Raw genomic sequence first — 54,839 nt, 5'->3', positions numbered from 1 at the left:
GACTTGCCGTTGATCACCAGCCCGGTACCGCGCCCGGGCAGGTAATCCATATTGACGACATCACCTTTGTGCAGTGCGGGGAACAGGGTATTGAACTGTTTCAGCCGGGGCTCCAGGCGTGAGAACGTTGCTTTGTCGAGGTTGGTACGAAAGCCTTCTGTCCAGCCTTCAGTGATTTTTTCAGCATCGACTTCCTTGTACAGCATATTCATCTGCATGCGTTTGGCGCCAGATGCTGCCAGTATTGTTGCGGGGTCATGCGCGGGATGCTCAAGACACAGGACACCTACATAGATCTTGATAAAATATTTACTACGGATGCCGGCACCGTTGAGCTTCATTGACTGGCCGTCCAGGCTGCAACTTCCACTCACATCGATTCCTGCAACCTTTGTCACTGCCTGTGCAAGCAGGGGGGTGGCAATCAGACTAAAATAAAACAGGATGCGCAGGTATTTCAGCATGGTCGAATTCCTTAAAGGTTCTGATGACAAACTGATCTTATCACGTTGGCTGAGCCGGCGAGGCCGGGGTGGATAATGTCTGCTTCAGTACACCCCTATTCCGATGACGTGATGAGATCGGCCATTCGAGCCGCCAATACGGGTGATGAACACCTGTATCTTGAACAGTATCTGGCTGAGGCAAGGCTGGATCCGGACAGTGTACGGCGTATCCAGGCAGGGGCCAGGAAACTCGCAGTGGCTGCGCGCCAGAAGGTACAACAGAGCACAGGCGTGGACGCCTTCATGGGGGAGTATGACCTGTCCTCGGAAGAGGGTGTGTTGCTTATGTGCCTGGCCGAGGCATTGTTGCGCATACCGGATGACGAAACCTCGGAGCGGCTGATTGCAGACCGGCTGGCACGCGGTCAATGGGATGTACATCTTGGCGCAAGCTCTTCACTGCTGGTCAATGCCTCGACCTGGGGTTTGTTGCTGACCGGCCAGATGTTGTCTCCCGATATATTGAAGTCCGGTGCAGAAAACCTGCTACTCAAGATGGTGGCGCGTATCGGTGAACCGCTCGCGAGGGTGGTAATACAACAGGCAATGCGCCTGCTTGCCGGTCAGTTTGTCATGGGGCGTAATATGCGTGAGGCATTGCAGCGTACCGATGATTATCCATCCGCTACGCTTTTCTCCTTCGATTGTCTCGGAGAAGCAGCGTTGTCGCTGGGAGATGTCACGGGTTATATGGAGTCGTACCAGGACGCTATTCAGCAGTTGGGCCGGGTAGTGGAGGATAGCCTCCCGCTTAACCGGCAGCCGGGAATTTCCATTAAGCTGTCCGCGTTACATCCTCGCTATGAATTTGCTCAACGTGAACGTGTACTGAAGGAATTATTGCCACGGCTGAAATTACTTGCAGAACACGCAGCCTGCGTGGGTATCGGCATGACGATAGACGCAGAGGAGGCTGACAGACTGGAGTTATCGCTGGATTTGTTTGAACGTCTGGTTACCGATGTTCCGCATCACTGGCAAGGTCTGGGGCTGGCAGTGCAGGCCTATCAGAAGCGCGCCTTTCCTGTCCTGAAATGGTTGTCTGCACTGGCGCAGCAGCAGGGTTGCCGAATTCCTGTGCGACTGGTTAAAGGCGCTTACTGGGACAGTGAAATCAAACGTGCGCAGCAAACAGGGTTGCCGGGCTACCCGGTCTTTACCCGCAAGGCGGCGACCGATGTGTCTTACCTTGCCTGTGCTCGCCTGCTATTACAGCTGCCAGAGTGTTTTTACCCCCAGTTTGCGACCCATAACGCATTAACACTTGCCTGGATTGCTGAAATCGCCGCTGGTCGTGAGTATGAACTGCAACGCCTGCATGGTATGGGGGATGCACTTTATGCGCTATTGCAGTCTGATAACGAAGCGCCACCCGTACGGGTCTATGCGCCGGTCGGGAGTTATGAATCACTGTTGCCTTATCTGGTGCGTCGATTGCTGGAAAACGGTGCCAACAGTTCGTTTGTCAATGCGCTTACCGATCCCGAATGCAGTATCGATTCACTGATCCAGGACCCCTGTGAGCGAATACAGAAGGTAGATGCCTCCCCGCACCCACAGATACCGTTACCTGTCGATTTGTACGGGCCTGAGCGCAGGAACTCGCGGGGACTGGATCTGAGTGCACCGGATGTTGTGGAGTCACTGCTTGAGCAGGTGGCAGTGGCAGGCAATGAATGCTGGTGCGCGGCAGCAAGTGCCGGAGGTGACATAGTGGAAGGCAGCCCACGTGCACTGTTTAGTCCCGCAGATCCTGATGATCAGACGGGTGAGGTTCATGAGGCAGATGCGACAATAGCAGGCAAGGCACTGGAACTGGCAGCGGCCGTTGCGCCAGAGTGGGACGCGCAGGGGGGGGTAGCGCGGGCTGCATGTCTTTTACGTGCAGCAGATCTGATCGAAGCACAAATGCCGGTATTGATGGCAATGGTGGTGCGTGAAGGGGGGCGAACACTGCCAGATGCCCTTTCTGAAGTACGCGAAGCGATTGATTTTTGTCGCTACTACGCGCACTGCGCCAGTGAGGAGTTCGAACATCCGATCGTTCTGCCCGGACCAACGGGTGAGCAAAATACGCTCGAATTGCATGGGCGCGGTGTGTTTGCCTGCATCAGTCCGTGGAACTTTCCGTTGGCCATTTTCACAGGACAGATTGCTGCGGCACTGGCGGCGGGAAATGCCGTGCTGGCCAAGCCCGCGCGGCAGACAGCACTGGTTGCAGGACGCGTGGTTGCCCTGTTGCATGAGGCGGGAGTCCCGCGTGACGTGTTGAGCTTCCTGCCCGGCAGTGGTGCAGAAATCGGACGGATTTTGATGGCTGATAGCAGGTTGGCCGGTGTGGCGTTTACAGGCTCAACCGGGACGGCCAGGACATTACAACAGCAACTCGCGGAACGGGGGGGAGCAATTATCCCGTTGATTGCTGAAACGGGCGGACAAAATGTCATGATTGCAGACAGTTCAGCGCTAATCGAACAACTGGTACGTGACGTTATTCAGTCAGCATTTAATAGCGCCGGCCAGCGTTGTTCGGCATTGCGTGTATTGTTCCTGCAGGATGCCATCGCAGGGCGTACGGAACAGATGCTGTCCAGCGCTATGGATGAATTGCGTATTGGTGACCCGATGCATTTATCCACCGATATCGGGCCACTGATAGACCGGTCTGCCCTGAAGGGGCTGGAACCGCACATCGCACGTATGAACAAGGAGGCGCTGCGTTTGAAACGTATTGATCCTCCTCGAAATCTGCCCGGTAGTTTCAGCGCGCTCCATGTGTATCGCATCAGGGAGCTGGCACAGCTCGACCAGGAAGTATTCGGCCCGGTGCTGCATGTCATTCACTTCAGCGCAAACAGGCTCGACAATGTCATAGAGGCCGTTAATGCGACAGGATACGGTCTGACGCTTGGTGTACACAGCCGTATTGAATCAACGTGGGCGCGAGTCTGTGAACGTGCCCGCGTCGGGAATCTCTATATAAACAGAAACATGATCGGCGCCGTGGTGGGATCGCAGCCTTTCGGTGGAGAAGGGTTGTCCGGTACCGGGCCAAAGGCCGGTGGTCCGCGTTACCTGCACCGCTTTGCGACAGAGCGAACACGTAGTGTAAATATATCTGCAATGGGCGGGAACAGTGGCTTACTGAACCTGTCTGACGAATAATATTTGTGCGGGTCGTTACCAGGTGGAATGTGAACAGGGCTATACCTTGGTCTATATCCTGTCTGAAGTGGGCAGTACGGCTTAAGTTGCGGGCGTAGATGACGATAAGGCCACCACGGAAGGCCAGTATCATGGGAGGATACGATGGAACACCGATGCAGTGTTCGCAAGCCGATGGAGTTTCAGTTGATGCTCTACAAACACGGGCTACCCGTGCAGAGCGCAGTGAGCCGGAACCTGGGGCTTGGAGGCATGTTGATCGACACCGGCACCACAACGTGGCGGAAGAACGAATATCTCGAAGTTGAATTCATTTGTGCTGGTGGCGGCCCGGGTATGCGTGTGCCGGCGGTCGTCGTGCACCAGTCCAGTCGCGGCGCTGGCCTGATGTTCGATGGTATCAGTGCTGAGCAGCGGCGACGTTTGCGGGCCTGGTTGTTCAGCCACGATCGCAGCGAGAAAGGTGCAAGCTCACTGGCTGTCGCCTGAGGCTGAAAGCGGTTCAGGATTCTCGTTTGGGGTGCTTGATGATTTCGCCACGTTGAAGTGGCAGGTCCTTGCCGTGTTTTCTGTCGGCAAAAAAGCGCTGGAGGGTTTCCCTGACCACCGGGAAAGCGAGTTTGTCCCAGGGGATGTCCTGCTCGTTAAATAACCGGCATTCCAGGCTTTCGCAGCCAGCTTCGTACGCTCCGTTTACCAGGAAGCCGTGGTACAGCATGTAAACCTGGCTGATGTGCGGGATGCTGAAAAGACCATACAGGCTGGTAATCTCGACGTTTGCGCCAGCTTCCTCATGCGTTTCCCGCATCGCGGCCTGCTCGGTGGTTTCGCCATTTTCCATAAAGCCGGCTGGCAGTGTCCACAGGCCGTAGCGCGGTTCAATTGCGCGTTTGCACAACAGGATGCGTCCTTCCCACTCAGGGATACAGCCGGCAACGATATTTGGATTCTGGTAGTGAATGGTGTGGCAGTTGTCACAGACAAAACGTTCACGGTTGTCGCCTTCCGGTATACGAAGCACGACTGATTCACCGCAGTTGCTACAAAATTTCACAGCGTCTCCTGTTGACCGGCCACGATACCCGCTTTTCCCGCTGCGCGCGCCAGGCCCAGCAAGGTCTTTCCATCTTCGATTTCATTGCGGTCGCACATATCCAGTGCTTCACTGAAAGGCATCCAGTGAACTTCAATCACTTCGTGCGGATGGGGTTCGCTGTCTGTGGTGTGCAGCGTGGTTGCCAGGTAAAGGTATATGCGTTCGTCACAGAAACCCGGCGTAGAGAGAAAGCTCCCAAGCGATTGCCAGTGTTCTGCGGTGAGACCGGCTTCTTCCCGGAGTTCCCGTTTTGCGGTGTTATCCGGCGATTCCGGGGCATCGATTTTCCCGGCGGGCAATTCCCACAGCCAGCCACCGGCCGCATGGCGGAACTGGCGTAGCATGCAGACCCGTTGTTGACCGTCGATAGCGACAATTGCCGCCCCGCCCGGGTGACGAACAACTTCCAGTTCCATGCTGTCGCCAGTGGGTAAGGTGACGGTTTCAATGCCAAGATCCACTACGTTGCCCGTATAAATAATTTTCCGTTTATCCATGGTTTGTTATGTTATCGCCCGTAGACTGCCAATGTCTGGCCCGCGCCTTCCGGCATGTGTGGATCGAGGTACATGGCGCGCAATGGCAGTTTGCAGGCGGGTGAAAACTCGGGCCCCCGGGCAATGGTGTCGAATTTCTCTCCTCCGAGCAGGCAGTGTGCAGTGGTCAGGTACAGCCGATCGAGTGCGTTGCCATGTACCAGTGCATGCAGTACTGATGGGCCGGCAATAGCATAGATACGCTGGTAACCCAGCTTGCCGAGTGTTGACTTCAGTTCTGTTGCATCGACATGACGTGCATCCCCGCACTGAATGACCTGCACGTTGTTTTCACGGGCAAGGCTGTCGACCTGCTTCGGATCGGCATCACCACCAGTGATGATATAAATCTTTCGTTCGGCGTAAGCGCGCAGGGCCTCGACGGGTATGTCCAGGCTGGCGCTGAATACGGCGATATCCGGTTGTGGGGATAACCCTTGCTCAAGGCGCCAGTCGCGTAGGTCATCGAATTCGTGCGCACGCCCGACCGGAAGTTCGGCCTGTGCTTCCTGCTCCACGGCCTGGCGAAAATAACGCGCACTACTGATCAGCAAGTCGGCCTGGGCAGCCAGCTCCTGAAACAGGCGCCAGTCGCGGGAGTTTGCGATAGCAGGTGGAACCTGGCTACTGCGCCGGTCGGTTGCCGGCAGGGCAATGCGGCCATCAATACTGGCAATGTAGTTGGTATAAATGAATGGCTGGTCTGTCGTGGCAGGGATCTGCCCCAGGTAGAGTCCACGCAGTGAGCGGGTTTTTCCGCTGTCCGGGTAAAGTTCGAGAATATCGTTATTCATGTATAGATCGTAACCCGATATACCGACGATAAAAAAGGGCTGCCTTGCGGGCAGCCCTTTTTGAAAAACACCTGCTGTTTCAGATCTGTCGAAATCAGGCGACCTTTTCTTCGCCGTTTTTCTGCTGGAAATCAGAAATGGCAGCCTTGATAGCATCCTCGGCCAGCACGGAGCAATGTACCTTGACTGGCGGCAGGGCCAGTTCCTCGGCGATTTCGGTGTTTTTGATCTGGCTGGCTTCTTCCAGTGTCTTTCCTTTCACCCATTCGGTCAGCAGAGAACTTGAGGCGATGGCAGAACCACAGCCATAAGTCTTGAATCTGGCGTCTTCGATAACGCCGTTTTCACCGACCTTGATCTGCAGTTTCATAACATCGCCACAGGCTGGTGCGCCTACCATCCCGGTTCCAACGCTGGTGTCACCCTTTTCGAATGTACCTACGTTGCGCGGGTTTTCGTAGTGATCCAGAACCTTGTCACTATATGCCATTTCCGTTTCTCCAAAAAGCGGGTTTGTTTAATTGACTGAAACAGGGCTTATGCAGCTGTCTGCTGGAACCCTGATCCGAAACCAACATTGCCCTGTTCGTCATCCTTCGAATCTTCTTTCTGGTTGACGGCTTCTGCCAGTGTCAGACCATTGAGATAGTCATAGATGCGTGCGCTGAGCTGGTTCCACATGATAACGCTCTGTGGCCATTCCTCACCCGGGATACGCTCGCGACGTGCCGGCATGGCATCATCGACTGCACTGAGAATTTCAGCGATAGTAATTTCGCTGGCCGGACGGCGCAGGCAATAACCGCCACCGGGGCCACGCATGCCGGTTACCAGACCATGATTTCGCAGCCGGGCAAACAGTTGCTCCAGGTAGGAAACCGAAATTGACTGTTCGACTGAAATATCAGCCAGCGTAACCGGGCCCTGGCTGTCGCGTAATGCCAGTTCCATCATTGCCGTAATGGCGTGACGACCTTTTGTAGATAATTTCATGATTCGCCTCATCTGTTTCTACAGGCGCTGCACGACTGTGCGCGTCTCCGTTTCATGAACCTGAGACGTATAATAATAATACTTGAGTCTTTTAGTCAAGAATAAAAAACAGGGAGTCAAAAACCCGTCGTGGGCCGGGTGGCGTCACAGGAGAGCTGACCTTGTTGCTGTGCGGGTATTAAACCGTGAAACAGTGACTGGCGTCAAGCTGCCAGGCGCTGTGCCAGATCATCAAGTTCTTCTTTGTTATCAAATAGTTTCGCTGTTTCATCGAGTACAGCTTGTTCGTCAAGCTCGAGCATTTGAAGGGAAAAGGCCGGCAGGCCCTCGGTATCGCTTTCGCCGAGTCCATGCAGGGCGAGGGCGCGATTCGCAATCAGGACCAGCTGAGGGTATACCGCATGGGTATCCCAGTAATCCGGGTTATGGTGGTGGCGAACGGCTGCAGTCAGTTCAGCAGGCAGTCCCCAGGCCTGCATCAGCCAGGCGCCGATCTGATCGTGTGTGACACCCAGTACCTGGCGCTCGAGATCACAGGTCGGCATGTCCGGATTGGCCTGGGAAAAACGGTTGAGAATAAAAAATTCGGGCTGGAAAGTATGCCCCAGCACCAGGCGACCGAGGTTTTGCAAGAGGCCGGCAAGGTAGGCAGTGCCGCGTGGTGGACGCATCTTGCCAGGTAACTTCTGGCCCAGGGTTTCCACCAGGCGTGCAGCAAATACCGAGTGGCGCCAGAAGGCATCCATGCCAAATGGGCCGTCCTGTGGCACTTTCAGGGATTTACCAATCGAGAAGCCGAGCGCCAGGTTGAGTACATATTCAAATCCCAGCACGCGGGCGATAGCGGTCTGTAAGTTTTTAATGCTGCCTGCATAGCCATACATTGATGAGTTGGCATAGCGCAACACCTGTGCAGAGAGCCCCGGGTCCTGCTCAATGATTTCTGCCAGTTGCCTGGCATTGGCGCGTGGGTCGGCGGCAAGTCGAAGGATCTGCGCCGCTGTTGTTGGCAGTGCGGGTAGCTCGTGAAATTCCTCGATATCGCGTTTTACACGTGCCGGTGTGAACTGCTCTACAGCGTGCGCCAGTGCTTTTTCGTTTGCGCATAGTGTTGAAGCGGGGCGTGCAAACTGGCCAATGCGTACAGCATCGCCGAGCATGTCACGGTAGTGTTCATGTGGCATTTGTACAAGGGATGTGTGTGTACCAGGTTCAAAAGTAACCGTCGGCATGGCGTCAACGGTCTGGTCGAGAATGACATCAAGGTCGTATGCGGACGCCAGTGGCGGGTAGGATCCCGGTTCGCAATCATCGAATATATTAGTGAGCTGGTGACCGGGAACCAGTTCCAGTTCACGGTGCAGGAGATTACACAGGGCCTCGAAATCCAGCACATGATCGGCGGGCAGAACGGCCATTAGCAGGCCTTGTCCGTCTACCAGTACGACGGCGCGAACCAGTTGCTCCAGCGGGATTTCGCAGGCTTCGGCGGCCTGGGCCAGGGTAGTGGTTTTCCGGTGCAGAAGTACTTCATAGTTGTTCTGATCGCGGTCGAGCAGTTCGCGTATGTTGACTGGTATACCCATTCTGGTACTCCCTTTAATATGTTGATCCTGGTGGTATCTGGGTTTCACAACAGCAAGAACTGCACCAGTATTGAAAACCTGATAGAATTCAGTATCCTGAAAATGGCGGTGCTGGATGGTGCCGGTCCGGGTGACAGAGGTTCGACGTTTGACTCGGGTCGGTATGGCGGGTTTACTAGAATCGGTACCGGAAACAAGACACTAAAATAACTGGAGCTGACATGCCCTCAGAATATAACGCCGGCGCCGAACGCCGGGGACGTTCCCGCGAAAAGCTGGCCACGCTCGTCAAGACACGCACCGAAACACTATCGCTTTATTCCGAACTGGCCAATCACCAGCCATTCGAGGGGGATGAGGTTACGCGTGAAGCATTACAGGACTTTTGTCAGGCGCTGATCGATTATGCCGCCAGTGCCCATTTCCAGTTGTACCGTTACATATCGGACAAACTGGAACGTCGCACACCGGTGATCGAGGTGGCTGGCAGTATTTACCCGCGTATTGCCCAGACAACAGACATGATCCTGCGCTTTAACGACAAGTACGAAGGTGTTGACCTGATGCAATGTGATGGCGAAATTCTGGAATGCCTGGCTGCAGACCTGTCGTCACTCGGAGAAACACTTGCGGAACGCATTCAGCTGGAAGACCAGGTAATCAGTGCAATGGCCGGGCAGGTTCACTGATTCGCGAGCTTCAGAATGGCATCTGCCTGAGAGCGGGTCAGAAAACGCCACGGCAGAGGTATTAACGCGGGCACCTGCCGCTGATAGGCCCGGTAGGCTTCCCCGTAACAACGCACCAGTTTGCGCTCTTCGAGGCGAGATCCGATTACCAGGTACAAGGTAATTACAATGGCACTGATCAGTAATGCTGCGTTCATTTCACGTGTCCACAGAATAACCAGTCCGTAAAAATACCAGGGGTGCCTGACGAACCGGTGAGGTGTTGAAATGCTCATTGGAGGAATCTTCCTGATTTCACCGGCCGGGCATGAGAGCTGACCCAGCCCCAGAAACTCCGCGTTGTCATACATTCGCAAGCTGAAGGCGAAGCCGGCAATAGCGGCAATTGCCGCGCCATCCATGAACCAGCGTAGCGGCCCGGGCCAATGCCAGAGCGGGTCGCCCGGATAGCGGGCCATGAGCCACAGGGGTATAAGCAGCAGAATACCGGCGAGCAGGTTATAGATCAGCCGGTAAGCCCTGTGTCCGGCAGGGAAAGCATTGCTTACCAGTTGTTTGATGCGATCAGCTGCCAGTAAAGAATGTAGGGCACCATATATCATCCAGCTTGCTGCGAGGATAACCAGCTGTGTTTCGGGTGTCATGGTGCAAGGCTCCTGCGGGTCTTTCCGGAATCATTACTATAAGCTATGGAAACATTGATAGGTCAGGACTTTTCATGATTAAACCGGAACCTGTTTATGAGTCAGAAAAAAACGGTTGATGCAGGCGACATTGCTGCACTGCTCGATATCATGGCGCGGCTACGTAATCCTGAAGGCGGGTGTCCGTGGGACCTTGAGCAGGATTTTTCCAGCATTGCACCCTATACCCTGGAAGAAGCCTACGAAGTAGCAGATGCCATCGAGCGAAATGTCCCCGGCGATATTCGTGATGAACTCGGTGATCTGCTGTTCCAGGTGGTATTCCATGCGCAGATGGCAAAAGAAAAGGGCTGGTTCGAATTTGCCGATGTCGTTGAGGCGATCAATGACAAAATGTTGCGCCGCCACCCGCATGTCTTCGGTGATGAACAGGTTGCCGATGCCCGGGCCCAGACTGAAGCCTGGGAGCAGCACAAGGCAAAAGAGCGAGGCTCAGCCGGTGAAGATGGCAGTGCACTGGCTAACGTAACAGTGGCGTTACCGGCGCTGGTCCGGGCACAAAAAATTCAGCGCCGTGCTGCGCGCACGGGTTTCGACTGGGATGAAATCGATGACGTGCTGGCCAAGCTGGAAGAAGAAGTCGCCGAATTGCGTGCGGCGATTGGCGGGCAGGAAAGCCTGCGGCGTCAGCACGAAGAACTGGGTGACATTTTATTCAGCTGCGTGAATCTGGCGCGTTTTCTGGATGCCGATGCCGAACAGGTGTTGCGCCATGCGAATAACAAGTTTGCACAGCGCTTTCGGGAGGTGGAGGCACTGGCCGCCACAGCCGGGCGTCAGTTAAGTGACTGTACACTCGACGAGCTTGAGGATTTCTGGCAGCAGGCCAAGCATATCCTGGGGAAATCGGGCCGGACAGGTTCATGAGTTTCCGAAAAGCTCCGGGTTTCTACGCTATTCCTTGAGCTTTACGGTCAGTTTGCCGTCTTCGACATCTATGTAGTCGATGCCATCGGCGAAAGCTTTCCAGAACCCCTTGTCTTCACCGAATTCATTGATCAGGTCAACATTCTTGATGCCGCCCATCCATGCATTGGGGAGCGGAACCCCCATGATACTGATGCCTTTAAGTACCACGACTGGACGCCGGTTCTGATAGGCCATTTCAACACCGGCGCGGGCGCGTATAATTTTGCCGCCCAGTACCGGGAAATCCGGGTCAACGGGGATGAGCAGTTTTGCACTGACCAGGTCGTCCGACAGATCGATGGCCAGCTTGTGCGCGAGGTCGGTATTTTTCGCCAGCAGGGCATTGATTTCTTTTTCACTGAAATGGACTTCCCGCTTTGTGCCTTCTTCGCTGTAGGCTTCCGGCTTCAATGGCGGTAATGCGGACTCTGGCGGTATGTCAGTGGTATTTTTGCGGCTGGATGAAAACCCTCCCAGCCAGTCCAGTTTGCGTTCCAGGACCTGTTCTTCCTTTTGAGAAAGTGTGACGGGTTTGAACTCGGACGGGAACAGGTAAACCTTGACCACCCAGACGGTGGCTATCACGGTGACCAGTATGGTCAGGAGCACAAGCAATGATACGTGTAGCCAGTCGAACCGGCCTTTTTTATCTTCCGGGGTTGTGGGTGCTTCATTCATGGAAATTATGTTAGCTCCTGGCGGCCTGCTGTTTCCGGGTTCGGGGCCCAGGGTGCGCTGCCGGGTGTTTACCAGCCGGTTTTGCACGAACCTTATCACACCCTGCTGTCGTCGCTCGTTCATGCTTTGCGACGTCATGACGGGCGATTTTACATGCCCCGATATCAAGCATTCCTGATTTTTCCGCATGAGTCAAAATGATGCGCGCCAGGCCGATATCCAATTGAAATTCGTGCGTTATCTGCATTAGCTTAAAGACAGATTGAAAATGCTTTGAAAATCATTAAGGTATTCCCCTTCGCTATAACCTTGTAACGCACAATAACAGAACAGTCGGGAGTCGATAATGGAAGATTATCAAGCGGGCAGCGATGTGCTGTTCATTCTACTTGGCGCAATCATGGTGTTGGCAATGCATGCCGGCTTTGCCTTTCTGGAAGTCGGCACCGTACGCAGCAAAAACCAGGTCAACGCGCTGGTCAAGATTATTGCTGATTTCGCCATGTCCACTATCGCCTATTTCTTCATCGGCTACAGTGTGGCCTACGGTGTGGACTTCTTTTCCGGCGCCAACGTGCTGGCCGAGAAACACGGTTACGAGTTGGTCAAGTTCTTCTTCCTGCTTACGTTTGCGGCCGCCATTCCCGCGATTATCTCCGGTGGCATTGCAGAGCGTGCGCGCTTCAACCCGCAACTGCTGGCCACTTTTATACTGGTTGCAGCGGTCTACCCGTTTTTTGAAGGTATCGTCTGGAATGGTAACTACGGTGTCCAGGACTGGATCGAGGCCAGTTTTGGCTACGCATTCCACGATTTTGCCGGATCGGTGGTGGTTCATGCCATGGGCGGGTGGATTGCGCTGATGGCGGTTCTGCTGCTGGGCGCCCGGCACGGGCGATACAACAAGGAGGGGCAGATGACGGCACACCCGCCATCCAGCATCCCCTTCCTCGCACTCGGTGCCTGGATACTGTCCGTCGGCTGGTTCGGGTTTAATGTGATGTCCGCTCAGACCATCGATGCTGTCAGTGGGCTGGTGGCCGGAAATTCGTTGATGGCAATGGTCGGTGGCATTCTCGCCGCGTTGTTTGCCGGCAAGAATGACCCGGGTTTTGTACACAATGGCCCGTTGGCCGGCCTGGTTGCCGTATGCGCCGGCTCAGATGTCATGCACCCGCTCGGCGCACTGGCGACCGGTCTGGTTGCCGGTGCCATGTTCGTGTGGCTGTTCACGCTGACCCAGAATCGCTGGAAGATCGATGATGTACTGGGCGTCTGGCCCTTGCACGGCCTGTGTGGGGCCTGGGGCGGTATTGCCTGTGGCATATTCGGCAGCACGGCGCTGGGTGGGCTGGGTGGTGTGAGTTTTTCCGCACAGCTGGTCGGCACCGCGCTGGGCATTTCGGTTGCGCTGATTGGTGGACTTGTTGTTTACGGTGGCATCAAGGTTGTGATGGGGCTGCGTCTGGACCAGGAACAGGAATACCAGGGTGCAGATCTCAGTATTCACCACGTTTCCGCAACGCCGGAATACGACCGCTAGTTCCGGCTGCCAATGCCCCGGTTCACCCCTGCGGTGGCCGGGGCTTTTTTTTGCCTGCTGGAAACAAACATTGACTGCCACAAGCCACTGCCTTAAAGTCCCGCGCCGTTCATCAGGTGCTTTTCGCGTGGTCTGCGCGAAAGTGAAACGGGAAGCCGGTGCGCTGTTTACAGCAATTCCGGCACTGCCCCCGCAACGGTAAGTGAGTACAGACAGGTTTAAACGCCACTGCGCAGGATGCGCGGGAAGGCAACCTGCCGGCAATCGCCGCTCACGAGTCCGGAGACCGGCCTGACTGAGACAACCTGCCGCGTGGGGCGAGCAAGGTGTCGGTGTGTCTGGCTGCTGTAGTCATATTCCCGATCCCGGATTGGTCCTGCGCGTTCAACTCATTTCAGTTGCACGGGTGGTGCAACACAAATTCGGAGAACAACATGTCCGGTATCGAGCAATCCGTTTCAACCCCGTTATCCTGCGCTGCATCTGCACTGATGCTGTTCGCGCTATTTCCTTCGTCACAACCAGTAGCGGCCGAAACTGTCAACGGCGATACCGTGGTGGTGACTGCAACCCGAACAGCGCAAACGGCCAATGAAGCCCTGGCTTCGGTACAGGTCATCCACCGCGCTGAAATCGAGCGCGCACAGGCCAATGATGTGGCCGAGTTATTGCGTTTTCTTGCCGGTGTCGATATCGGCCGCAGCGGTGGTCCGGGCCAGCAGACATCGGTCTTTATTCGTGGTGCCGAGAGTAACCACACGCTGTTGCTGATTGATGGCGTGAAGGTGAACGATGCCACGGTTGGCAGTGCGGCCTGGCAGAATATCGACCCGGCAATGATCGAACGTATCGAAGTTGTCCGTGGACCGCGTTCCAGCCTGTATGGATCCGAGGCAATCGGTGGTGTGATACAGATATTTACCCGCAAGCCAACCGCAGGTGTCAGCCAGAGTGGAAGTTTTGGTGTCGGCACCAACAACACTGTGCGTGGGGATGCGCGGGTAGCGGGGACAGGAGATAAATTCCGCGCCAGTGCCGGCTTGTCCTTTCAGGGAACCGACGGTTACCAGACGCTTATCAGTGCAACGGGTGACCGGGGTTATAGCAACATGTCGCTGGATTTTGATTTCGGTGCGGATCTCGGCGCAGTCGATATGGCGTTCAGTACCTGGGCCAGCAAGGGAAAAACCGAGTATTACGATTTTTTTGCGGCACCCCTCGACCAGGACTACAGCAACCGCGTCACTGCAGTGACCTTGTCCGCCAACCCGGCTGACATCTGGAGCAGTACGCTCAGGCTGAGTTACACCGCAGACCGTCTCGAGCAGAATCAGTCCAGCGACCTTTCGGCAACTGCACGCTGGGCGGCAGACTGGCAGAACGATGTGCAAATCGGGGAGGCGCAGTTGCTGACAGTTGGTGCTTATCTGGCCAATGAAAATGTCGACTCGGCGAGTTTTGGTACGGTGGTGAAAGAAGACAAGAATATCAGGGCGGTGTTCGGGCAGGATCAGATAGTCCTGGGTAATACCAGTCTGCTGCTGGCGGCACGCTACACCGATGATGAAATATTCGGTAACGAGACCACGTGGAATACTACGCTGGGCTACCGCTTCACTGACAGTACCAGCGTTTATGCAAGTGTCGGTACGGGGTTCAAGGCGCCGAGTTTCTTTGACCTGTTCGGTTTCGGCGGAAATGCAGGACTTGATCCCGAGAAATCCACGAACTATGAAATGGGCGTTAAACACCATATCGATACCGGCCAGCAGATATCTGTTACGGCTTTCCAGAATGAAATCGATGACCTGATCAGCTTTGTCGATCCCGACGGTTTTCTCGGCCCCGTTCCGGGTCAGAACGTCAATGTCGATGAGGCGCGTATTCGTGGTGTTGAGGTCGAGTATCGTTATGCAATGGGTGACTGGTCAGGCCATGTTTCTGCGACATACCAGGATCCGGAAGATCGCAATACCGGAGAGCAGCTGGCGCGGCGTGCCAAAAAGAGTTTTTCTGCCACGCTGGATTACCGTCTGGGTCCGTGGCAGATCGGCGGCCAGTTTCTGACCACGGGTGAGCGCGAGGATTCTGCATTTTCCAACACAGTGCTGGGCGGTTACAGTGTGCTGGACCTGAATGTCAGCAAATTGATCAACAGGAACCTGACCGTTCGCGGGCGTCTGGAAAATGCCTTCGACAAGGACTATCAGACCGCCGGTGGTTTTAAAACCCAGGGCCGGGCGGTATACCTGAATGTGGTGTTTTCCAGCGAAGGCATCTGATCCGGACAATTGTTTCACCTGACTGGACAGTCATGTAAAAAACCGGCTGTATTGCTCATCGAACCCGCTATGGCGTTACAATGCTGCGCAATACGAACCTAAAAAGGATCAAATCAGTGGAACGGATGTTTGAAAGCCTGCTTTACGCCAGCCGCTGGGTACTTGCGCCGGTCTATATCGGCCTAAGTGTTGCACTGTTCCTGCTCGGTGCGAAGTTTTTCCAGGAGGTGATACACGCGTTGCCACTGGTTTTCAGTATGTCCGAGTCCGACCTGGTATTGCTGGTGCTGTCCCTTGTCGATATGGCGCTGGTCGGCGGTTTGCTGATCATGGTGATGTTCAGTGGCTACGAGAACTTCATTTCACAGATCGACGTTGATGATACTACCGAAAAGCTTTCCTGGCTCGGCAAGCTGGATGCCGGATCGCTCAAACAGAAAGTGGCGGCGTCCATTGTCGCCATCTCTTCGATTCACCTGCTCAAGGCCTTCATGAACGCCACCCATATCAGCAATGACAAGCTGATGTGGTTCGTGATTATTCATCTTACCTTTGTCGTGTCGGCGTTGGGCATGGCCTACGTCGACAGAATGAACAAGCACTGAATGACGGGTTCCCTGCGCTGGCGGTGTTTTCCCGATGCCGATACGGTTGCCGCACAGGCGCGCCTGCGGATACAGGATGCTGCACAACAGGCCATCGCTGCACGCGGCCGGTTTGTCATCGTACTGGCTGGCGGCACGACCCCTGAGCAGGTGTACCGCGGACTGAAAGACTTCGACACCGACTGGTCGCGCTGGTTTGTCTGGTTCGGCGACGAACGCTGCCTGCCGGTCGATCACCCGGAACGTAACAGCGTTATGGCGCAACAGGCCTGGCTGGCGCATGTGCCGATTCCTGCGGAGCAGGTTTTCCCCATGCCCGCCGAGCTGGGCCCGCAACGTGCGGCTGATAGCTACGAGAAACTGATCACAACCGAACGGCCCTTCGACCTGGTATTGCTGGGGATCGGTGAGGACGGTCACACCGCCAGTCTGTTTCCCGGCCATGCGGTTCCGGATGACCGCCTGGTCATACCTGTTTTTGATGCTCCCAAACCACCACCTGAACGGGTCAGCCTGACGTTTCGCGCCCTGTGTGATACATATGCGATCTGCGTGCTGGTCACGGGAGCGGCCAAGCGCGACGCCGTTCGCCGCTGGAAGCAGGGAGCGGATATACCCGTGTCACGGCTGGCATGCCCGGCAGGTGTCGATGTTCTGCTGGATGAAGCAGCGTGCCAGGGCGCCGGGTAGGAGGCAAGCGACCGTTTCCGGCCTACTCGTCATTGCGAGAAGCGCAGCGACGCGGCAATCTCCATCAGGCTCTTCACCGGTGGTTTCAATCGTCCCGGGCGGGGTGGTTTTTCGCCGGCAACGGTTTGCCCGCTACGCGGGTCCCCTGCGCTTCTCGACATGTTGCGCGCTCGCGAAACTCGCGGTCTGCGCTGACGCGCAAACCGCTCAGACAGTCGCTCGCTTGATCGCAAAATGTCTGCGATGCTCGGCTGCACCGACGCCGGCGAAAAACCACCCCGCCCGGGACTTGCTCTGTGCAAATCTATCAATGACCGGTTGAGTCAGCAGCCAACTCCGGGCATTTGCATTCAAGGATGTAACGCTCGAAAAAGCGCACCATTAGTACTTGCAGATGTTCTGTAACCTGTCAGTTCTACAAGTTCTGCATCAATGAAACCAGCGTTGGTAATAATTTCCAATAATTTGTCGGCCGGTAATGTTCCCTGAATGCAGTCGGCCCATGATTCTGCATCAGAGACAGCGCTGCAACAGTCTTCTGATTCACGTACCATATCAGCAATCTGCAAACGACCGCCGGGTTTCAGGATACGATACAGCTCCTGGAATACCTTGTCTTTATTCTCAGAAAGGTTAATAGCCCCGTTAGAGATAACAACATCAACGGAGTTATCTGCAATGGCCAGATTGGCGATATCGGCCTCATGGAACTCAATGTTATCCAGTGCAGCGTGCCGGGCGTTATCTCGTGACTTGTCTATCATTGCCGGAGTGCAGTCAACACCGATAACCTTGCCCATGTCCCCCACAAGTAAAGCGGCCACACAGGCATCTGCACCTGCCCCACAGCCAATATCAACCACAGTCTGTCCTGGGCCAATTTCACCCAGCTTGAACGGATTACCAACAGCGGCTGATGATTCCCACACCACATCGGGCAGCTGATCCAGCCATGCGTCTGAATAACCTAACTGACGCGCATTGGCTTTGCCTTTGCTCCAACCAAAGTCAGAATCCGGCTTTTCTGCCAGCTTTGTATAGAGAGCGATCAGTTCCGTCTGCATCTTTGTTTCGTCACAGGAACTCATAGGCTACCCCTGACTTTTGCCGGATTTAATGAATACGGCACCGTAATGGTAGGGGCCGACATCAATAATTTTCTCAAGCATGAACCCCGCAGGTTCTACAATCTGCTGAACGTCTTCTGGCTGCATACGCAGTTCCTTATCCGGGCCTCTGGGCTGATCAAGTACCGTGGTTTCCTCACGTGGTCGTCGGTACCAGTTTATCACCGCGAAACGACCCGCCTCATTCAGCGTTTCGTTAATTGCCCTGGAGAGCCTGTCTTGCTCGGGTACGCCATGAAACGTGTTAGCCATAAACACAAAATCGACCAAACCATCGATCAACTGCGGCAGGTCGCGCGCATCACCGAGGATCGATTGAAAGTTACTGTACGTACAACATGCAGTTTCTGTCTGACCCAATAAATCTGCATCCAGATCCAGACCATAAACCTGGCTTGATAGCTCACACATGGGCCGCGTGAAATATCCGTCTCCACAGCACAGATCCACTGTACGCATACCTGCTGCGATACCGACATCACGTATTACCATCTCCGGATTTGGCCATAACGCATGCCACCAGTCTTTATCGGGCATAATTGTTGCCGGAAAAAACTTGTCTTTGTTCATCTCAATGTCCTGTTTGACAGCCGCCTGTTATTCAACGACCATTCAGTGGGTAAGCACTCACACATATGAGCATATACACATATGAGTATTAACGCATACAAGAAGAAAGAGATCAACAGCCTCAGTAAGGTCCTGAAAATACTTGGAGAACCTAATCGACTGCGGATCGTGACGAGCCTTGGTCTGGAATGTCGACCTGTTACCGACATCGTGAAAGTTACCGGCCTGAGCCAGACTAACGTTTCGTTTCATCTCCGTATCCTGCGGGAGGCCGGTCTGGTTAGACCGGAGCGAAACGGGCCATTTGTCTACTACTGCCTTCCAGACAATCAACTCAGAGAAGTGATCGATCAATTTCGTGATTGGGTGAACAAGTAATTTCCATCCTCGCAATGACGGGGTCTGACCGTTTTGGGTCGGATAAAGATCTTTTGTCGTTCCCGGCCTTGCAAGGCGAGCTGATTATTTTGAAAAGTGTGGCGGAGTGGGATTGAGCAGGCAATAAAAACCCCGCTCTCGGCGCGGGGTGCATTGAGATGTTGCTTGTTACCGGTTTCCATAACCGACCGAATCTGTTTTGGAAGATTTGGTCGGGGCGAGAGGATTTGAACCTCCGACCCCTTCGTCCCGAACGAAGTGCGCTACCAGGCTGCGCTACGCCCCGATTTAGTAACTCCGGTTCACCGAAAATTCGGCGAGTCCGTACAAGGCCTCTTTGTAGGGGCTGGCCGGGATTTCCGCCAGTGCCTCGATGGCCAGGTCCGCCTCGTGTTGCGCGGACTGCGCAGTGTACGCGATGGCCTGTGTCGATTCAATGGCGTCCATGACCGTGTCGATGTGCTCCAGACCACCATTTTCGATAGCCTTGCGAATGACCTTCGACTGCTCCGGTGTGCCGTGTTTCATGGCGTGAATAAGTGGCAGGGTTGGCTTGCCTTCGGCCAGGTCGTCGCCGACATTTTTGCCGATATCCTGGTTGGATGCGCCGTAATCGAGGGCGTCGTCGATGAGTTGAAAAGCGGTGCCCAGGTGCATGCCGTAGCGTGCCATGGCCTGTTCGATAGCAGCGGACCGATTGCCCAGTACAGCGCCGAGTCGTGACGAAGCCTCGAACAGTTTGGCGGTCTTGTAACGGATCACCTCGCGATAGCGGTCCTCACTGGTGTCCGGGTCGTGGCAATTGAGAAGTTGTAATACCTCTCCCTCCGCAATAATGTTTGTCGTGGTGGAAAGAATCCCCATCACCTTCATGCTGTCCACGCCGACCATCATTTCGAAAGCACGCGAGTAGAGGAAATCACCGACCAGCACGGCGGCTTCGTTACCCCAGATTGCATTTGCGGTTTCATTGCCACGGCGTAAATCGGAGGCATCTACGACATCATCGTGCAGTAGCGTGGCGGTATGAATAAACTCGATCACCGCTGCCAGTTCGGTATGGTGCTGGCCCTGGTAGCCACAGGCGCGGGCGGACAAAAGTACCAGCAACGGACGCAGACGCTTGCCACCACTATTGATAATATAGCGCCCCAGTTCATTGATCAGGGCGATATCCGATTGCAGCCGCTTCAGGATCAGTGCATTCACTGCACTGATGTCGTCACGCACCAGCACGCGGATATCTTCGATATCCATGTAAGTGCTTTGTTTTTTAAGTAATTCCTGCATGATGCGTAGAATACGTGTCGAATGGCCGCCTGGCAATACCGTACCGGCAAGTCTAACCGGCAGGGGCGCATGGTACCAGAAACGATCTAGTTTGACGCAAACCCCGGGAATCCGTAGAATTGCGCCTCTTTCGGACGCTGTGATTTGGAGATTCAGCAATGTATGCGGTAATTATGACTGGCGGTAAACAATACCGTGTAAGCCAGGGCGACAAGCTCCGTGTGGAGAAACTTGACGTTGCTGAAGGCGATTCTGTAGAGCTGGACAAGGTGTTGATGGTTGTCGATGGTGACGATATCAAGATCGGTGCACCGGTTCTGGAGAGTGGCAAGGTCACGGCCGAGGTAAAGGCCCATGGCCGCGGCGCCAAGGTGGAAATCATCAAGTTCAAGCGTCGCAAGCACCATATGAAACGACAGGGCCATCGTCAGGCCTATACTGAACTGGAAATTACAGGCATCTCTGCCTGAGTTTGAGGTAAGCGCAAAATGGCACATAAAAAAGCCGGTGGTAGTACGCGTAACGGACGCGATTCAGAATCCAAACGCCTGGGCGTGAAACGCTATGGCGGCGAGAGTGTGGCGGCAGGAAATATTATCGTGCGTCAGCGCGGCACCCACTTCCATCCTGGTGTGAACGTGGGCTGCGGCCGCGACCACACTCTGTTCGCGAAGGCGGACGGTGCGGTGAAGTTCGTGACCCGCGGCCCGAAGAACCGCAAATTTGTGGACGTGGTTACTTCCTGACCGATTTCCGGTCTCGTTGAAAAGCCCCGTCCTGGTACGGGGCTTTTTTATGCAAGTCTTTCAGGCGCGTCATTGCGAGCGCAGCGCGGCAATTTTTTCAGTCTGTGCCAGCCCTTGGGAGATTGCCGCGCTGCGCCCAAAGAACCCCTGCGGGGTTCATTATGGGTACCTCACCCTTCGGGTCGAGGCATCGCAATGACGGGGTTTTCAGGTGGCTACGACGGATAAACCCGGTATATTGAAATTATGAAATTTGTTGATGAAGCCACAATTGATGTAAGAGCCGGTGACGGAGGGAACGGTGCGGTCAGCTTTCGCCGCGAGAAATACATTCCCCTTGGTGGCCCTGACGGTGGCGACGGCGGTGACGGCGGCAGTGTCTGGATGGTGGCGGACAGTGGTCTCAATACGCTGGCGGATTTTCGATTTGAGCGGCGTTTCAAGGCGCAACGCGGCGAGAACGGGCGCGGTCGTAACTGTACCGGCAAGGCGGGCGAAGACTGCATTATCAAGGTACCGGTCGGCACGCTGGTGTACAAGGTGAGCGACACGCGACAAGGAGAGGGCGGTAGCCCGAGAGGGTGCCCTGGGGCAGAAGGCGCCCTGGGGCGTGAGGAAGACACCGAAGAGTTAATGGGCGACCTGGTGGAAGACGGCCAGCGTCTGCTGGTGGCGCGGGGTGGTTTTCACGGGCTGGGCAATCTGCGCTACAAGAGTTCCACCAACCGTGCGCCGCGTGAATCGAAACCGGGAACACCGGGTGAGCACCGTGCATTGCGTCTTGAGTTGAAGTTGCTGGCGGACATTGGTCTGCTTGGCAAGCCCAACGCGGGGAAGTCGACGCTGATTCGTTCGATTTCGTCGGCCAAACCCAAGGTGGCGGATTACCCCTTTACAACGCTATACCCGAACCTCGGCGTAGTGCGTGTGGAAGCACATCGAAGTTTTGTGGTGGCGGATATTCCGGGCCTGATTGAAGGTGCAGCGGAAGGTGCGGGCCTGGGGGTTCAGTTCCTCAAGCACCTGTCACGTACCGGGCTGTTGCTGCACCTTGTCGATGTGGCGCCGCTGGATGGCAGCGACCCGGTTGAGGATGTCAAAACCATTGCGCACGAACTGGAAAAATTCAGTGCAGAGCTTGGCGAACGCGAACGCTGGCTGGTGTTGAATAAAATCGATATGGTACCGGATGATGAACGCGAGGTGCTGTGCCGCGACATTGTTGAGCGGCTCGACTGGCAGGGGCCGGTATTTCAAATTTCCGCACTGGCGAAGCTGGGAACGCGCGAGCTGGTGTTCGCTATCATGGATGTGATCGAGGCGCGCCGGCAGGCGGCCAAAGAGGATGCGGAAACTGTAGAACCTGATGAGTGATTCCCGTCGACAAGCTATCGGCAAGGCAGACCACAGGCGCTGGGTGGTCAAGATTGGCAGCGCGCTGCTGACCAACAACGGCGCAGGACTGGATCGCGATGCCATCGCAGGCTGGGTCGATCAGATGAATGTGCTGCGGGAACAGGGGTGCGAGCTGGTGCTGGTGTCATCCGGTGCGGTCGCGGAGGGGATGAACCGGCTCGGCTGGACGCAGCGCCCACATCAACTGGTTGCCCAGCAGGCGGCGGCAGCCGTCGGTCAAATGGGGCTGGTTCAGGCCTGGGAATCGCATTTTCAGACACATGGTCTGCACACCGCTCAGGTCCTGTTGACCCACGATGATCTTGTCAATCGCACCCGCTACCTGAATGCCCGCAGCACGCTACGCAAGCTACTGGAGCTGGGTGTTGTTCCGGTGGTCAATGAAAACGATACGGTGGCCTTTGACGAGCTGCGTTTCGGTGATAACGATACGCTGGCAGCGCTGGTGGCCAATCTGGTCGAGGCGGATTTACTGGTGATACTGACGGACAAGGCCGGTGTCTACGACAGTGACCCTGGACAAAATCCCGGGGCAGCGTTGATCAGTGAGGCAGAGGCCGGCAACACGGCTCTCAGGGCTGCGGCGGGAAGCACCAGTAGCAGCGGGCTGGGTAGCGGCGGTATGGCGACCAAGGTTGCGGCTGCCGAGCTGGCAGCCCGTTCCGGTGCTGCGACCTGGATTGCTTCGGGGCGCGAAGAACGGGTACTGGAAAGAATGGCATCCGGCGATGGCCTGGGTACGCTGGTGTTGCCGGCCAGTGGTCGACTGGCATCACGTAAGCAGTGGCTGGCGGGTCAGTTACAGTCAAAAGGTTCGCTGACGCTGGATGCGGGTGCTGCGCGCGTACTGAGAGAGTCCGGTTCCAGTCTGCTGGCGGTCGGTGTGTCAGCCGTTGAGGGAAGTTTTCGGCGCGGTGAGCTGGTAAGTTGTGTTGATTCCCAAGGTCGGCCTGTGGCGCGTGGCCTGGTGAACTATACGTCTGACGAAGCGCGCCGCATCATGGGGCGCACCACGGAACAGATTGAGCAGTTGCTGGGCTACGTCGATGAGCCGGAGTTAATTCACCGTGACAATCTGGTGCTGCTTTGAGTTTTCCAGGGGCATTAAAAAAGCCGGTCAGAGACCGGCTTTCGGAACCAGGTAACAATCCGCAATCAGCTTTGCAGCGCGCGGACGTGCTGACCAAGACGGCTCTTTTGGCGAGCAGCCTTGTTCTTGTGAATGAGGCCTTTGCCGACAGACTTGTCGATGACCGGTACAGCCTTCTGGTAGGCCGCCTGGGCGCCTTCCGCATCACCGGCGGCGACCGCCTTGGCGACGTTCTTGATGTAGGTGCGCAGCATGGAGCGCTGGCTTGCATTGCGCTGGCGGCGGTTCTCTGCCTGGCGGGCGCGTTTACGGGCTTGGGCCGAATTTGCCAAAATCTTTCTCCTGTTCCTGGTTCCGAAGAGCCGGGCACTATGCGGAAATCCGCTCGATTTGTCAATCATTTCGCCCTTCGGGGAGGGCTTTTGTGAGCGGAAAAATGCTCCGTAGTACGGCCGTGGTTGGCGCAATGACACTGGTTTCCCGGGTACTGGGTCTGGCACGCGACGTGGTGTTGGCACGTTTCGGCGTTACAGCGGGAATGGATGCTTTCTTCGTCGCATTCAAGATCCCGAATTTTACCCGCCGTTTATTTGCAGAAGGCGCATTTTCGCAGGCGTTCGTGCCTGTTCTGTCAGAATATCGGACGCAGCGCGAGCATGGCGAAGTACAGGCGCTGGTGGATTATGTGGCTGGCACCATGCTCGGTATGCTGGGCTTGCTGGTGTTGGTCGGGGTGCTGGCCAGCCCGGCGCTGGTGACCGTATTTGCGCCGGGGTTCTGGGCGGACCCGCAAAAGTTTGATCTGACGGCCTACATGCTGAGGTTCACCTTTCCCTATCTCCTGTTCATGGCGCTGGTCGCTTTTGCTGCGGGTATTTTGAACAGTTACGGGCGATTTGCGGCGGCGGCTTTCACGCCGGTGTGGCTGAATGTGATTCTGATTGCCGCGGCGTTGCTGATATCGCCACAGCTGGACGAACCCATGGTGGGGGTGGCCTGGGGTGTTTTTGTGGCGGGTTTTGTTCAACTGGCCTTCCTGTTACCGTCGCTGGCGCGTATTCGCCTGTTACCACGGCCACGCTGGGGTGCGGGTAATGCGGGTGTAAAAAAAATCATGAAGCTGATGCTACCGGGCATCATTGGTTCTTCGGTGTCGCAGATCAACCTGCTGTTCGATACCCTGCTGGCGTCCTTCCTGATTACCGGCAGCGTTAGCTGGTTGTACTATGCCGACCGGCTGGTGGAGTTCCCGCTCGGGGTTTTTGGCATTGCGCTGGCGACGGTTATTCTGCCGGTGCTGTCGCGCGCGCACGCGAGTGGGTCGAGTGAACAGTTCGCCCACATCGTTGATGCCAGTCTGCGCTGGGTGCTGCTGATCGGTGTGCCGGCCATGGTGGGGCTGATGTTGCTGGCACGCCCGGCACTGTCGACACTGTTTGAACATGGCGATTTTGCGGGCAGCGATGTCGATATGACGACACTTGCATTACTGGCTTACGGGATCGGCCTGCCCGGATTTATGCTGACCAAGGTGCTGGCACCGACGTTCTACTCGCGCCAGGACACGGTAACGCCGGTGAAGATCGCCATACGGGCCATGATTGCCAATATGGTCATGAATGTGTTGTTCGTGGTGCCGCTGGTTCTGCTGAAAATTCCCGGCGCACACGCCGGGCTGGCGCTGGCAACAGCGCTGTCGGCCTGGCTCAATGCCGCGCTGTTATTTACAGCGTTGCAGCGTGCCGGGGCCTACCGGCCACAACCGGGCTGGCCACGATTACTGATGCAGATCACCATGGGTGTTGCGGTGATGGCCGCAGTAGTCAATTTCGGCATGCCGGACAAGCTGCAATGGTCGGGCCTGGACGGGATTGGCCGTGTTACTCAGCTCGGTGTGTGGATCCTCGCCGGGGTGGCCAGCTACCTGCTGACACTGCGACTGGCGGGTGTAAAGTTGTCCACCTTCCGTGCCCCGGTGGATAAAGCAACCGGCAATCCATGACATGACGCGTGTGATCATTATAATCCGTGGTTTTGTGTAAACTGATGCGACTGATACGAGGCTTTCACAATATGCCTGCCGCGCCGCGCGGCTGCGCGCTGACGATCGGCAACTTCGATGGTGTACATCGCGGCCACCAGGCGGTGCTGAACCAGTTACACGCACGTGCAGGTGAACTACAGTTGCCCGCTACGGTGATGGTATTCGAACCGACACCGCAGGAATATTTTTCACCGGATACAGCGCCTGCCCGTCTTATGAGGTTGCGTGACAAGCTGACCCGGTTTCATGAGCTGGGTGTCGAGCAGGTGGTCTGTCTGCGCTTTGACCAGCGGCTCGCGGAACGCGATGCCGATGCCTTTGTAAAAGACATCCTGGTAGATGGGCTGGGTGTGCGGCACCTGGTGATCGGTGATGACTTTCGTTTCGGTAAGGGTCGCAGCGGCGACTTTGCCTTTTTACAGCAGGCCGGCCAGCAGCATGGCTTTGAAGTTGTCAGCACACATACACTGGCAGAAGCTGGTGAGCGCGTGAGTAGTACGGGTATCCGCGAAGCGCTGGCCGCCGGTGAACTGGGCAAGGCAGAGCAGTTGCTGGGGAGGCCCTACACGATTTGCGGGCGGGTTGCTCCGGGTCAGCAGCGCGGTCGTACCATCGGTTTTCCAACGGCCAATGTGCGACTGCACCGCGCAGTGTCACCGGTACGCGGGGTGTTTGCCGTGCGTGTGCACGGTTTTGAGGGCCAGACGCTGGAAGGTGTCGCCAACCTCGGGACACGGCCAACCGTATGTGGAAACGAAACGGTGCTGGAAACGCACCTGTTCGATTTTGACCGGGACATCTACGGGCATTACGTGGGAGTCGAGTTTTGCAGCAAGCTTCGCGACGAAAAGAAATTTGAGTCGTTCGAGGCGCTGAAGCAACAGATACAACAGGACGCCGAACAGGCGCGACAGTTTTTCAGCGAGCGAGCGTACGAGTGAGTAACTATAAAGACACCCTGAATCTTCCGAAAACGGCCTTCCCGATGAAGGCGAACCTCGCCAACCGCGAGCCGGAAATGCTGAAATACTGGGATGAAATCGATCTCTATGCCAGCCTGCGGTCGCAGGGTAAGGGGCGGCCGAAGTTCGTGCTGCACGATGGTCCTCCCTACGCCAACGGGGATATTCATATCGGTCATGCGGTTAACAAAATCCTTAAAGACATCATTGTAAAGAGCAAGGCTTTGAGCGGCTTCGATGCGCCCTATGTGCCGGGGTGGGATTGTCACGGGTTACCCATCGAGCTGAATGTCGAGAAGAAGGTTGGCAAGGTAGGGCGCAAGGTGGATGCGCCGACCTTTCGTTCAAAGTGTCGCGACTATGCGCGCAAGCAAGTCGATGGTCAGCGTAAGGACTTTATCCGGCTGGGAGTGATGGGTGACTGGGACAATCCCTACCTCACCATGGACTATCTTTTCGAGGCAGATATCATTCGTGCGCTCGGACGTATTATCGCGGCGGGTCACCTGAATAAAGGCTACAAGCCGGTACACTGGTGTACGGATTGCGGTTCGGCGCTGGCTGAAGCTGAAGTGGAATATGAAGACAAGACCTCGCCGGCTATCGACGTACGTTTTCCGGTGCTGGATGAGGAAGCCCTGCTGGCGCGTTGCCATCACCCGGAAGGGCACAAGGGCGAGGGTCCTGTGTCGGTCGTGATCTGGACAACGACACCCTGGACCCTGCCGGCCAACCGCGCGGTGTCTGTCAATCCCGAGCTGGACTATGCGCTGGTGCAGGCTGATCTGGGCCATGGCACCGAGCGCGTGTTGTTTGCCGAGGCATTGTTAAAGGATGCCATGCTGCGATACGACTGTGACCAGTACAAGGTGCTGGCTTATTGCAAAGGTGCGGATCTTGAGCATCTGAAGCTCGCTCATCCTTTCTATGATCGCGAAGTGCCGATGATCCTCGGTGAGCATGTGACGACCGAAGCCGGAACCGGTGCCGTGCATACCGCGCCGGGACATGGCCAGGACGATTACGTGGTCGGTCAGCGCTACGGGATTCCGGTTGACAACCCGGTGGGTGCAAACGGCGTTTTCCTCGAAGGCACGGAATTGTTTGCCGGGAAGCATGTGTTTTCCGCCAATGACGATGTCATCGATGTACTGAAAGCAAAGGGTGCCCTGGTGCACGTCGAGGCATTACGACACAGTTATCCGCACTGCTGGCGACACAAGACACCGATCATATTCCGCGCCACGCCGCAGTGGTTTATCAGTATGGAACAGAACGGTTTGCGCAAGGCTGCACTGAAGGCAATAGCAGGCGTGGAGTGGATGCCCGACTGGGGGCAGGCGCGTATTGAAGGTATGGTGAAGGGTCGACCCGACTGGTGTATTTCCCGGCAGCGAACCTGGGGTGCCCCGATTGCGCTGTTCACGCACAAACAAACCGGTGAGCTCCATCCCGATACGGCCCGACTGATCGAGGAGGTTGCACTGCGTGTGGAACGTCATGGCATCGATGCCTGGTTTGAAATGGATGCAACCGATTTACTGGGCGATGAGGCGGAACAGTATGACAAGGTGACCGATACTCTCGATGTCTGGTTTGATTCAGGAACCACTCACCAGTGCGTGCTGGAGCGACGGGAAGAACTTGGTTTTCCCGCAGACCTTTACCTGGAGGGTTCGGACCAGCACCGTGGCTGGTTCCAGTCATCCCTGCTGACATCTGTGGCCATGCATGGCAAGGCGCCTTACCGACAGGTGCTGACCCACGGCTTCACCGTGGATGCAAAGGGTCAGAAGATGTCCAAGTCAAAGGGCAATGTCGTTGCGCCGCAGAAGGTGGTCAACAGTCTGGGAGCGGACATCCTGCGCCTGTGGGTTGCTGCAACCGACTACCGAAATGAAATGAATGTGTCGGACGAGATTCTCAAACGGACGGCAGATGCCTACCGGCGCATGCGCAATACAGCGCGTTTCCTGCTTGCCAATCTCAATGGTTTCGATCCGGTGAAGCACCTTCTGGAACCAGCCGACATGCTGATGCTGGATCGTTGGGTTGTCGCACGTGCAGAACAGTTGCAGGACGAGGTGACAAACGCCTACGAAGCCTATGAGTTCCATCATATCTACCAGAAGGCACATAACTTCTGTGCCAGTGATCTGGGTGGTTTTTATCTCGATGTTATCAAGGACCGCCAGTACACCACCCGGCCCGACAGTGTGGCAAGGCGGTCAGCACAGACGGCGATGTACCACATCGTGGAAGCGCTGACACGCTGGCTGGCGCCGATACTGAGTTTCACCGCCGAGGAAATCTGGCGCAATATCCCGGGTGAGCGTGATTCATCCGTGTTGTTGTCCACCTGGGCAGAGTTGCCGCAAATGTTTACAGCGGGAGGTGAGGATACTGCGCGCTTCAGTATGGACTACTGGCAGGATGTGCTGGCTTTGAGAGAAGCGGTCGGCAAGGAACTGGAAAAACTGCGCGTCGCGGGCGATATCGGTTCGTCGCTTGACGCCGAGGTTGACCTGTACTGTGACAATGACTGGCTGGAGAAGCTGGGTCGTCTTGAAGATGAGCTGCGTTTTGTGCTGATCACGTCCTATGCGCGGTTACATCCGCTTGAAGAGCAACCTGAGGGAGCTATAGCTATTGATCTTGACGGTGCGAAACTCGGTATTCGGACTACACCATCAGCTTACGCCAAGTGTGTGCGTTGCTGGCACCATCGGGAGGACGTGGGTTCCAGCAGTCAGCACCCCGAACTCTGTGGTCGTTGTATTGAAAATGTCGATGGCGACGGGGAGCCGCGGCGTTTTGCCTGACGCCCGGATATCGATGTGAAGAAATGGCTCGCGCTTGCCCTGCTGGTAGTGGTGTTGGACCAGCTTACCAAATCATTGGCGGTTAACGTTCTGACGTATGCAGAACCGTTGGCGGTTTTCCCCTCTTTTAACCTGACCTTGTTGTATAACCGGGGCGCGGCCTTCAGTTTTCTGAGCGATGCCTCGGGTTGGCAGCGCTGGTTTTTTGTGGTTGTTTCAGCAGGCGCGGCAGTATTTTTGACCCTCTGGTTGCGTCGTCTGAAGCAGGACCAGGTACTGCTTTCCGTTGCATTGGCGCTGGTGCTGGGCGGTGCAGTCGGGAACCTGATCGATCGCTTGTGGCTGGGTCATGTGGTGGACTTTATCCAGATTTATTATAAGCAGTATTACTGGCCTGCATTCAACATCGCTGATTCGGCTATTTCAGTCGGGGCCGTGTTGCTGATCTGGGACAGCCTGTTTGCACGACGGGAGTCTGACTGAAATGTCGATTACGGCAGGTTGTCGTGTAACCCTGCATTACGCCCTGCGACTGAAGGATGGCATGGAAGTCGACAGCAGCTTTGGTGACGAGCCGCTAACCTTTGTGATGGGTGAAGGCGTCCTCGACAAGGGGCTGGAACTTGCGCTGTTCGGGTTGCGAGCCGGGAGTCAGCAGACATTGACGTTGATGCCGGGACAGGCCTTCGGTTCGCGTCGCGAGGATGCGATCAGGTGGCTGGATCTTGCCACCTTCCCGGCCGGCATGTCGCCAGAGCCGGGGCAGATTATCGGCTTCTCCGACCCGCACGGGCAGGAAATTCCAGGTGCTGTCCTGGAGGTGATGAACGACCGTGTAAACGTTGATTTCAATCATCCACTGGCCGGGCGGGAAATCGTTTTCGAAGTGGATATCCTCGAAGTGGAATACCCTCCACTTGATGAGGAGTAGCACAGCACAACCCGGCAGGTGGATATAATCAGCCAAAGCAGACCGACAGGACATTTTTATGCAGGTATTACTGGCTAATCCAAGAGGCTTCTGCGCCGGCGTCGACCGGGCGATCGATATCGTCAATCGTGCGCTGGAACTTTTTGGCGCACCCATCTATGTGCGTCATGAAGTTGTGCACAATCGCTATGTTGTCAGCAACCTGCGTGAAAGGGGGGCAGTGTTTGTCGATGAACTGGATAAAGTGCCGGATGACGGAACCGTGATCTTCAGTGCGCATGGTGTGTCGCTCGCCGTACAGGAAGAAGCGCGTCTGCGAGGTCTGCGTGTATTTGACGCGACCTGTCCCCTGGTCACCAAGGTGCATATGGAGGTCACACGCTTCAGCCGCGATGGGCGGGAGTGTATCCTTATCGGACACGAGGGGCATCCCGAAGTGGAAGGCACCATGGGTCAGTATGATGCCTCTGCTGGCGGACAGATCTACCTGGTGGAAACTATTGATGACGTAGAACAGCTGTCCGTTCGTGATGGCACTCATCTCAGTTACGTGACACAAACCACGCTTTCCGTTGACGACACTGCAAAGGTGATCGATGCGTTGCGCGCGCGCTTCCCGGAAATCGAGGGACCGCGCAAGAATGACATTTGCTACGCCACCCAGAACCGCCAGGACGCCGTGCGACAGTTGGCGGAACAGGTTGACCTGGTGCTGGTCGTTGGTTCACCCAACAGTTCCAACTCAAACCGCCTGCGCGAACTGGCCGAGCAGCGAGGGGTGAAAGCCTATCTCATCGACGGTCCCGGGCAGATAGAACCTGGCTGGTTGCAAGGTGAGGTAAAGGTGGGTGTCACAGCCGGCGCTTCAGCGCCCGAAGTACTGGTTCGCGAAGTGATCAGTCGACTTGAAGAATGGGGTGCGGCCGGCGTTCAGGAACTGGCCGGCCGCGAAGAGACGATTACCTTTGCAATGCCAAAGGCGCTGAGGGTTACCAGCAATCAGCCGCAGTGAGGCCGCCTGTTGCTGCCGTTACACCTTTAAGGCCCGTGCTTGTCAGGGTCAGTGTTCCGCACTTGTCAGTGGCTTGCGGGCCGGTCGGTGCGGCCTGAATCGTATAGGCTGAACCGCTGGCTGCAGCAATCGTAAGGTCATAAGTGGCCGTTCCCCCGTCTATGGGGCACTGGTTCGGAAAAATGTTACCGGCTCCGGCGCCAATAGTTGCCGTTGCAAAAGTATTGTTGGCGGTATGGAAGCGTTCCATCGCGTTCGCGAGACCCAGTAACGAGCCCTCACAGTCTGCCCGCCGTGACTTGCGGACCTGGTCCTGGTAGGAGGGGTAGGCGATGCTGGCCAGAATAGCGACGATGGCGATAACAATCATCAGTTCGATCAGCGTAAATCCATAGTGTTTATGCATCTCAATTACTCCTTAATCTCTTGTCTGGCCATAATTTCCGGGTAGCAGCCATATAGTCGTGATGACTTTCAGGCCATCGATGTTGTCGTAACGGTAGCCTATGTGAACACCCTTGCTCAGCCGTCCGAGTGAATCCCCCGCTTTTGACAGAGAGTTAACGGTGGCAGTTTCTGATAGCGCCAGCAATGAGTCATTGACCACTATTTCTCCGCTACCGAAATCAATCCGGTCAATAAAGCCGGTGCCCTGGAAGTTTGCAGGATAATATCCAGGCAGCTTTCCGGCATGCGTCACGCCGAAAAGCGAGAGGCTAAGAATAAATCCGCATAGAGTGAATAATCGTTTCATCTGTTCTCTCCTGTGTTGGCCCTACAGCTCAACTTCTTCCCATGACAAACGGCCTGTATTGGGACCATCAACCTTTTCAATATCTGTTACGCCAATTGAGTCACCACCTGTGGTTTCAGTAGTAGCGACATATCGCTTGTTACCCAGGTTGGACGGGGCAGTCGGAAGACCGTCTACCTGGATGCCGGCAGCACCCACACTTCCGATCTCATCGAGATTGTCCAGTGTGCCGTCGCCATTCAGGTCAAAGGCGGCCGCATCCGGTCTTCCTCCATTCAGCCACTTTGCAACCATCAACCACCCGGTGCCGCCAAAGTTACAGGGGTTCGCATCCGGAATGGTCGTGTTGAAGAACACCAGGTCTCCGCGAATGACAGGGTCCGTGATGGAACGCTCGCCGGTAGTAGGCAAGTCCATGTACCAGCCATAGTCCGATCCCGTGTAATCCACAGGTGCATCGGTCAGTGTTCGCCCAACCACGCTTTCAGACGAGATACCCGTTGAAATCGTCTGTTCAACCAGGTCGCTGCGACCAAGAGAGTCAGTCCCCGAATCCCAGATGCCATACATGGACTGTGTATCAGTCGTGGTGATGTCTGCGGTAGTGAGATATTGCCCTGTTCCGAAAATAACCAGCGTATTCGGCTTGTTGGTAGCCGAGGTGGGCTGGTTTTCGTTGCGGACAATTACCGGTGTTGTAGTGATTTGCTGGTTACTGCCTGCGATAAATAAAGGCGCAGGGTTTGCCCCGGCCTTGTAGGCAGATTTCCAGTTGGTAGTGTTTGCCCCCGACAGATCGAATGCCCACATATTGCCATTCAGGTCACCGGCATAAACCCGGTCAGCGAAGCCATCGCTATCACTATCGATAACAGCGGGTGTGGCCAGGCCATTCCGGTTGCTGGTGTCGCCAACGCCTGTAGTGATTTCGAGATAGTCAGTACCCACAGTCCATGTTCCGTCCAGGCCACCTTCCAGAAACAGGACAAACAGTTTTGCTTCGCCGTCACCGGTATCGTTATAGCCATTTCCGAAAATAGCCGCCCATACTACCGTTCCCCCGGAACCTTCCAGCGGGACGATAGACGGACGACTGAAGGTGTAGCCGAGGTCGGGTTCATCCGTATTGTTGAATTCCCACATGACAATGTTCTGTGGTGTGTTGCTGCTTTCCGAGAAAGTGGATGGATTTGTGACATCCAGCGCGAACATTCCGCGCCCACCACCACGCAGGCTTCCAACCAGTACGGTTTTCCAGCTCACGCTGTCTGTAGGCGTGGTTTTTATGTAGGCATCAGCGATTGAGGGCGTCTGGTCTACATAGTAACTATGGGTGTAGTTTGGGTCTGTCAGGTAATGTAAACCTTCAGCGGCATTTGTCGAGTACAACTGACCGGGAACATAAGCCAGTATTTCCTCACCATCAGCCTGATTGAAGGCATGCAACATCCCGTCATTGCCACCCACATAGATAACACCCTGTCGTGAAGCCTGGCTGGTCTGAAATTCACTGTATGTGTTGCCGCTGGTGGTCGGGAAGGGGGCGATATCAGGCCAGCCTGACTCCGGGCGTCCGGCAAAAACAGGGCCGGAATGCATGATGTCGCCTAACCGACTGTTGCGTTCGCGCAGGCTTTTGGTAGAAAACGCCGGCGCCACTGTATTGTAGTTACAGGTGCCTGGTGATGCGGGTTCGCAGTTCCTGTCACCCCTGATATAACCGAGTCTTGCCATGCCGGTGGATTCGCTATCCAGCGTTCCACTTGAGTTTGTGCGGAAGTCGTTTTTCTGACTGGAAGTCAGATTGCCCCAGTTCAGTGCAACGCCTTCATCGGCTACGTTATTGTTGTCCGTGTCGCCGTAAGTCAGTATGACTCTGGGGTTTGACGTGATATTCCTGGCATCGAGCTGGGTCGCAGCAGACCATGTGATTGAGTTGCTGATATCACCTGTCACGGGGTCCAGTGAAAATGCAAACAGATCGCCGCTCCATTTTTCACTGTTGAACAGTGCCAGGTAAATCTCCGAATTGGTGCTGAGTGACCCGGAGTTGAAGGCTACAGAGGCTGAAGAACCTGTTCTGCCGGAAATAGAGCCCAGTGCGCTGCGCATTCCGGTGATCAGGTCTTGCGGGTTCTGGGCACTCAGAAATTCGCCCCGGCCATTCCAGGCAGCATGACGCAGGTCATCGATCCTTCTGGCATCCCTGAGACCGCCAGTGTTGTCAAAAGGACTTGGCCAGGCGAAGGCGTCTGTCTTGTTGGGTGGCATGGCGGTCAAGGTGCCGTCTACACCGAATGCAATGGTGTAGGTCACCATGTGCTGTGCGTCATTGTCATCCACGCCGCTTACTGTGGGCACATCATCGGTAACCGTTGAGCGCAGGTCCGTTTCGTAGTAGTGCATGGCTATATCAGCCAGCGTGTCTCCCTGGGCATCGGCATAGGATGCTCCGTCCCAGCTGCTGTCTCCGTTACCGTCTTCATTGTCGTTGCTGGCAGATGGTGAGGCGTTATCGGTCAGGTCAAATCCACCGTTATAGAATCCATCAGTCATGGCGACAGTAAAGTTTTGCTGACATTCTCCTCCGGAACTGGGCGCAACAGCAGGGCAGGTGCCGAAGAAATTATTTGTTTCGCAGGCAAGATAGCGACCGGCCTGGTTCAGTGTTGTACGTAGCGGTGTTCCGCTGTTCGGCTGGAAGGTATAGAGCGCATCCAGCAGTGTGCGCTTTGCGCCGGAGGCCGGATCACTGTTCATGGCGCTGATTGCAGTATTGACATTGTTGTTGTTGTGCAGTGTCACAAGACCCATGCGTGCAGCATTGGTGGATGCGATGACCTGTCCATAGGCAGCCTTGGCGACCAGGTGGCGGCTTCGGTAATAGCTGAACCAGTTGGCGAAGTTCTGCTGGATCGCGGCGGATTCATTTTTGACCAGGTGCTCGGTTTCTTCACCATCATCGAACAGCCCGTCGCCATCCGTGTCTGTCCAGGTGTAATACCGGAAGCCATCCGGGCTGCCATCGGTGTCGCGATCGCTGGTGAAGCGCACGGTACCACCTCCCCAGTTTGAATTGTGCTGGGTGAGGTCGATTGTTTCGCCGCCGGGGTTGTAAGGGTCGGCGGGCGCAGCAGTGACAGGTGCATCAATAAACGGGTTGCCGTTGACATCGACACCAGACCACGGGACATAGGTTTTGGCAGGATCAAAATATAACGGGTTGAAGTCACTGTTACGGAAACGCCAGGCTTCATCGTCTGCGGTATTGCAGTCGTTTGCGTTATCGCCATAGTTGTTGATGCCAAACTCTACACCATAGATATAGCCGTTAAAGGTGCCACTGCCGAAATTGCAATTTGCGGTTCCACTGTCATTACTGTCACGGTGTTTGACGCTGCCGCTTCCTGCCGGGCTGCTTCCGTCAGGTTGTGTGCCTGTGAACCTGCCACCGTTGGAGAAATCCCTGGTCATGGCTTCCCAGTCCATGCTGCCGGAGTCATCCAGCAGGAACAGGATATTCGGTTCAACATTGCTCTGAAGAAACAGGGGAGAACTGGCAAGATTACCAGGCGCACCGTATGTTGATGTCGGTGATGCCATCAGGCAGGTCATGATGCCGGCAGTCAGCGTATTCAGTTTGAAAATTGTCGTGTTACTCATGGCCTTTTACCCCCCGGGGGATGAAATTCGTCAATATCTGTAATGTGTTCGGTTCCGGTTATACCGGTCAGAAAATACGTCCGTAATAGGAACGCAATACCACTTCGGTAGATGCACCGTCATCATCCTGTGATGCGCCGATGCCACGCGCCGTAATCCTGAAAGTTGTTACATCCCCAATACCCTTGTTGTCACCGTACCCGGACAGGTTTAAAGCTCCCTGAACGCCGGTTATCGTGCTGGACTGTTTGATAAAGTAGCGGGGTGGGTTAACGGAACCGGGTACATTGTCGGCTTCGACCGAGTATGCATTGTCGGTCCACGTGGTCGCTGCCAGGAAATCCGGTTCACCCTGGGCCTCTCCGAACAGCCCGGCGGTGCCGTCGAAGGCACCGGTCGTTACAATTGTTTCCACGTAAGCTTCTGCGTCGCGCAAGGAGGATTCTGCAGCCTGAAATGCCTGGTTGCGATCTCTTGTGTTGTTTGCCATGCGCTCCTGGAGAATCGTGCCGCGCATGCCGCTGATTCCGATCATGGTCATAATCAGGAGGATCATCAGTGCAACAGCAAGCACAGCGCCTTGCTGACTATGACGTGATCCTGTGCTGTGTAAGTTTTGTGTTTTCATGGCTGTCATCATTTTAAGGTGTCAGTTGAGGCGATTACGAATGCCGATAGTCGAGGTATACACCTGACGCAGACGATTGTCGGCGGATGTGACAGATGTGCCAAGGACCGAATAGGTTTGACCATTTGCAACATTGTTTCCGTAGCTGCGTGCTACCAGTGCAAAGCGGATACTGACCACGTTATTCATATCGGTTACCTGGTCGGCGGGTACATAGTAGTTTGCGGCGCCTGAACCAGCTGTCTCGGGTGGGTCAATGTCCTCTCCGTACAGAATCTGCAGGTCTTCGATACCATCGACCAGCTCCTGGCCGTTTCGGAATAGAGCTGGCTGGCCAGAGGAGCCGACTGCGATGTTGTAGTTAAGCTGCTGGGCACGGTAAACCGTGGCGTCGCCGGTGTAGACCTTGGAGAGAATTTTAGTGCTGTTGCCCGGAGAGCCGGCACCTGAGTTGTGGACGATATTACCGGCGGTGCTCGGGTTGGCATTGGTGACCTGCATGATATCCGCAGACGTGCAATCACTGATTAAAACGATATCATCCTGGTTCAGACCGTTACCGGGAGTTACCTTGATATCGGCAGAAGGTAAAGGCCCAAACGGTGCTTCTACTTGTATACCACTGTCAAATCCACCGCGCAGCACCAGCGTATCGGGCGCGCCACCCCCTTCGGTGCCGTTTACGCCGCCATCGGCAAAGTCGATAGAGCCTGCTCCCGGATTCAGTGTGTTTGTCACCAGGCCGACGTTATTGGCGCAGCCCCAGAAGTCTGCCATGCGGATGTCACGGGCAAGAATCTCGGTCGCGAAGCGCCCGTTTTCCTGTAGTTGTGCGACAGCTTCGTTGCTGCGGTAACTGGCCTTGGTGCTGGAAGCGATTTGCACAACCCCGCCCAGCAGAACGACGCTAAGCAGCATGGCAATCATCACCTCGACCAGCGTAAATCCGGATTCCCGGGATCGGCTAATGGTTGTGTATTGCATATTCATGGCTTGAAACTCGTGGTAAAGGTGGATGTACTTCCGTCTTCGACTTCAGTCCAGGTGATTGTGACGACGAACTGTGTGCCCACACCGTCGCAACCTGCAGTGTCCGGGTCACTGTCGATACAAATGCCTCCGGTGCCATCCGGAAGTAAATTGGTGACCGAATCAAACCATTCGTTGAGGTCGTTTTGAGCCATTTCCGCACTCGTACAACCGGTCGATGTGCTGCAGTTGGCAACAGAACCCGGAGCTCCGCTACCGGTATCAAACTGGTAATCACCGTTTGCAGCGCCTGCTGCATTTGCCCGCATGCGATCAGCAATATCGTAGGCCAGGATAGTTGCCTGGGACCGTATGAAAGCACTCTGGTTATTGCGTAACGAGGTGGCCTGCAATCCTGCGAGACCGAGCAGTCCGATGGACAGGATGATGACTGTCACCAGAACCTCAATCATGGTGAAGCCCCGTTGTCCCTGTCGCTGGCGCGATGAATTTATATGTCTTGTGCTTGGCATGAGTCGTTATCCGCTATCATTTCCCGGTGATTAACAGCTGGTGGTGTCTCTGGAGATATTGATTCGTCCGGCACCCCGGATGTCGATGCTGCGACCGACTTCGCCGGTGCGGTCGTCACAAAGTGTTAGCGTGTCGACATCAGTTGCAAAGCCGCGGGAATCGTAGGAAATCGCGCCAAGTGCGGCACTTGTCAGCGTGGTTGTACCTGACAATGCCTCGGCAGTGACTACAATTTCTCCCGGTGCATCCGGTGTTCCATCGCGGTCCTTGTCGACCCAGACAATCCAGCCCACCGACCAGTCGGTGCCACCTGTGCAGCTGGGTGTTGCTGTGGTTGAATCGGAACTGATACAAATCTGCCCGGGGCGCTGATATTTAATCGCGGCGCTCCTGGCGATATTGATATCGTTTGAGATCCGGTTTGCCTGTGTGACCAGTCGGTTGTCGAGGATGTAGTTCTGAAAGCTCGGCACGCCGATGGTCAGCAGGATCGCCCCGATCGCCAGGGTGATCATCAGTTCTACCAATGTGAATCCGTTTTCGTTTTTCATGATGTGTACTTAACGTCAGTTTTTTGTCGTAGTAAATCGTATTCCGACCAGCGGATGAGGAATTGCGACAAGCGGCCGTTTTTCGTCCCGTATAGCGGAAAAAAACCTTCGCTTGCCCGCTTTATAGGGGCTTGATTGGAGAAAACTTGATAGTAATAAGTATGATCCGGCTATCAGGTCGGCTGGGTCAGCCTGGGTGATCTGGTGATCAGGGTGGGGTCAGCAACCAGCGAGTATCAAAGGGTGTCGGGTAACTGCTTAATGTTGAAGAAATAATTGTATTTCTTGCGGTATCGAGATCAACCCATGCAACGGTGATATCAGTCGTACTCAGGCGATCAGCTGAAGATCGTGACAGCTGAATAGTATAGGTGCCGGAAGGCGTGGAAACCGGGTCAATCCCGGGAGCACTCCCGGGGATATCGGAAAGCTCGTAACTCATTATTTTTTCATATAAATCAGACTGAATTAGCCGGGCGTAGGCAGTGCTGGCCTGATTCTGGCTGGCGATCGAGAGCCTGGCCTGCAATTGTCCCAGGCCCAGCCAGCCAATACTTAGAACCAACAGGGAAATCAAAGCCTCTGTGAGGCTGAAGCCGGTCTGGCGATGATGCATCAGAAATCCCTCCAGCTGCCGGGGACACGAATGAGGCGAAACGCCGGGAATCGCAGCGCTGCCTGTCGTGGATCTTCAATCTGAATGTTGGCGATCTGAACGCGTCCCGACCCCGGGTTGACGCGGCCATTGATGATCAAGGTGCCGGTGATATCAAGAGACGTCAGTGTGAGTGGACCAATACAGGGCGTATCGATAAACACGACACCGTAGATACGGACTCCGGCCGCAAAACCGGGGCAGCCGACTTCTGGTGGGAAATACAGCAGCTTGTGCTGATCGATGCTGCCAAGACTTCGGGGCCAGCGTCCCTGGCTGTCAAGATCGTCTGTTGTGGCAATCCAGTAACGGCGTTGATCGTCGGGCAGGTTCTGTTGCTGCCCAGCCAGCTCGGCATAGGCTTCCCGGTCCAGTGTAAACAGGGCGTCCCAGAGTTCGCCGGCAAGCGATATGGGCTGGATTGCACCCTGGTGAGTGTCTATGTCGATGACCGGACAGTCTCCGGCAGTCAACCAGATTGCCGTACCGGCATCGTCGCTGTCCGCATTCGGGGGATAGACTTCCTGGTTCGCGGCTGTATCTGTTGGACAGCCCTGGATAATCAGGGGCGGGGCCAGCTCGGCAAGCGGTGATAAAATACTGAGCTCACGAAACCGGCGTGTAACCTGTACGCCGGGACCTGATCCATCCGAGCGGCGCGTTAACGCCTGCACAGTCAGGAAGCGGCGAGGCAAGGGGGAGCGGGTGACTTGAAGTTCGGTGCTAACCCGACCGTCATCTTCATTTTGTTGCCAGCTTTCCTGTTCGTTGCCCGGCAGGCTGCTCCATGCCGTTTCCGGAAAGGTCGAAACAACAGGTAGCAGACGCTCTATGGCAGATTCCGCCGCAACAAACAGACGATCATGCCACTGCTGGTTGTTGTCGATGCTGGCCTGGTTAATGCCGGTTCGCGCAACGGACAGTGTGATAACGGTTATTGCCATCATCAGTACCAGTGCAATCAGCAACGTCGCCATCCCGCGCTGACGGTCCAGGCTACAGTGTGTTGCGCAATTCATTCCTGTGGCTCGAGTAACTGAGCATTGCGCACATTGATCCAGCGTGACAGTCGCAAGGTGATTGCACGATCTTGCATCAGTGAGCCTTCTACGGAGAATGTCACAGCACGTCGAAGCAATGCAGGTTGTCCGGGCGTGCAGGGAACCTGTTGCTCTGCAAGGTTCAGACAGTTGGAGTAGAGCGTAAAGGTCAGGTCGCTGATGACGATGCCTGGTGTAGTAACGGTCTGCCAGTTACCTGTGCTACAGGTCATTTCGGTTCCGCCATAGCGCGCCTGGAGACGGCTGCGACTCAGTCGGTAACCGAACTGCTCTACATTGTCATCGTCTGAACCAGGCGCGCATTCATTGTCCTGGCACTGGCCTTTCCCGACCAGCCCGTCGCGATCGATGTCGTAGCTGAACAGTAAGCAGGATGACGGCGTTTCATCATCCAGTGCCCCGCTACGCAGTCGGCTGTCCGGTTGTTCGAAAGGGTTTCTGGCGGCGGTTTGCAGCAGCGGGTCGAAGGCCCAGTAGCCACTGCGCCGGATATCGGAAGCCATGAGTTCCGCGACGGTGTGCATCTGCTGGCGAAGATCGGCACGGGACAGTTCTCCGGTAGTGTGTCGGGCAGTAGCCGCGTAGACGGTAACGATGGCGGACAGCGCAACCAGGGATATCACGCTCGCGACCAGGAGTTCGACCAGTGTGAAACCTTTTTGCAGGAAGGGCATATTCAGCATGCCAGGAACCTCGCGGTGTCCGGTGAGCAGGTACGGACACGTCCCAGGATGCTGATAATAACGCGCGTCTGGCTGTTGCTGTTTTCGAGTAACAGGGTTGCTGCCGTGGCAGTGCCGCGTATGGGTGAGAAGCGCACCAGACGCGATGTACGCTGCAGGCCTGTCAACATCAGGCGGATCTGCGGGTAGTCTGCCGAGGTTTGCAGGTGATCCCGGGTCAGCCCGGATTCACGGGTCTGACAAGCGGCGGGGGGATCGCTACTGTTGCAGTTGCAGGCGGGTGATTCTCCCCATCCATAGCACCATGCTGTATCTGCAACAGCGATGTTGAAATAGACCGGTTTGCGAAATGTGTAAGCATAGCTTCGCGCCAGTACGAGTTCCCGGGCGATGTCTCCTGTGGCAGCGCGCAGTCGCGCGTTGTCCAGAAAACGGGCCATGGCAGGTGCAGCAACAGCTGCCAGTAGCGCGGCAATGGCCAGGCTAACCAGTAACTCGACAAGCGTGAAACCTTCGTGTTGCGCATCATCCATGATACGACCTCCTGGAAGGTGTTTGACTTGTTCCTGTATGTCGTGCCGAGTATAGTCGGTTTCACGTGGCGCGCAAGGATTGCGCCCCGCGCAGACTACCCGTTGAGCAAATGGAGTTGCCTTATGATACGGTCCAGAGCACCCGGTTTCTCTTTACTCGAACTTTTGACAGCACTGACCATTGTTGCGATTCTCGCGTCCATTTCAGTCCCTTCCTACAATGGTTTCATCGCCAGGTCCCGTCGTAGCGATGCCATGTCGGCCTTGTTACAGTTGCAGCTTGCCCAGCAGCGCTGGCGAGCGGATAACCCGGCCTATGCAAGTCGTACGGATATGCTCGGATGGTCGGACGGCCAGTCAACTGAAGGCTATTACCAGCTGCAAGTCGAAAGCAGTGACGCGGGAGATTACCTGGGCAAGGCCACACCACAGGGTGCGCAACAGTCAGATGATTGCGGGGTGTTTGCAATCAACTCGCAGGGCCCCGTTGAAACATCACCTTATGCAGGCCCGGCCTGCTGGAATCGCTGATCCTGCATTTGGCGTAGCATGGACGTCATGAAAGCTGACGTCGTAATTGTGGGCGCCGGGATTATCGGCATGTTGACGGCGCGCGAACTCGTCGCTGCCGGCTATTCTGTCATGCTGCTTGAGCGTGGCAAACCCGCCCGTGAATCCTCCTGGGCTGGCGGCGGTATTCTTTCGCCCCTGTACCCATGGCGCTATCCGGATTCGGTAAATGAGCTGGCACGCCGGAGCCAGCAGATCTATCCGGTTCTGGCGGAAGCGCTGCTGGAAGAAAGTGGTATTGATCCTGAGTTCGAAAGGTCCGGTTTACTCATGACGGATGTCGAGGACCGGAACGATGCGCAATCCTGGGCGAAGCGTTACAACATGCCGTTACAGTCGGTCGATAAGATCATGGCGCAAGAAATAGAACCACAACTTGCGACTCAATTCGAGAATGCCTTGTGGATGCCGACCGTAGGTCAGATACGTAACCCGAGGATGACACGTGCACTGCGTGTTGCACTGGAGCGGCAAGGTGCTACTTTTTGCCAGGATACAGAAGTCCTCGGCTGGCGCAGTTCGGGAGGGCAGGTCAGGGCGGCCCTTACCGCAAACGGTGAAGTCAGTGCCGCAACCTTCGTGGTCGCTACCGGCGCCTGGACAGCCGGCTTGCTGGAGGAGACCGGTTTGACGTTACCGATCCAGCCGGTACGCGGCCAGATGATTCTGTTTCGTGGTCCCCCTGGTCTTGTGCGGCGCATCACCCTGCATAATGGGCGCTATGTTATCCCGCGACGGGATGGTCGGGTATTGTTTGGCAGTACCCTGGAGTATACGGGGTTTGAAAAATGTACCACCCAGGAAGCGCTGGATGATCTCAGCCAATCGGCCTTTTCATTGATGCCGGTACTTGCTGATTTGCCTGTCGAGTGCCATTGGGCAGGTCTGAGGCCCGGGACACCTGACGGGGTTCCGGTGATTGGGGTACACCCTGAATTGAGTAACCTGTTTGTTTGTGCAGGGCATTTTCGAAATGGTGTGGTGCTGGGGCCGGCTTCAGCCCGCCTGCTGGCGGACCAGATCACTCGCGGCCAGTCTGAAATTGACATTACGGCGTATCTACCGGGCGTCGTTTCTGAAAAACCTGCAGATTAGCCAATATAGACTTCGTCTAAAACGTCGTCGTATACTTGCACTCATGGATACATCTACTCCTCCACAGTTGCTTGATAAATCCACTGCAACCGAACGACTGATGGCTGTCGGTATACAGCCAACTCGCCAGCGCGTGCATATTGCACAAGTGCTGCTGACCGGCAACCAGCATCTCAGTGCGGACCAGGTGCTGGAACAAATGAAGCACACCGGCAAGCCGGTGTCCAAGGCGACTGTCTATAACACCCTTGGATTGTTCGCTGCCAGGGGGCTTTTGCGTGAGGTCATCATTGATCCGACCCGGGTTTTTTACGATACCAACAGCACCCCACATCACCACATGTACAACACCGCTACCGGCGAGCTGTCAGATATCGATTCGCAGTATATCCTCACCGAACAGCTGCCTGAATTACCCGAAGATACAGAGCTCGAGGGTGTGGATGTTGTGATCCGTGTTCGACCGGTTCGCTGAGCATGTGCCTGCCGGAGTCCTGTCCGGAAATCAAGCCAATATTATCAATGCAATCCTGAAAACTTGCCGTTAGAATGCGCGCGAGGCTGGGTGTTATTCGGCTGTTTTCCACGCGAAGGTGACGGGAGGAAATGAGTATGGCTGGTGGTGGTTACATGTCCGGGATTTTTGGCAGTTCACCTGTCAAGCCCATGCAGCAGCACATGGCAAAAGTCATGGCCTGCGTAACAAAGCTGATTCCTCTTTTCGAAAACGTCATCAAGGAAAACTGGGACGAAGTCGCGAAGGTGCAGAAGAAGATTTCTGACCTGGAGAAAGAAGCTGATGTCATGAAAAAACAGCTCCGCCTTCATCTCCCGAAGGGACTGTTCATGCCGGTGTCGCGCCGCGACCTGCTGGAAGTGCTGACCATGCAGGACACCATCGCCAACCGTGCCAAGGATATCGCCGGCGTGATTCTCGGACGGCACATGGTGCTGCCGAAGAATATCCACGAGGATTATATGAGGTACGTCGAGCGTTGCGTGGATGCCTGCGAGCAGGCCAACCGTGCGATCAACGAGCTGGACGAACTGGTAGGTACCGGCTTCAGTGGTCAGGAAGTCAAGCTGGTCGTCAAGATGATCAGCAAGCTCGACTCCATCGAGAGTGATACCGACAAGCTGCAGGCCGAAATTCGCCACAAGATTTTTGCGGTAGAAAAAGAACTCGATCCGATCGATGCCATGTTCCTGTACAAGATTATCGACTGGACAGGTGATGTGGCCGACCGCGCACAGCGTGTCGGAAGTCGTTTGCAGCTGATGCTGGCCAGATAAGGGATCACGCATGGATATTATTGTGACCTATGGTGCGGTCTTCCTGATTCTTGCCGGTGTATTTGGCCTGTTCATGGCCTGGGGTATCGGCGCCAATGATGTTGCCAACGCCATGGCAACATCGGTCGGTTCCAAAGCGCTGACCATCAAGCAGGCCGTGCTGATAGCCGCGGTGTTCGAATTTGCCGGCGCCATACTGGCCGGCGGGCAGGTAACAAAGACGATTCGCAAAGGCATTGTCGATGCCGATATGCTGTCAGCTTCGCCCGAGTTGCTGGTCTACGGCATGCTGGCATCTTTATTGGCAGCGGGTATCTGGCTGTTGATCGCCTCAAAAAATGGCTGGCCGGTTTCTACAACGCACTCTATCGTTGGCGCAATCGTCGGTTTTGCCATGGTTGGCATCGGCATGGATGCCGTGCACTGGGACAAGGTTATGTCCATTGTGGCCAGCTGGGTGGTTTCACCCCTGCTGGCCGGGTTTATAGCCTATTCACTGTTTCGAAGCGTACAGAAGCTGATTCTGAATACCGAAGAGCCGTTCCGTAATGCCAAGAAATACGTGCCCTATTATATCTTCCTGGTTGGTTTCATTATTTCGCTGGTTACTTTCCTGAAAGGCCTGAAGCACCTCGGGCTGGAAAATACCATGCTGGAAAATTACAGCTACGCTTTTGCCGTCGGCGTGGTGATGTTTTTCGTCGGGCGATATTTTGTCAACCGCATCCAGCTTGATCCTTCGGTCGACAAGGATTTTCACTACACCAACGTTGAGCGTGTGTTCAGTGTGTTGATGGTCGTGACAGCATGCGCGATGGCTTTTGCGCACGGTTCAAATGATGTCGCCAATGCTATCGGGCCAGTGGCAGCGGTAGTCGGTATCGTGCAGAGCGGTGGTGAAGTGGCATCAAAATCCATGCTGCCGATGTGGGTGCTGTTACTGGGCGGCGCAGGTATCGTGCTTGGACTGGCAATGTTTGGCAAACACGTGATTGCCACGGTGGGCAATAATATCACCGAGTTGACGCCAAGCCGGGGCTTTGCCGCCACACTCGCGGCGGCCACCACGGTTGTACTGGCTTCCGGTACCGGCCTGCCGATATCCACCACCCACACGCTGGTCGGCGCCGTCCTCGGTGTCGGTCTGGCGCGTGGCATGGAAGCGTTGAATTTGACCGTGATCCGTAACATTTTCATGTCCTGGATTGTTACGCTGCCTGCTGGCGGGCTGCTGGCGATCGTGTTCTTCTATATGCTGAAAGGCATTTTCAGCTAGCTGAGGTTGCGCCTCGGGGTGTAAAAATGCCACCAGCAGGGTAATATGCGTCTTCGCTGGTTCCTGTGCACAGTGCGCTGGCTGGCCTCACAGCACAGCATCATTCCATTGCCGGAATAGCTCAGTCGGTAGAGCAGCTCACTCGTAATGAGAAGGTCGGGGGTTCAACTCCTCTTTCCGGCACCATTTCCTTCTACTCCAGTTTGCTCAGGATCTCGTTGAGCAGTCGTTCCCGGTCCTTGTGCAGCCTGGTAAGCAGGTTGCGTGGAGCGCCATTGATAACGTTGTCAGGTGTGTCGGGTTGAGGGTTGTACTTTACACTCCATTCGATCATATCAAGCAGTAAAGGGAGCAGGTCTTTCCCCTTGCAGGTGAGCCGGTAAATAAATTTCGACAGGTTTTTCGAGTCCTGCGTTTTTGATATCAGTCCTTCGGACTCCAGCTTGCTCAGGCGGCTCGCCAGTATATTGGTTGAAATTTTCTCGGGTGAGTTGAGAAATTCGCCATAGTATTTTTTCCCCTTGAACAGAATATCCCGAAGGATGATGAGGCTCCATTTGTCGCCGAATATATCCAGCGCAAAGGTAATCGGGCATTTGCCGCTGTTGTGATTTTCGTGTTTTTTCATAAATCGAAGTGTACTGAAAAATAAGCGATTGCAAAATGCAAGTACTCGGCTACAATGAATCTACTTGCACAATGCAAGTAGATTGCAAGATAACGTAATCAGGGAGCTGAAAATGAATCAAAGAATCATTCTGTTTCTGACGTTGATGTTATCCGGGCGAGCCATGACACTGGCTTTTATTCACCGCGTTGGTGGAGGCATGCCGGGTGACCCGCCGCCTGCGTGGCTGATGCCCCTGGTTGGCGATGCGGTGATAGGCGTTACGGGGCTATGGGTCGCGTACCTGATTTTGAGGAAAACCGGTATGTGGGTCTGGACAGTGATTATTGTCTGGAATTCGCTGGCTGTCTGGGATGCGTTATCTGCATTCGCAATCCAGACAACGAATCCCTGGCCGGAATTCTTTATGATAAAGCTGATGGGGTCGTCGATGTTTTTTGCGGCCAGCGCAATGCATGTCGCGATTATCGTACTTGCCTGCCGCCCTGATATGCGAAAGCGTCTGACGGGTCCGGTTGGCTAGTCGGCAGGCGGATGCCTAGTCCCCGTCAACTTCATCAACATCCAGTTGTCCGGACATGCGGCGGCGTATGTGCGACCATGACATGCCCGTCGCTATGATGGCTGCCAGCATGACCAGTACGACATAGGTCAGTACTTTTATGTTCTCAACAGAGAGGATGTTGTAATCAATCATTAGCCAGGTGAGCGTGGCAAAGAAGGCAAATGCCAGCAGGGTGCCGATTACACCCAGCGAACGCACTGTTGCGCGCAGGTAAACCACCCAGCCGATCAGTACCACCACGGCAGCAAACGCCAGCAGTGGATCAAGTTTGTCGGGGGTCTGGATGAACCAGTGATACAGGGAATAGCGGGACGGATTGTAAGTGGCGAATACCAGTACCAGCGCCACCAGGAAGCGAATCAGGAAATCCGTAAAACGGAAGCTTTTTGCAGCCATTCTGTATACCTCTTTTTTATGATGCTTTGCTCAGTCAAAGCGCATGGAAAGGTCTATGGCCTTCACATCCTTGGTTAACGCACCGGTAGAGATGTAGTCGACGCCGGTTTCGGCATACTGCCGCAGGTTGTCCAGTGTGATGCCGCCAGAAGCTTCGAGTTCTGCCTTGCCATCATTAAGTGCAACTGCCGCACCAATATTTTCGAGGCTGAAATTGTCCAGCATGATCCGCTTGACGCCGGTTTGCAGGGCCTGCTGTAGTTCATCCATGTTTTCGACTTCCACTTCAACCGGCAATTCAGCATCCAGGTTGCGTGCATTCCGCACTGCTGCACTGATTGAGCCTGCCGCTGCGATGTGGTTTTCCTTGATCAGGAATGCGTCGTAGAGCCCCATACGGTGGTTATGGCAACCACCGGTGCGCACGGCATACTTTTGCGCGCGGCGCAGACCGGGGATAGTCTTCCGGGTGTCCAGAATGCGCGTACTTAACCCTTCAACCTGTTTCGCGTACTGGTGGGCGAGGGTAGCAGTGCCAGACAAGGTTTGCAGGAAATTGAGTGCTGTACGTTCACCGGTGAGCAGGCTGCGTGCCGGGCCTTTCAGCGTACAGACAACCTGGTGCGGTGCCATGGAATCACCGTCGGCGGCATACCAGCGCAGGTCTACTTTCTCATCGAGTTGGCGGAATACAGCGTCAAACCAGTTACGACCACACAGGATGGCGTGCTCGCGGCTATACACGCTGGCTTTCCAGATGCCGTCAGCAGGGACCAGTTGGGCTGTGATATCGCCCTGGCCAACGTCTTCTTCCAGTGCATGATGCACATCTTCGTCGATGTGTGCTTCGAGGACTTCCAGTAACACTATTCAGAAAGCTCCAGTAACCCGATTTCAAATACCAGGGTGGCATCGGGTGGAATCACGTTACCCGCGCCGCGTTCCCCGCAGTCGTGATCCTCGTGTTTCAGACCACTATCGGTTGTAACTTCACTCATTCAGCTTGCCTCGTTCTGTTCCATATTCAAGGAACGGGAAAAATACCCGGTCTTGAGTTTTTGTGCCAGTCCGGCCAGCAACGCCAGGCTCAGCAGGTTGGGGGCCGCCATCAGAATATTGGTGATGTCGGCAAGGTTCCAGACCAGCTGCAGGGGAACCGCAGCACCGACCATGACGAGAACGGTATACAACAGACGGTAGGGCAGCACGGCGCGCTCACCGAACAGGAAGCTGGCCGAGCGGTCACCGTAGTAAGACCAGGCGATAATGGTGGAGAAGGCAAACAGGCTGAGACCGATGCCAACTACGCTGGCACCCGATACACCAATGGAGCTCTGAAAGGCATGAGCCGTCAGTGCTGCGCCTACAAGGTCATCGCGTTGCAGGGTCCAGGCACCCGTCACTACGATAACCAGTCCGGTCATGGTGCAGATCACCAGGGTATCGATAAACGGCTCCATCATGGCAACCAGGCCTTCACGAACCGGTTCGTTGGTTCGTGCGGCGGAATGGGCGATAGGCGAAGATCCGAGTCCGGCCTCGTTGGAGAACAATCCGCGTGCCACGCCCCAGCGTATAGCTTCACCCACGGCCGCGCCGCCCACGGCCCAGGGGTTCAGGGCATGATTGAATATGGTGGCGAAGGCAGCAGGAATCTCCGGCAGGTGATTAATCAGTACCAGGATCGCGGCGCCAACATAGAGCAGCGCCATGAACGGGACAATCATCGATGCTACGCGTGCGATACGTTTTACCCCGCCCAGGATCACTGCACCTACCAGTGATGCAAGAACCAACCCGGCCAGCCAGGCGTATTCGCGCACTTCGGGGAACAGGTAACCCAGTCCATCCACGACCGAATTGGCCTGTACCATGTTACCGATACCGAACGAGGCAATCAGTGCAAAGCTGGCGAACAACATGGCCGTGCGCTTCATTTTCAACCCGTGCAACAGGGTATACATGGGGCCACCGGCAATGGTGCCGTCCTCGCGAACTTCGCGGAAGCGCAGTGCCAGCGTGCACTCGGTAAACTTTGTGGCCATACCGAAGAAAGCGGTTACCCACATCCACAACAGGGCGCCTGGACCGCCCAGCGATATCGCGGTTGCAACACCGGCAATATTACCGGTGCCGACTGTGGCCGACAGGGCCGTAGACAGTGCCTGGAAGTGGGTGATGTGGCCTTCGTGGTGCGGCTGGTCATAGGCACCGGACAGTAATGCGAGTGAATGCCGGAAGCCGCGAAACTGGATCAGCCCCATGCGTATCGTCAGGTACAGCCCCATCCCGAGCAGCAGGCTAAGTGTCAGTGCGTTGCCCCATAACAGGCCGGCGAGCTGGCCGCTCCAGTCGGTGAGGGTCTGCATAGTGCTACTCATGGGAAATATGCGGGTCTGGCGTGTGGAGTCGGTTCGAGTCTGACATTCCGGGATTATAAAGGAATCTGAGCTATATCAACGAAATTGCAGCCTGAGACCCCATAAAATCCACCCTGGATGTCGATTTTTCATACCCAGGGGCTTTGCTAGATTGCCCTGAATCAACGCAAAGGGGGGCTATAAATGCTGACAACGTCAATGAGTGCAATACTGGAGTCTTCGCTGGACGCCAGCAATATCGCGGTTTGCGTCAAGGACGGGAACAAATGCGTGCTGAGCCAGAACGATTATTGCCGCGAATTGTGTGGAGAGCGGGTTGGTGAGTTGTGCGAGACAGGATGTATGGAACTGTACGCCAGCGATAACAACCAGCAGTGGAAAGACTGGGGTTCCCGGGTGTACAAGAACAGTTATATGCATGGTGGTTTCTTCGATGTTACGTTGCTGTGCAGTGCTGAAAGCCTCATCACTTTCCTGCAGCCACTCGAGGACCGTTATGAAATGGCGATGGCCTATTACCGCGACAAGGGGCTGACGAAGCGTGAAGTCGAGGTGGTCTCCCTGACAATCAAGGGAATTTCCAACCCGGAAATTTGCAAGGAACTTTCAATTTCAAAGGCGACATTGAGGACGCATCTCAATAACGTCTACCACAAGATACGGGATCTGGGCGAGGTTCCCGAGTTTATGCCGGCAAACCGGGTGCTGCGGTGAGAAATTTCCATGTGGGTGGATTACCGGGCGTTCTGTGTATCAGCCGACAATATCCAGCACACGCTTTCGGAAAGCCACCTTTCGTTGTGTCGCCAGTTCCCGGCAGGCTTCTATATTCACACCTTCGAGGCCATCGATAGCGGTTGCTGTGACTGATTCAATGTAGTCCGGTGCCAGCTCCAGGAAGTCCAGCATAGCCTGGAAGGAGCCGGCCAGGGCCGGCTGGCAATGTTGTTGGTAGAGCGTCTCGTTCTGTGTATTCATCGATACCGACAGGGCGTCGATTTTGCCAACGAGTTCGGGCAGTACGTTGCGCTTGTGAACCAGGTTGGCGAGACCATCGGTGTTAACACGAACGCGGCCACGGTGCAGTTTGATATGGGTTGCGATTTCCAGTAGCGGTCCGAGACGAAGTGTTGGTTCCCCAAATCCACAAAATACAACTTCCCGGTAGTCAGCAGGATTTCCGAGTGCGTTAATGACATCGTCGGTTTCAGGGCGTTGCGCAAGGCTGAGATCAAACTCATGGACCCTGGGCAGGGTGCAGTATTTCGGACAGAAGGTGCAGCGCAGTGTGCACCTGTCGGTTATATTCAGGTAACGTTTGTCACCTATCGTATAGGCCAGAACGGGTGTTTGCATGTGTCTCCGGTTTTGCCTGGGGCAGAATGCCTTTGAAAATCCGGCAATACAGGCACGATTCTAGTATGCGTGGTCTGCTGTGGGCTTGACCTGGGTCAAAATACCAGTCGCAGGCCGGCAAATATGTGGCGCTTGTCGGCTTCATAGAAGTTGCGGAAGCTGGGGCGCTTGATCGCAGGGCGTGTATGCAGGCAGCCACCGCGCAGGCTGTAGTGGTTTTCATCGAACCAGGATTGTGAATACTCCGGGTAGGGGAATGGCTGGAAGCCTTTATAAGGGTGGAAGGTGTTGCCACACCATTCCCAGGCGTGGCCGGTCTGTTCAAGTACGCCACTGCGGCATGCGGCTTCCCACTGGTATTCGTGGGGCAGGCGTCCGCCGGCCCAGTTGGCAAAGGCGAGGGCTTCGTGCCGGCTGATACCTGACACAGGTTCATCCTCCGCCAGTTCATAGCTGCCGCGCAGGCTGACGCCATACCAGATGCCATCATCGGTCTGTCGCCAGTGATCGGGTGCGGAAATCCCGTTTTGTTCTCGCCAGGCCCAGCCTGTGGTTTCCCAGAGGTCTTCGCGCTGATATCCCCTGTCTTCGATAAAGCCCAGGAATTCGGCGTTATTGACAGGTGTCTTGCTGATCTGGAATTCGCCCAGTTCAGCCTGTTGTGGTGGCACTTCATTATCGTAGGCGGTGGGTGTTTCACCGCCGATTTGAAAATGTCCCGCAGGAATATCGATACGCTCACGCCCTGGCGCTTGTGCTGTCATGGGCGAGGGGTTCAGTCCGTTCGGTGCTGTTTCAGCAAGGGCTTTCTGGGTCAACACCATGAGCATGGTTTCATAGTGCTGACAGTAGTGCTGGATGAGAAAATGAAGAATGTAATCATCCCTGAATAATGCGTGTTCACGCCATTGCTCGGGTATTTCAGAGAGAAAGTGCAGGTTGTATGCCAGCAGATCCCGTGCCCAGGTGAGCATGGGTTCCCGGGGCGGCAGCAGGCGACCTCGCTCCTGTTTTGGTGTGCGTGGCGGTGTGTAGAGGTCGGCGATGGGTGCAGTAACACTATCCTCGCCCCGAATAGTTTCATGTAACCACAGGCATTCGGTAAATACGCAGTGGCCAAGATGCCAGCCCAGGGGGCTCAGGTCGGGGTGATACTGGGTGCGGAAGGTGGTGTCATCGACACCCTCGGCAAGTGCCAGGATCAGTGCATGCGCCATTTCCAGTTCATTGATCAGTGCGTTCATGTTTAAAGTGACAGTAGTTCGGGTGGCTCTTCCGGGTCAAGGATCAGAATCTGGTGTTCCGGCATGCTTTGCCAGAACGAGGATTCGGTCAGTCGCTCCGAGGCTATGAGTTGCGCGCCGGGGAACATTTCATCATCGGTAGTGTAATACAGTGAGGGGCAGTCGTCACCGATTGCGTGACGTACGGCGTACAAGCGTTCGCCGTCGCTGACAACAATGTTGAGCAGGCAACGATGGCCTTCTGTCCATGTTGCGATGTTATCCATCAGTTCTGCCAGTGCAGTTTCTACAGGGAGATCAGGGTTGTCTTTGAGCCGTTGTCGCAGTGCGGCAAACAGGTATTCAGATTCAGTATTGCCACGTATTGTGGCCAGCAGCTCCGGAGCCAGTTGCTGAACCATGTGTTGTTGTAGCGCGCCGTGAAAATCATCGATGAGTCCGTTGTGATCAAACAGGAACTCGTTGTCGAGGAAGGGCTGGGTGTTGGCGTGATTGACAGGATTGCCTGTTGTTGCACTGCGGACACTCGCAATCCACAGTGGGCTGACGAGGGTTCGTGCCAGGTGCGGCAGATTCGGATCGGACCAGATGGGTGCCGGATTGACGTAAGCCGCCGGCCTGCCCTCAGCGTCATACCAGGCAAAACCAAAACCGTCGGCATTCAGTTTGGCGTATTTGAGTTCCTGTGGCGCCCAGCCCTGGACCTCCAGGCTGTGTGGCGGATCGAGCAAAAAATGGCTCAGTGCAACGGGTTCTCCCAGGTAGGCGGCGATCCGGCACATCGGGTGGCAAGGCTCTCTGTTTCGCTGGATTGCCGTCGATGGTAGCCTATGCAGCCTGCTTATCCAATATGGTGGTGTAAATGGAGGAGAATGCCGAGTCACGCCTGACCAGTCACAAGGTGCCCGCACGGTTACCGGTGCAGGATATTCTGGAGGATGCCAGTGCAGGGCTGATCGATGCGCCGCGCTTCATGCCGCCCAAGTACTTTTATGACGAGCGCGGTTCACAGCTGTTCGATGCAATCTGTGAAACCCGGGAATATTATCCAACGCGAACCGAGGAGGCGCTGTTGCAGGTCTGTGCGCGGGATATTATCGAGCAGCTTCGCCCGGATCATATTGTGGAGTTCGGTAGCGGTACGGCGCGCAAGACGCGGCACCTGTTCGACGCCTGTGACCGGGCAGGTGAAACAACCTCCTACTGGCCCTTTGATGTGTGCGAGGAAATGCTCCGTGATAGCGGCCAGCAACTGGTGGAGGAGTATGAGTGGTTACAGGTCAATGCACTGGTCGGGGACTACCACGGTGGCCTGGCCGGTTTGCCGCCACGTGAAGGACGCTGTCTGTATCTGTTCCTTGGTGGAACGATCGGCAACTTTACCGGGGAAGAAGCGGCAGCGTTTCTCGACGAGGTGCGCGCAATTATGCGGCCGGGTGATGGATTGCTGCTGGGCGCAGACCGGGTCAAGGACGCCGGGGTACTGCATGCCGCCTATAATGATGAATCAGGCGTTACTGCCCGGTTTAACCTGAACCTGTTGCAAGTATTGAATCGCGAGCTGGACGCAGAGTTTTGCGATACCAATTTTGAGCACCGCGCACTGTTTAATGCCGAGGCCAGCCAGATAGAGATGTACCTGGTATCACGTTGCAGGCAATCTGTTCATATTGGTGCACTCGACCGCACTCTCGAACTGGAGGACGGTGAGCGTATCCTGACCGAGATCAGTCGCAAGTTTACTCCGGCCCGACTGGAGTCCTTGCTGAATGATGCGGGGCTGGCCATTCAGCGCCATTTTGAACCGGACAATGGCTGGTTTTCACTGGTACTTGCCGGTCCGGAAGGCGGCCCTGTCACACAATCGTAATACTTCTGTGCTTTGCTGTGACACTGTTGTGATCCGGTAACAGAGATAATGAAACGTATTCTGGTCGTAGAAGACGAGTCGGCAATCCGCGAAATGCTGGGTTTCTCACTGACAAAAGCCGGCTTTCGCGTGGATGAGGTTGCCGATGCCGAGCAGGCCTTGCTGGCGATTGCGGCAAACCCTCCTGACCTTGTTTTGCTGGACTGGATGTTGCCGGGTATGAGCGGTGTCGATCTTGCCAGACGTCTGCGCCGCGAAGAACTCACCGCCGCACTGCCTGTCATCATGATAACGGCCCGCAGTGATGAAAATGACCGGGTGCGTGGCCTGGAAACCGGGGCTGATGACTATGTCACCAAGCCGTTCTCGCCCAGGGAACTGGTTGCCCGTATCCAGGCGGTGTTACGGCGTACCAGTCCCGAATCCGGGCAGGAAGTGGTGCAGATTGGTGGGCTTGCACTTAACCCGGTCGATCATCGTGTTCTGGCTGATGAAACGGAAATCGAGCTGGCGCCGACCGAGTTTCGCTTACTGTCTTTTTTTATGCGACACCCCGACCGGGTCTACAGCCGCGAACAATTGCTCGACCGTGTATGGGGGCGTGGCATATATGTAGAAGAACGCACGGTGGATGTGCACATCAGGCGCTTGCGCAAGGCTCTGGCAAGCTGTGGCTGTGATCGATTCATACAAACCGTACGCGGCGCCGGTTATCGTTTTTCAGACAAGGCGAAGGTGTGACCCGAGCCTGGCAGCATGAGCTGTGGCGGCTGGCCGCGCTGATACTGGTCGGTGTACTTGTTGGTGCACTGGCTGGCCAGGTAATGGCTGGCCTGTTGCTGGTGCTGGTTATTTATCTTGGCTGGCATCTCTATAATCTCAATCGACTGGTCCGCTGGTTACGCGAGAGCAAGTCATTCAAGCCGCCCGAGGCCAGCGGCATCTGGGACGAGGCTTTCGAGCATATTTA

62 protein-coding genes, 2 tRNA genes and 1 riboswitch (2 of these 65 running past the window's edge) are annotated in these 54,839 nt (G+C 55.4%); of the genes, 30 read left to right on the top strand and 34 right to left on the bottom strand.

Translation table 11 applies throughout. The annotated features are described in order from the left end of the window. Positions 1-464, bottom strand: partial view of a chalcone isomerase family protein gene (locus tag DFR30_RS12175; RefSeq protein WP_132973616.1) — the 5' portion only. 106 nt of this gene lie to the left of the window's left edge; only the first 464 of its 570 coding nucleotides appear in the window; it begins with the start codon at positions 462-464; its stop codon lies beyond the left edge, outside the window. A 75-nt stretch (positions 465-539) separates the two neighbouring features. On the opposite strand from DFR30_RS12175, the gene putA reads away from it, so the two are divergent. Further along, complete coding sequence (gene putA / locus DFR30_RS12170) at positions 540-3,671, top strand: bifunctional proline dehydrogenase/L-glutamate gamma-semialdehyde dehydrogenase PutA (protein ID WP_132973614.1); 3,132 nt, start codon at positions 540-542, stop codon at positions 3,669-3,671. A gap of 144 nt (positions 3,672-3,815) precedes the next feature. Then, the gene (locus tag DFR30_RS12165; protein ID WP_132973612.1) at positions 3,816-4,160 is read left to right on the top strand and encodes a PilZ domain-containing protein; all 345 of its coding nucleotides are present in this window, start codon (positions 3,816-3,818) and stop codon (positions 4,158-4,160) included. Positions 4,161-4,173: 13 nt separating this feature from the next. Here DFR30_RS12165 and DFR30_RS12160 read toward each other — a convergent pair whose 3' ends face one another. The 6 genes from DFR30_RS12160 to DFR30_RS12135 all read right to left on the bottom strand — a co-directional run bounded on the left by DFR30_RS12160 (position 4,174) and on the right by DFR30_RS12135 (position 8,676). Beyond that, complete coding sequence (locus DFR30_RS12160; RefSeq protein ID WP_132973610.1) at positions 4,174-4,725, bottom strand: NUDIX hydrolase; 552 nt, start codon at positions 4,723-4,725, stop codon at positions 4,174-4,176. Beyond that, entirely contained in the window at positions 4,722-5,264 is a 543-nt protein-coding gene (locus DFR30_RS12155; RefSeq protein ID WP_132973609.1) for an NUDIX hydrolase, read from the bottom strand. Before DFR30_RS12155 ends, DFR30_RS12160 begins: the two co-directional genes overlap by 4 nt. 11 nt (positions 5,265-5,275) lie before the next feature. Beyond that, a complete protein-coding gene (locus DFR30_RS12150; protein ID WP_165869198.1) occupies positions 5,276-6,097 on the bottom strand; it encodes a RibD family protein in 822 nt (273 codons plus the stop codon). A gap of 94 nt (positions 6,098-6,191) precedes the next feature. Further along, entirely contained in the window at positions 6,192-6,587 is a 396-nt protein-coding gene (gene iscU / locus DFR30_RS12145; RefSeq protein WP_132973605.1) for a Fe-S cluster assembly scaffold IscU, read from the bottom strand. 47 nt (positions 6,588-6,634) lie between these two features. Further along, positions 6,635-7,090, bottom strand: a complete 456-nt coding sequence (locus DFR30_RS12140) for an Rrf2 family transcriptional regulator (RefSeq protein WP_132973603.1) — start codon at positions 7,088-7,090, stop codon at positions 6,635-6,637. 203 nt (positions 7,091-7,293) lie between these two features. After that, on the bottom strand, positions 7,294-8,676 hold the full coding sequence (locus tag DFR30_RS12135; protein WP_132973601.1) for an HDOD domain-containing protein: 1,383 nt from the start codon (positions 8,674-8,676) through the stop codon (positions 7,294-7,296). Between the two features lie 221 nt (positions 8,677-8,897). Between DFR30_RS12135 and DFR30_RS12130 the strand changes: the two genes are divergently transcribed. Next, the gene (locus DFR30_RS12130) at positions 8,898-9,365 is read left to right on the top strand and encodes an Rsd/AlgQ family anti-sigma factor (protein ID WP_132973599.1); all 468 of its coding nucleotides are present in this window, start codon (positions 8,898-8,900) and stop codon (positions 9,363-9,365) included. Here DFR30_RS12130 and DFR30_RS12125 read toward each other — a convergent pair. Further along, positions 9,359-10,009, bottom strand: coding sequence for a methyltransferase family protein (locus DFR30_RS12125; RefSeq protein WP_132973597.1), 651 nt, complete (start codon positions 10,007-10,009; stop codon positions 9,359-9,361). The two genes, DFR30_RS12130 and DFR30_RS12125, sit on opposite strands and share 7 nt — an antisense overlap. A gap of 96 nt (positions 10,010-10,105) precedes the next feature. On the opposite strand from DFR30_RS12125, the gene mazG reads away from it, so the two are divergent. Beyond that, positions 10,106-10,936: a nucleoside triphosphate pyrophosphohydrolase gene (gene mazG / locus DFR30_RS12120; protein WP_132973595.1), complete on the top strand. Its 831-nt coding sequence runs from the start codon at positions 10,106-10,108 to the stop codon at positions 10,934-10,936. A gap of 27 nt (positions 10,937-10,963) precedes the next feature. Here mazG and DFR30_RS12115 read toward each other — a convergent pair whose 3' ends face one another. Further along, positions 10,964-11,656 carry an arginine N-succinyltransferase gene (locus DFR30_RS12115; protein WP_132973593.1) on the bottom strand — a complete coding sequence of 231 codons (693 nt, stop codon included), beginning with the start codon at positions 11,654-11,656 and terminating at the stop codon, positions 10,964-10,966. A gap of 346 nt (positions 11,657-12,002) precedes the next feature. On the opposite strand from DFR30_RS12115, the gene DFR30_RS12110 reads away from it, so the two are divergent. The 4 genes from DFR30_RS12110 to pgl all read left to right on the top strand — a co-directional run bounded on the left by DFR30_RS12110 (position 12,003) and on the right by pgl (position 16,776). After that, the gene (locus tag DFR30_RS12110) at positions 12,003-13,199 is read left to right on the top strand and encodes an ammonium transporter (RefSeq protein ID WP_132973591.1); all 1,197 of its coding nucleotides are present in this window, start codon (positions 12,003-12,005) and stop codon (positions 13,197-13,199) included. Positions 13,200-13,296: 97 nt separating this feature from the next. Beyond that, a riboswitch (cobalamin riboswitch) is annotated at positions 13,297-13,508 on the top strand. A 125-nt stretch (positions 13,509-13,633) separates the two neighbouring features. Further along, positions 13,634-15,481 carry a TonB-dependent receptor domain-containing protein gene (locus DFR30_RS12105; protein WP_132973589.1) on the top strand — a complete coding sequence of 616 codons (1,848 nt, stop codon included), beginning with the start codon at positions 13,634-13,636 and terminating at the stop codon, positions 15,479-15,481. 116 nt (positions 15,482-15,597) lie between these two features. Continuing rightward, positions 15,598-16,086 (top strand): TIGR00645 family protein, encoded by a 489-nt coding sequence (locus DFR30_RS12100; protein ID WP_132973587.1) that lies wholly within the window; start codon positions 15,598-15,600, stop codon positions 16,084-16,086. Next, positions 16,087-16,776 carry a 6-phosphogluconolactonase gene (gene pgl / locus DFR30_RS12095; RefSeq protein WP_132973585.1) on the top strand — a complete coding sequence of 230 codons (690 nt, stop codon included), beginning with the start codon at positions 16,087-16,089 and terminating at the stop codon, positions 16,774-16,776. 29 nt (positions 16,777-16,805) lie between these two features. On the opposite strand, the gene DFR30_RS14695 is transcribed toward pgl, so the two are convergent. The 3 genes from DFR30_RS14695 to DFR30_RS12085 all read right to left on the bottom strand — a co-directional run bounded on the left by DFR30_RS14695 (position 16,806) and on the right by DFR30_RS12085 (position 18,473). After that, the gene (locus DFR30_RS14695; RefSeq protein ID WP_279386909.1) at positions 16,806-16,937 is read right to left on the bottom strand and encodes a hypothetical protein; all 132 of its coding nucleotides are present in this window, start codon (positions 16,935-16,937) and stop codon (positions 16,806-16,808) included. Between the two features lie 189 nt (positions 16,938-17,126). Beyond that, a complete protein-coding gene (locus DFR30_RS12090) occupies positions 17,127-17,864 on the bottom strand; it encodes a methyltransferase domain-containing protein (RefSeq protein WP_132973583.1) in 738 nt (245 codons plus the stop codon). 3 nt (positions 17,865-17,867) lie between these two features. Beyond that, positions 17,868-18,473: a class I SAM-dependent methyltransferase gene (locus DFR30_RS12085; RefSeq protein WP_132973581.1), complete on the bottom strand. Its 606-nt coding sequence runs from the start codon at positions 18,471-18,473 to the stop codon at positions 17,868-17,870. Between the two features lie 81 nt (positions 18,474-18,554). On the opposite strand from DFR30_RS12085, the gene DFR30_RS14775 reads away from it, so the two are divergent. Further along, complete coding sequence (locus DFR30_RS14775) at positions 18,555-18,851, top strand: ArsR/SmtB family transcription factor (protein ID WP_132973579.1); 297 nt, start codon at positions 18,555-18,557, stop codon at positions 18,849-18,851. Positions 18,852-19,060: 209 nt separating this feature from the next. Here the strand turns inward: DFR30_RS14775 and DFR30_RS12075 are convergent. Then, positions 19,061-19,137: transfer RNA gene (locus DFR30_RS12075), tRNA-Pro, on the bottom strand. Positions 19,138-19,139: 2 nt separating this feature from the next. Beyond that, entirely contained in the window at positions 19,140-20,108 is a 969-nt protein-coding gene (gene ispB, locus DFR30_RS12070) for an octaprenyl diphosphate synthase (protein ID WP_132974476.1), read from the bottom strand. Positions 20,109-20,299: 191 nt separating this feature from the next. Here ispB and rplU point away from each other — a divergent pair, with 191 nt between their 5' ends. The 4 genes from rplU to proB all read left to right on the top strand — a co-directional run bounded on the left by rplU (position 20,300) and on the right by proB (position 23,393). Beyond that, positions 20,300-20,611 (top strand): 50S ribosomal protein L21, encoded by a 312-nt coding sequence (rplU, locus tag DFR30_RS12065; RefSeq protein WP_132973577.1) that lies wholly within the window; start codon positions 20,300-20,302, stop codon positions 20,609-20,611. Positions 20,612-20,629: 18 nt separating this feature from the next. Beyond that, complete coding sequence (rpmA, locus tag DFR30_RS12060; RefSeq protein ID WP_132973575.1) at positions 20,630-20,887, top strand: 50S ribosomal protein L27; 258 nt, start codon at positions 20,630-20,632, stop codon at positions 20,885-20,887. A 246-nt stretch (positions 20,888-21,133) separates the two neighbouring features. Continuing rightward, on the top strand, positions 21,134-22,261 hold the full coding sequence (gene cgtA / locus DFR30_RS12055; RefSeq protein WP_132973573.1) for an Obg family GTPase CgtA: 1,128 nt from the start codon (positions 21,134-21,136) through the stop codon (positions 22,259-22,261). Continuing rightward, positions 22,254-23,393 carry a glutamate 5-kinase gene (proB, locus tag DFR30_RS12050; protein WP_132973571.1) on the top strand — a complete coding sequence of 380 codons (1,140 nt, stop codon included), beginning with the start codon at positions 22,254-22,256 and terminating at the stop codon, positions 23,391-23,393. The genes cgtA and proB overlap by 8 nt, the downstream gene beginning before the upstream one ends. Positions 23,394-23,458: 65 nt before the next feature. Here the strand turns inward: proB and rpsT are convergent, their stop codons facing one another. After that, entirely contained in the window at positions 23,459-23,725 is a 267-nt protein-coding gene (gene rpsT, locus DFR30_RS12045; protein WP_132973569.1) for a 30S ribosomal protein S20, read from the bottom strand. A 104-nt stretch (positions 23,726-23,829) separates the two neighbouring features. On the opposite strand from rpsT, the gene murJ reads away from it, so the two are divergent. Genes murJ through ispH form a run of 6 tightly spaced genes read left to right on the top strand, consistent with a single transcriptional unit; the run spans position 23,830 to position 31,164 of the window. After that, complete coding sequence (gene murJ, locus DFR30_RS12040) at positions 23,830-25,395, top strand: murein biosynthesis integral membrane protein MurJ (RefSeq protein WP_132974475.1); 1,566 nt, start codon at positions 23,830-23,832, stop codon at positions 25,393-25,395. Positions 25,396-25,439: 44 nt separating this feature from the next. After that, complete coding sequence (gene ribF, locus DFR30_RS12035) at positions 25,440-26,378, top strand: bifunctional riboflavin kinase/FAD synthetase (protein WP_132973567.1); 939 nt, start codon at positions 25,440-25,442, stop codon at positions 26,376-26,378. Further along, the gene (ileS, locus tag DFR30_RS12030; RefSeq protein ID WP_132973565.1) at positions 26,375-29,221 is read left to right on the top strand and encodes an isoleucine--tRNA ligase; all 2,847 of its coding nucleotides are present in this window, start codon (positions 26,375-26,377) and stop codon (positions 29,219-29,221) included. The genes ribF and ileS overlap by 4 nt, the downstream gene beginning before the upstream one ends. A gap of 15 nt (positions 29,222-29,236) precedes the next feature. Next, the gene (gene lspA / locus DFR30_RS12025; RefSeq protein ID WP_132973563.1) at positions 29,237-29,704 is read left to right on the top strand and encodes a signal peptidase II; all 468 of its coding nucleotides are present in this window, start codon (positions 29,237-29,239) and stop codon (positions 29,702-29,704) included. A 1-nt stretch (position 29,705) separates the two neighbouring features. Then, positions 29,706-30,152 carry an FKBP-type peptidyl-prolyl cis-trans isomerase gene (locus DFR30_RS12020; RefSeq protein ID WP_132973561.1) on the top strand — a complete coding sequence of 149 codons (447 nt, stop codon included), beginning with the start codon at positions 29,706-29,708 and terminating at the stop codon, positions 30,150-30,152. A gap of 58 nt (positions 30,153-30,210) precedes the next feature. After that, a complete protein-coding gene (ispH, locus tag DFR30_RS12015) occupies positions 30,211-31,164 on the top strand; it encodes a 4-hydroxy-3-methylbut-2-enyl diphosphate reductase (RefSeq protein WP_132973559.1) in 954 nt (317 codons plus the stop codon). Here the strand turns inward: ispH and DFR30_RS12010 are convergent. The 11 genes from DFR30_RS12010 to DFR30_RS11960 all read right to left on the bottom strand — a co-directional run bounded on the left by DFR30_RS12010 (position 31,142) and on the right by DFR30_RS11960 (position 41,195). Next, positions 31,142-31,570, bottom strand: coding sequence for a type IV pilin protein (locus DFR30_RS12010; protein ID WP_132973557.1), 429 nt, complete (start codon positions 31,568-31,570; stop codon positions 31,142-31,144). The genes ispH and DFR30_RS12010 overlap by 23 nt on opposite strands. A gap of 12 nt (positions 31,571-31,582) precedes the next feature. Next, complete coding sequence (locus DFR30_RS12005; RefSeq protein ID WP_132973555.1) at positions 31,583-31,918, bottom strand: hypothetical protein; 336 nt, start codon at positions 31,916-31,918, stop codon at positions 31,583-31,585. 21 nt (positions 31,919-31,939) lie between these two features. Continuing rightward, positions 31,940-35,581: a pilus assembly protein gene (locus DFR30_RS12000; protein ID WP_132973553.1), complete on the bottom strand. Its 3,642-nt coding sequence runs from the start codon at positions 35,579-35,581 to the stop codon at positions 31,940-31,942. Positions 35,582-35,648: 67 nt separating this feature from the next. After that, entirely contained in the window at positions 35,649-36,209 is a 561-nt protein-coding gene (locus DFR30_RS14365; RefSeq protein WP_165869197.1) for a pilus assembly PilX family protein, read from the bottom strand. Between the two features lie 21 nt (positions 36,210-36,230). Further along, entirely contained in the window at positions 36,231-37,199 is a 969-nt protein-coding gene (locus DFR30_RS11990; protein WP_132974474.1) for a PilW family protein, read from the bottom strand. Continuing rightward, positions 37,196-37,711, bottom strand: coding sequence for a type IV pilus modification protein PilV (gene pilV / locus DFR30_RS11985; protein WP_132973551.1), 516 nt, complete (start codon positions 37,709-37,711; stop codon positions 37,196-37,198). The genes DFR30_RS11990 and pilV overlap by 4 nt, the downstream gene beginning before the upstream one ends. A gap of 30 nt (positions 37,712-37,741) precedes the next feature. Next, positions 37,742-38,263 carry a GspH/FimT family pseudopilin gene (locus DFR30_RS11980; RefSeq protein WP_132974473.1) on the bottom strand — a complete coding sequence of 174 codons (522 nt, stop codon included), beginning with the start codon at positions 38,261-38,263 and terminating at the stop codon, positions 37,742-37,744. 208 nt (positions 38,264-38,471) lie between these two features. Beyond that, a complete protein-coding gene (locus DFR30_RS11975; protein WP_132973549.1) occupies positions 38,472-38,879 on the bottom strand; it encodes a type IV pilus modification PilV family protein in 408 nt (135 codons plus the stop codon). Continuing rightward, a complete protein-coding gene (locus DFR30_RS11970) occupies positions 38,879-39,895 on the bottom strand; it encodes a pilus assembly PilX family protein (protein WP_132973547.1) in 1,017 nt (338 codons plus the stop codon). Before DFR30_RS11970 ends, DFR30_RS11975 begins: the two co-directional genes overlap by 1 nt. A gap of 38 nt (positions 39,896-39,933) precedes the next feature. Then, complete coding sequence (locus tag DFR30_RS11965; RefSeq protein ID WP_132973545.1) at positions 39,934-40,662, bottom strand: prepilin-type N-terminal cleavage/methylation domain-containing protein; 729 nt, start codon at positions 40,660-40,662, stop codon at positions 39,934-39,936. Further along, complete coding sequence (locus DFR30_RS11960; RefSeq protein WP_132974472.1) at positions 40,656-41,195, bottom strand: GspH/FimT family pseudopilin; 540 nt, start codon at positions 41,193-41,195, stop codon at positions 40,656-40,658. The genes DFR30_RS11965 and DFR30_RS11960 overlap by 7 nt, the downstream gene beginning before the upstream one ends. Positions 41,196-41,318: 123 nt before the next feature. Between DFR30_RS11960 and DFR30_RS11955 the strand changes: the two genes are divergently transcribed. The 6 genes from DFR30_RS11955 to DFR30_RS11930 all read left to right on the top strand — a co-directional run bounded on the left by DFR30_RS11955 (position 41,319) and on the right by DFR30_RS11930 (position 45,615). Next, positions 41,319-41,726 (top strand): type IV pilin protein, encoded by a 408-nt coding sequence (locus DFR30_RS11955; protein ID WP_132973543.1) that lies wholly within the window; start codon positions 41,319-41,321, stop codon positions 41,724-41,726. 27 nt (positions 41,727-41,753) lie between these two features. After that, positions 41,754-42,860 (top strand): glycine oxidase ThiO, encoded by a 1,107-nt coding sequence (thiO, locus tag DFR30_RS11950; protein ID WP_132973541.1) that lies wholly within the window; start codon positions 41,754-41,756, stop codon positions 42,858-42,860. A gap of 43 nt (positions 42,861-42,903) precedes the next feature. Next, the gene (locus tag DFR30_RS11945; protein WP_132973539.1) at positions 42,904-43,335 is read left to right on the top strand and encodes a Fur family transcriptional regulator; all 432 of its coding nucleotides are present in this window, start codon (positions 42,904-42,906) and stop codon (positions 43,333-43,335) included. Between the two features lie 137 nt (positions 43,336-43,472). Beyond that, positions 43,473-44,153 carry a TIGR00153 family protein gene (locus DFR30_RS11940; RefSeq protein WP_207891967.1) on the top strand — a complete coding sequence of 227 codons (681 nt, stop codon included), beginning with the start codon at positions 43,473-43,475 and terminating at the stop codon, positions 44,151-44,153. 10 nt (positions 44,154-44,163) lie between these two features. Next, entirely contained in the window at positions 44,164-45,429 is a 1,266-nt protein-coding gene (locus DFR30_RS11935; RefSeq protein WP_207891895.1) for an inorganic phosphate transporter, read from the top strand. A gap of 110 nt (positions 45,430-45,539) precedes the next feature. Beyond that, a tRNA-Thr gene (locus DFR30_RS11930) sits at positions 45,540-45,615 on the top strand. 7 nt (positions 45,616-45,622) lie between these two features. On the opposite strand, the gene DFR30_RS11925 is transcribed toward DFR30_RS11930, so the two are convergent. Next, positions 45,623-46,057 (bottom strand): winged helix-turn-helix transcriptional regulator, encoded by a 435-nt coding sequence (locus DFR30_RS11925; RefSeq protein WP_132973535.1) that lies wholly within the window; start codon positions 46,055-46,057, stop codon positions 45,623-45,625. 112 nt (positions 46,058-46,169) lie between these two features. On the opposite strand from DFR30_RS11925, the gene DFR30_RS11920 reads away from it, so the two are divergent. Beyond that, the gene (locus DFR30_RS11920) at positions 46,170-46,580 is read left to right on the top strand and encodes a hypothetical protein (protein WP_132973533.1); all 411 of its coding nucleotides are present in this window, start codon (positions 46,170-46,172) and stop codon (positions 46,578-46,580) included. 15 nt (positions 46,581-46,595) lie between these two features. Here DFR30_RS11920 and DFR30_RS11915 read toward each other — a convergent pair whose 3' ends face one another. The 4 genes from DFR30_RS11915 to DFR30_RS11905 are packed head-to-tail and all read right to left on the bottom strand — an operon-like array spanning position 46,596 to position 49,399. After that, positions 46,596-47,018: a DUF6524 family protein gene (locus tag DFR30_RS11915; protein WP_132973531.1), complete on the bottom strand. Its 423-nt coding sequence runs from the start codon at positions 47,016-47,018 to the stop codon at positions 46,596-46,598. Positions 47,019-47,048: 30 nt separating this feature from the next. Beyond that, a complete protein-coding gene (nadC, locus tag DFR30_RS11910; protein ID WP_132973529.1) occupies positions 47,049-47,885 on the bottom strand; it encodes a carboxylating nicotinate-nucleotide diphosphorylase in 837 nt (278 codons plus the stop codon). Continuing rightward, positions 47,885-48,016 carry an FKBP-type peptidyl-prolyl cis-trans isomerase gene (locus DFR30_RS14690; protein ID WP_279386908.1) on the bottom strand — a complete coding sequence of 44 codons (132 nt, stop codon included), beginning with the start codon at positions 48,014-48,016 and terminating at the stop codon, positions 47,885-47,887. Before DFR30_RS14690 ends, nadC begins: the two co-directional genes overlap by 1 nt. Next, positions 48,017-49,399, bottom strand: coding sequence for an alanine/glycine:cation symporter family protein (locus tag DFR30_RS11905; protein ID WP_424565402.1), 1,383 nt, complete (start codon positions 49,397-49,399; stop codon positions 48,017-48,019). It lies immediately after the preceding gene. A 183-nt stretch (positions 49,400-49,582) separates the two neighbouring features. Between DFR30_RS11905 and DFR30_RS11900 the strand changes: the two genes are divergently transcribed. Then, positions 49,583-50,113, top strand: a complete 531-nt coding sequence (locus DFR30_RS11900; protein ID WP_132973527.1) for a helix-turn-helix transcriptional regulator — start codon at positions 49,583-49,585, stop codon at positions 50,111-50,113. Between the two features lie 39 nt (positions 50,114-50,152). On the opposite strand, the gene DFR30_RS11895 is transcribed toward DFR30_RS11900, so the two are convergent. The 3 genes from DFR30_RS11895 to egtC form a co-directional block, all read right to left on the bottom strand. Next, on the bottom strand, positions 50,153-50,755 hold the full coding sequence (locus DFR30_RS11895) for a TatD family nuclease-associated radical SAM protein (RefSeq protein ID WP_132973525.1): 603 nt from the start codon (positions 50,753-50,755) through the stop codon (positions 50,153-50,155). Positions 50,756-50,850: 95 nt separating this feature from the next. Further along, positions 50,851-51,999: an SUMF1/EgtB/PvdO family nonheme iron enzyme gene (locus tag DFR30_RS11890; RefSeq protein ID WP_132973523.1), complete on the bottom strand. Its 1,149-nt coding sequence runs from the start codon at positions 51,997-51,999 to the stop codon at positions 50,851-50,853. 2 nt (positions 52,000-52,001) lie between these two features. Continuing rightward, on the bottom strand, positions 52,002-52,781 hold the full coding sequence (gene egtC, locus DFR30_RS11885; protein WP_132973521.1) for an ergothioneine biosynthesis protein EgtC: 780 nt from the start codon (positions 52,779-52,781) through the stop codon (positions 52,002-52,004). A gap of 80 nt (positions 52,782-52,861) precedes the next feature. Between egtC and egtD the strand changes: the two genes are divergently transcribed. The 3 genes in view from egtD to phoR are tightly spaced (at most 45 nt apart) and all read left to right on the top strand, a layout consistent with a single transcriptional unit that may run on beyond the window. Next, entirely contained in the window at positions 52,862-53,869 is a 1,008-nt protein-coding gene (gene egtD, locus DFR30_RS11880) for an L-histidine N(alpha)-methyltransferase (protein WP_132973519.1), read from the top strand. A gap of 45 nt (positions 53,870-53,914) precedes the next feature. Next, positions 53,915-54,610, top strand: a complete 696-nt coding sequence (gene phoB, locus DFR30_RS11875; RefSeq protein ID WP_132973517.1) for a phosphate regulon transcriptional regulator PhoB — start codon at positions 53,915-53,917, stop codon at positions 54,608-54,610. Then, positions 54,607-54,839, top strand: partial view of a phosphate regulon sensor histidine kinase PhoR gene (phoR, locus tag DFR30_RS11870; RefSeq protein ID WP_132973515.1) — the 5' portion only. 1,078 nt of this gene lie beyond the right edge of the window; the window shows 233 of its 1,311 coding nt (coding positions 1-233); the start codon lies at positions 54,607-54,609; its stop codon lies beyond the right edge, outside the window. The genes phoB and phoR overlap by 4 nt, the downstream gene beginning before the upstream one ends.

Origin of the sequence: Thiogranum longum (assembly GCF_004339085.1) — a bacterium.
In the GTDB taxonomy this organism is placed as follows: Bacteria; Pseudomonadota; Gammaproteobacteria; order DSM-19610; family DSM-19610; genus Thiogranum; species Thiogranum longum.
The sequence above is the reverse complement of the archived record's forward strand: the minus strand, read 5'-3'. Positions and strand labels throughout refer to the sequence as shown.

Coding starts and splice junctions, on each gene's coding strand:
- DFR30_RS12165 (WP_132973612.1), top strand. CDS start 3,816: ATGGAACACCGATGCAGTGTTCGCAAGCCGATGGAGTTTCAGTTGATG.
- DFR30_RS11975 (WP_132973549.1), bottom strand. CDS start 38,879: ATGCATCATCGCCAGACCGGCTTCAGCCTCACAGAGGCTTTGATTTCC.
- DFR30_RS11915 (WP_132973531.1), bottom strand. CDS start 47,018: ATGGCTGCAAAAAGCTTCCGTTTTACGGATTTCCTGATTCGCTTCCTG.
- DFR30_RS12090 (WP_132973583.1), bottom strand. CDS start 17,864: ATGAGTTCCTGTGACGAAACAAAGATGCAGACGGAACTGATCGCTCTC.
- DFR30_RS12115 (WP_132973593.1), bottom strand. CDS start 11,656: ATGAATGAAGCACCCACAACCCCGGAAGATAAAAAAGGCCGGTTCGAC.
- pgl (WP_132973585.1), top strand. CDS start 16,087: ATGACGGGTTCCCTGCGCTGGCGGTGTTTTCCCGATGCCGATACGGTT.
- DFR30_RS11945 (WP_132973539.1), top strand. CDS start 42,904: ATGGATACATCTACTCCTCCACAGTTGCTTGATAAATCCACTGCAACC.
- DFR30_RS12135 (WP_132973601.1), bottom strand. CDS start 8,676: ATGGGTATACCAGTCAACATACGCGAACTGCTCGACCGCGATCAGAAC.
- egtD (WP_132973519.1), top strand. CDS start 52,862: ATGGAGGAGAATGCCGAGTCACGCCTGACCAGTCACAAGGTGCCCGCA.
- DFR30_RS11955 (WP_132973543.1), top strand. CDS start 41,319: ATGATACGGTCCAGAGCACCCGGTTTCTCTTTACTCGAACTTTTGACA.
- ispB (WP_132974476.1), bottom strand. CDS start 20,108: ATGGATATCGAAGATATCCGCGTGCTGGTGCGTGACGACATCAGTGCA.
- rpmA (WP_132973575.1), top strand. CDS start 20,630: ATGGCACATAAAAAAGCCGGTGGTAGTACGCGTAACGGACGCGATTCA.
- DFR30_RS12130 (WP_132973599.1), top strand. CDS start 8,898: ATGCCCTCAGAATATAACGCCGGCGCCGAACGCCGGGGACGTTCCCGC.
- ribF (WP_132973567.1), top strand. CDS start 25,440: ATGCGACTGATACGAGGCTTTCACAATATGCCTGCCGCGCCGCGCGGC.
- mazG (WP_132973595.1), top strand. CDS start 10,106: ATGAGTCAGAAAAAAACGGTTGATGCAGGCGACATTGCTGCACTGCTC.
- murJ (WP_132974475.1), top strand. CDS start 23,830: ATGCTCCGTAGTACGGCCGTGGTTGGCGCAATGACACTGGTTTCCCGG.
- ispH (WP_132973559.1), top strand. CDS start 30,211: ATGCAGGTATTACTGGCTAATCCAAGAGGCTTCTGCGCCGGCGTCGAC.
- DFR30_RS11890 (WP_132973523.1), bottom strand. CDS start 51,999: ATGAACGCACTGATCAATGAACTGGAAATGGCGCATGCACTGATCCTG.
- DFR30_RS11940 (WP_207891967.1), top strand. CDS start 43,473: ATGGCTGGTGGTGGTTACATGTCCGGGATTTTTGGCAGTTCACCTGTC.
- DFR30_RS12150 (WP_165869198.1), bottom strand. CDS start 6,097: ATGAATAACGATATTCTCGAACTTTACCCGGACAGCGGAAAAACCCGC.
- DFR30_RS14695 (WP_279386909.1), bottom strand. CDS start 16,937: ATGTCGAGAAGCGCAGGGGACCCGCGTAGCGGGCAAACCGTTGCCGGC.
- DFR30_RS11970 (WP_132973547.1), bottom strand. CDS start 39,895: ATGGCGACGTTGCTGATTGCACTGGTACTGATGATGGCAATAACCGTT.
- putA (WP_132973614.1), top strand. CDS start 540: ATGTCTGCTTCAGTACACCCCTATTCCGATGACGTGATGAGATCGGCC.
- DFR30_RS12020 (WP_132973561.1), top strand. CDS start 29,706: ATGTCGATTACGGCAGGTTGTCGTGTAACCCTGCATTACGCCCTGCGA.
- DFR30_RS12155 (WP_132973609.1), bottom strand. CDS start 5,264: ATGGATAAACGGAAAATTATTTATACGGGCAACGTAGTGGATCTTGGC.
- DFR30_RS11905 (WP_424565402.1), bottom strand. CDS start 49,399: ATGAGTAGCACTATGCAGACCCTCACCGACTGGAGCGGCCAGCTCGCC.
- proB (WP_132973571.1), top strand. CDS start 22,254: ATGAGTGATTCCCGTCGACAAGCTATCGGCAAGGCAGACCACAGGCGC.
- DFR30_RS11990 (WP_132974474.1), bottom strand. CDS start 37,199: ATGAATATGCAATACACAACCATTAGCCGATCCCGGGAATCCGGATTT.
- DFR30_RS14365 (WP_165869197.1), bottom strand. CDS start 36,209: ATGAAAACACAAAACTTACACAGCACAGGATCACGTCATAGTCAGCAA.
- DFR30_RS12110 (WP_132973591.1), top strand. CDS start 12,003: ATGGAAGATTATCAAGCGGGCAGCGATGTGCTGTTCATTCTACTTGGC.
- cgtA (WP_132973573.1), top strand. CDS start 21,134: ATGAAATTTGTTGATGAAGCCACAATTGATGTAAGAGCCGGTGACGGA.
- rplU (WP_132973577.1), top strand. CDS start 20,300: ATGTATGCGGTAATTATGACTGGCGGTAAACAATACCGTGTAAGCCAG.
- DFR30_RS12010 (WP_132973557.1), bottom strand. CDS start 31,570: ATGCATAAACACTATGGATTTACGCTGATCGAACTGATGATTGTTATC.
- DFR30_RS12000 (WP_132973553.1), bottom strand. CDS start 35,581: ATGAGTAACACGACAATTTTCAAACTGAATACGCTGACTGCCGGCATC.
- DFR30_RS12005 (WP_132973555.1), bottom strand. CDS start 31,918: ATGAAACGATTATTCACTCTATGCGGATTTATTCTTAGCCTCTCGCTT.
- pilV (WP_132973551.1), bottom strand. CDS start 37,711: ATGCCAAGCACAAGACATATAAATTCATCGCGCCAGCGACAGGGACAA.
- iscU (WP_132973605.1), bottom strand. CDS start 6,587: ATGGCATATAGTGACAAGGTTCTGGATCACTACGAAAACCCGCGCAAC.
- DFR30_RS12085 (WP_132973581.1), bottom strand. CDS start 18,473: ATGAACAAAGACAAGTTTTTTCCGGCAACAATTATGCCCGATAAAGAC.
- DFR30_RS11965 (WP_132973545.1), bottom strand. CDS start 40,662: ATGCTGAATATGCCCTTCCTGCAAAAAGGTTTCACACTGGTCGAACTC.
- DFR30_RS11925 (WP_132973535.1), bottom strand. CDS start 46,057: ATGAAAAAACACGAAAATCACAACAGCGGCAAATGCCCGATTACCTTT.
- DFR30_RS12140 (WP_132973603.1), bottom strand. CDS start 7,090: ATGAAATTATCTACAAAAGGTCGTCACGCCATTACGGCAATGATGGAA.
- thiO (WP_132973541.1), top strand. CDS start 41,754: ATGAAAGCTGACGTCGTAATTGTGGGCGCCGGGATTATCGGCATGTTG.
- DFR30_RS11935 (WP_207891895.1), top strand. CDS start 44,164: ATGGATATTATTGTGACCTATGGTGCGGTCTTCCTGATTCTTGCCGGT.
- DFR30_RS11960 (WP_132974472.1), bottom strand. CDS start 41,195: ATGGATGATGCGCAACACGAAGGTTTCACGCTTGTCGAGTTACTGGTT.
- DFR30_RS12125 (WP_132973597.1), bottom strand. CDS start 10,009: ATGACACCCGAAACACAGCTGGTTATCCTCGCAGCAAGCTGGATGATA.
- DFR30_RS14775 (WP_132973579.1), top strand. CDS start 18,555: ATGAGTATTAACGCATACAAGAAGAAAGAGATCAACAGCCTCAGTAAG.
- egtC (WP_132973521.1), bottom strand. CDS start 52,781: ATGTGCCGGATCGCCGCCTACCTGGGAGAACCCGTTGCACTGAGCCAT.
- DFR30_RS11920 (WP_132973533.1), top strand. CDS start 46,170: ATGAATCAAAGAATCATTCTGTTTCTGACGTTGATGTTATCCGGGCGA.
- DFR30_RS14690 (WP_279386908.1), bottom strand. CDS start 48,016: ATGAGTGAAGTTACAACCGATAGTGGTCTGAAACACGAGGATCACGAC.
- DFR30_RS11895 (WP_132973525.1), bottom strand. CDS start 50,755: ATGCAAACACCCGTTCTGGCCTATACGATAGGTGACAAACGTTACCTG.
- DFR30_RS11980 (WP_132974473.1), bottom strand. CDS start 38,263: ATGAAAAACGAAAACGGATTCACATTGGTAGAACTGATGATCACCCTG.
- DFR30_RS12105 (WP_132973589.1), top strand. CDS start 13,634: ATGTCCGGTATCGAGCAATCCGTTTCAACCCCGTTATCCTGCGCTGCA.
- DFR30_RS11900 (WP_132973527.1), top strand. CDS start 49,583: ATGCTGACAACGTCAATGAGTGCAATACTGGAGTCTTCGCTGGACGCC.